Consider the following 57,671-nt stretch of genomic DNA (forward strand, 5'->3'; position numbering starts at 1 on the left):
TTTCCTGCATATGCCGCCTGGCGTCAGCGCGCCTTATCCTACGGTGCTGCTGTGCGGCAGTCTCGACAGTCTGCAAATCGATAACTATCGCCTGTTCCATGATTATCTGGCGCCGCGCGGCATCGCGATGTTGACCATCGATATGCCGTCGGTCGGCTTTTCCTCTAAATGGAAGCTGACGCAGGACACCAGCTTCCTGCATCAGCAGGTGCTGCGCGGGCTGGACACGGTGCCGTGGGTCGATCATACGCGCGTGGCGGCGCTGGGCTATCGCTTCGGCGCGAACGTAGCGGTGCGGCTGGCCTTTCTGGAGGCGCAGCGGCTGCGCGGCGTCGCCACGCTGGGGCCGATCGTGCATGCGCTGCTGGCGAATCCCGCTCAGCAGACGCATGTGCCCGATATGTATATCGACGTGCTGGCCAGTCGTCTCGGCATGGCGCACGCCACCGATGAGACGCTCAGCGCCGAGCTGAACCGCTATTCGCTGAAAACCCAGGGGCTGCTGGGCCGCCGTACGCCGACGCCGATGTTGGCGGGCTACTGGCAGAACGATCCCTGGAGCCCGGAAGAGGATGCGCGGCTGATCGTCAACTCCTCGGCCAGCGGCAAGCTGCTGCCAATCGGCTTCTCGCCGGTGCTGAATAACTTCGATCGCGCCTTGCAAACGACCTGCGACTGGCTGCTGCAACAGTTGAAGTGATAAGTTGCTATTTCGCCTCAGTTTGCTAAAACTGTTAGCTCATTTAAGGAGGTGTAAACCATGACGTTACCGAATGGACATCCCAGAAGCCGGTTAATTAAACGTTTTACCGCGCTGGGCCCCTATATCCGCGAGAACAAATGCGAAGATGGGCGTTTCTTTTTCGACTGCCTGGCCGTTTGCGTTAATGTTAAGCCTGCACCGGAAAATCGTGAATTTTGGGGATGGTGGCTGGAGTTGGACGCACAATCCGACCACTTTACCTATCAGTACTACTTTGGTCTGCACGATAAGGATGGCGAATGGAAGCCATGCGCAATCAAAGGCAAAGAGAACGAAGAAAAGCTGGAAGAGACGCTGCGTAATTTCCATGAACGACTGAAAGCTACCCTGGCCGAGCTGGAGCTGGGACTGCGACCGGCGGAAGGCGCCAGCGAGCAGCCGGTGAAACTCACCGCCTGATCGCGCGACGAACAGAAAAGGGCAGGCGAATCGCCTGCCCTTTTTTTATCCTGCAAGATGGCGAGCGACCAGCGTCCTGTTGCAGCAATCCGGGTGGATTCAGGCCGCTGACCGCGCGCCGCCGCGCATCAGAACTGGTAGGTCATGCCGATCGCCACGATATCGTCGGTGTTGCGGTTCAGCGTGTTGTTGTCATCCAGCAGGTTGATTTTATAATCAACGAAGGCTGACATGTTTTTGTTGAAGTAGTAAGTCGCACCGACGTCAGCAAACTTGTAGTAATCCGCATCGCCCACGCCGCCTTCGATATCTTTTACTTTAGTCTGCACGTAGGCCAGAGAAGGACGCAGGCCGAAATCAAACTGATACTGCGCCACCAGCTCGAGGTTTTGCAGCTTGTTGGCGTAGCCGCTGACGCTGACATCTTCACCGCCAACCTGTGCGGTGCCGCTGATCGGGTTCATATTGCGCGTTTCCGCCCAGGTGGCCGCCAGGTAGACGCCGTTATCGTCATACTTCAGGCCGGTCGCCCAGGCTTCCGCTTTCTCGCCGCCGCCGAAGTCGCTGTTCTTCTGATCCAGCGTACGGTTGGAGGAGGAGACCGCGCCTTTGATGCTCAGGCCGTCGATGATTTTATAAGAAAGAGAGGCCGCCATGCCGTCGCCGTTAGAGACGCCGTCGCTGCGCGTAGAGCTTTCGTTTTTCCCCTGATATTGCAGAGCGAAGTCCAGGCCTTCCACCAGACCGAAGAAGTTGGTGTTGCGGTAGGTGGCGACGCCGTTGGTGCGGGTCAGCATGTAGACATCGGCGGAAGTATAGGCGGTGGCGCCGAACTCCGGCATCATATCGGTGATCGCTTCCACGTCGTAAATCAGACCGTAGTTGCGGCCGTAATCGAATGAGCCGTAGCCGCCCGCTTTAATACCGGCGAAGCCCAGACGGGTTTTGTTGCCGACGTTGGAGTCGCTTTCCGGGTTGTTGAGGTTGTACTGATATTCCCACTGGCCATAGCCGGTCAGCAGTTCGTTAATCTGGGTCTGGCCTTTGAAGCCGATACGCACGTAGGACTTGTCAGCGTTGTTGCTGGCGTTGGTTTCCGCATCGCTGATGTAGCGCATTGCTTTCAGTTTGCCGTAGAAATCCAGCTTGTTGCCGTCTTTGTTGTACACTTCGGCGGCCTGGGCGGCGGAGCTCAGAGCCAGTGCGGAGATCAGCAGTGCCAGTGCGTTCTTTTTCATTTGTTATCTATCCCGATGAGTAAAAAAATAAAAAGTTTTGAGACTTCTTGTAAAAAACAGGAACGTTTTTACCGGGATTGTGTGAATGTTTTATGAAGCTTTTCCGCTTTTCTTGTGAAGGGCGAACTTTTGGTCTACACCGCTGTCGGCAATTTTCCACGCTTTTCCTGCGCTGACGGTTGGCTTCCATCCTGACTCCTGATAAAACGTCCCTTCAAAGACATTTTTACTACGGCAGGAAAACATGAGCGGCAGTCAGACCCTGGTGGTCAAACTGGGGACCAGCGTGCTGACCGGCGGATCGCGTCGGTTAAATCGGGCACATATTGTGGAGTTAGTTCGTCAGTGCGCGCAGCTGCACGCGGCGGGCCATCGAATTGTGATCGTGACCTCCGGCGCCATGGCCGCCGGACGTGAACACCTGGGCTACCCGGAACTGCCGCCTACCATCGCCTCAAAGCAGCTGCTGGCTGCGGTGGGGCAGAGCCGTTTGATCCAACTGTGGGAACAGCTGTTCTCCATCTACGGCATCAATATCGGGCAGATGCTGCTGACGCGCGCGGATATGGAAGATCGCGAACGCTTCCTGAACGCGCGCGATACGCTGCGCGCGCTGCTGGATAACAATATCGTGCCGGTGATCAACGAGAACGACGCGGTGGCGACGGCGGAGATCAAAGTCGGCGACAATGATAATTTATCGGCGCTGGCGGCGATCCTGGCGGGCGCCGATAAGCTGCTGCTGCTGACCGATCAGCAAGGGCTGTTTACCGCCGATCCGCGCAGCAATCCGCAGGCGGAGCTGATCAGCGACGTTCACGCCATCGATGACGCGCTGCGCACCATCGCCGGCGACAGCGTCTCCGGGCTGGGCACCGGCGGCATGAGCACCAAGCTCCAGGCGGCGGACGTCGCCTGCCGCGCCGGCATCGATGTGATTATCGCCGCGGGCAGCCGTCCGGGCGTGATTGGCGACGTGACGGAGGGCAAGCCGGTCGGCACCCGTTTCCATGCGCAGCAGTCGCCGCTGGAGATGCGCAAGCGCTGGATTTTCGGCGCGCCGCCTGCGGGCGAGATCGTGATCGACGACGGCGCGCTGTCGGCGGTGCTGGAGCGCGGCAGTTCGCTGCTGCCAAAGGGCATTCGCGAGGTAAGCGGCAACTTCTCCCGTGGCGAAGTGATCCGCATTCGCAGCCTGCTGGGCCGCGATATCGCCCACGGCGTGTCACGTTATAACAGCGATGCGCTGCGCATGATTGCCGGTCATCACAGCCAGGAAATCAGTGATATCCTGGGATATGAATATGGTCCGGTTGCGATGCACCGTGACGACATGATTGTCAGCTAAGGGGGCATGAATGCTGGAAGAAATGGGCAAGGCGGCCAAAGCGGCCTCATATCAGCTCGCCACGCTGACCACCGCGGAGAAAAACCGCGTTCTGATGACCATCGCCGACCAGCTGGAAGCGCAGAGCGCGGCTATCCTCGCGGCCAATGAGCAGGATCTGGCAGATGCGCGCGGTAACGGCCTGAGCGAGGCGCTGCTGGACCGTCTGATGCTGAACCCGGCGCGCCTGAAGGGCATCGCCGATGATGTGCGCCAGGTATGCCGCCTGGCCGATCCGGTCGGCCAACTGATCGACGGTGGCCAGCTGGACAGCGGGCTGCGTATTGAACGCCGCCGCGTGCCGCTGGGCGTGGTCGGCGTTATTTATGAAGCGCGCCCCAACGTGACGGTGGACGTGGCGTCGCTCTGCCTGAAAACCGGCAACGCCGTGATTCTGCGCGGCGGTAAAGAGACATACCGCACCAACGGCGCCACGGTGCGCGTGATTCAGTCCGCGCTGGCGCAGCACGGCCTGCCCGCTGGCGCGGTGCAGGCGATTGAAAGCCCGGATCGCGAGCTGGTGAACCAGCTGCTGAAGCTGGATCGCTATGTGGATATGCTGATTCCGCGCGGCGGGGCGGGGCTGCACAAGCTGTGCCGCGAGCAGTCGACCATTCCGGTGATCACCGGCGGCATCGGCGTTTGCCATATCTATATCGACGCCGACTTTGAGCCGGAAGCGGCGCTGAACGTCATCGTCAACGCGAAAAAACAGCGTCCCAGCGCCTGCAACTCGGTCGAGACGCTGCTGATCAACGCCGCCGTCGCCGACGCTTTTCTGCCGGCGCTGAGTCAGCGTATGGCGCAGGAGGGCGTTAAGCTGCACGCAGACGAACGCTCCCTGCCGCTGTTGCAGCAGGGGCCAGCCGAGGTGGAAGCGGTGAAGGCGGAGCAGTATGACGACGAATGGCTGTCGCTCGATTTGAACGTGCGCGTCGTCGCCGATATGGATGAGGCGATTGCGCATATCCGCGAGCATGGCACCCAGCATTCCGACGCGATTCTGACGCGCGACACGCGCGCCGCCGATCGGTTTGTCCGACAGGTGGATTCCTCGGCGGTCTATGTCAACGCCAGCACCCGCTTCACCGACGGCGGCCAGTTCGGTCTGGGCGCGGAAGTGGCGGTCAGCACACAGAAGCTGCACGCGCGCGGCCCGATGGGGCTGGAGGCGCTCACAACCTATAAGTGGATTGGCTACGGCGACGATACCATCCGGGCGTAACGGGCAGGACAACGGCTTGTGGTTGGCTAAGTGTGTAGCGGAGCGGCTGTAGCGCTGGCTTGTTCTCAGATGAAAAACCGCCCGCTGGCGACAAAAGCAGCATCCGATGCGGCGCCTCTTGACTCAGGCGCCGCTTTTTTTTAACGTTACAGCCCGTAGCATCCCTTCCCAAAGCCGGTATAGCTCAGTTGGTAGAGCAGCGCATTCGTAATGCGAAGGTCGTAGGTTCGACTCCTATTACCGGCACCAGTTAAATCAAGCACTTATCGGCCATTTATATAAATCACGTTTTCCTCTTGTGCCATATTTGTGCCATGACGGTTCAGAATGGTGCCGATTTTGCTCGCGTGTTCACTCAAGTGGCTGGCTGAGAGATGAGCGTATCTCTGAACTATTTCCAGCGTTTCCCCATCCTCCTGTGGACCGGCCCGGACGTTTCTGCTGTCTTCTGCGGCTTCATGATGCTGTTTTCCAGGCTCTGCAGCGTGGTAAAGTCTTATTACCAGAGGCCAGAACGTATAGGTAAATACAGAGGGAAAGACAGTATGAAAGATATCCCTAATCTTTATAAAAAAATCGTTACAGGACAAGAGAAATGACCGTAATGAAAAAATACCTGGTAGTAACTTCTGTTTTTTTATTGGCCGGTTGTCCTGGGCCTGGCGATCGTATGGTGTCCCGAACACCTACTACAACGATAATAAAAGATAATCACGTTTGCATTCTGTCTCCTTTAAGTCCCGGCGAGCAGGTGACTGCTGTTCAAATTTATAGTGATAAAGGTCGTGAGCTTATCAAGACTTTTGATGACAATCCGCTTTATATTCAAAAGGGTGACTGTTTGCCGGTTTTTGGCTATCAGTTTATTGCTGAAGAGAAATATTCAATTGCATATGATATTAAAACATTAAAATCAAAACATTATTTGATTACCGCCACGTTCTCCATAGCAAAAACGGGTATGGTTATGAATGGAAATAATAAGCAGAAAGATAGTTTGTAATGATTATCAGGCTTCATTGATTTATGTCAATACACCGTATTGCTGGAAGGTTTGAAAGTCACTGGCGTTAATTGTTAGGTGCCTGATAATAAGTTGGCTGGCAATGATAACATGGACCATATTGAAAGTATCAGCATCCAATACGAGAAAATCACCTGGCGTATTGCATGACGATATCCAGTATACAGACGCCTGGAACGAGCGCTCAACAGTACACTATTCAAGTAAAGACCAGTGTGTCCCTTTGTTGTCAGTCAACGCTTAAATCCAAAAACTAATTACTTCAGTAGCGTCCTTAGAAAGCAGAGTGTCGGCATTATAACAAGCATCAATTCTGAATTTTAAAAAATGAAAGAAGCGTGGCATCTTCTTTCATTTTTCCTGAAATTTTTATACACCAGTAACTTTTTCCGTTGGCATCCTGAACGTTAATCCCAACGTTTTCATCCCGCATAATACGCTTACACGTAGACTAGCCGTCGTTCCCTGTGAACTTTCTTCTTATACACTACGCCGATTTAAACAGATGTTAGCAGCGAAAATCAGCGGCGCCGTACATGGGGGGCGACTATCTTCTTTTTAAGGCTAACTCTCCAGTGTAAAATAAAACAAACTATCACGAATGCGATAAGAGATATTATAATAACTAAGTTAACCATCACTTTTTACCTCCCTGTTAAAGTTGCGTTGTTGGCCTCCTTAAATAGCATTGAAGGGTAAAAATAAAAATTAACTTTCATTTAAATACTATAAATATTAACGATAATCACCGGATGTTTCCAAGTTACGCGATAGCCAGTTGGTTTTACAGAGGGTTCTTTTGTCGTTTCCAACTTATAGCGTCCAGCTTCTCTTTATCCTGAGCACATTTCTCGCCGCTTACTTCACGCTAACCCATCAAAAATCCGCTAAATTAAACAGCAACGCGTTTTATCCTCTGCTAACCAAAGGTCGGGATGTTTTATGAGTACAGATCTGGACACGCTCTACCACGCAACGAATGAAAAAACCGTCTCCCTTTGGCAGCAGGAGAACGGCGTCGGTGAGGTGATGGGGGGAGGATATTATCATCCGCGGAAGCTGGCGCTGGCCGCTGGACTTCGGCCGACAGTGCCTGCCGCCGTACATACGCTCTTCGATGAGGTTCGGCAGTTGAGCGCAGAAGATACGCTGGCAGACGTACTGCCGACAGAGGCGTTTCATTTTACATTTTTGCCTATTACGCCGCCTCTGTATGAGGAAGGGGAAGCGCTGCCTGATAAAATCGCACAGCTGTTGAGCCTGTGGCAAAACTATCAGGGAAAGAGTGTGACGATAAAGGCGTTGCGGCTTGTCGCTTTGCCGGGACAGCTTTTGCTGGCGGGCATCCCTGATGAGCAGGCGATAATGTCACGTCAGCGATTTTGCGAAGCGGTGTTAGCCTCGTCCTGGAGAGAAGAACTGCTTGCCCGTCATGAGAAAACGCCGCTGCCAGCGCCGTTCTGGCACAGCACGCTGCTGCGCTATCGGGCGCAGCGTCTGCCGGCGCGGCTACAGCGCTATTTTCTTCATGCTCAGCATCGTCGCTATGGCGACGTATCGGGAGAGCTCAAGCTGGCGCAGGTTAACTACAACTGGACAAGGTGCGATGTGATTTAACGCGCCGCAACGGAGCGGGCTGCTTATCTGGCAGCCCGCCTTATACAACCGAATCATGCCGCCAGCGTATCCAACGTCTTCAGCATCTCTTCTGGCAACGTCAGTTCCGCCGCCCTGATATTTTCATTGAAATGTGCGACTGATGAGGTGCCCGGAATTAACAGGATATTCGGCGAACGCTTAAGCAGCCACGCGAGCGCGACCTGCATCGGCGTTGCGCCAAGCTGCTGCGCAATGTTTTGCAGGGTAGCGGACTGAATGGGCGAGAATCCCCCTAGCGGGAAAAACGGCACGTAAGCGATGCCCTGCGCCGCAAGCTCATTAATCAGGCTGTCATCCTGACGCTGAACGATGTTATACATATTCTGTACGCAGCTGACAGGTACGATCCGCTGCGCCTCGGCTATCTGCGCACGGGTTACGTTGCTCAGGCCGATATGTTTAATCAGTCCCTGTTCCCGTAGCTGCGCCAGCGTGGTCAGCGGCGCTTCAATCGAGCCTTCAGCCGGGCCATCCACCTTAAACATCGCCCGCAGGTTCACCACCTCCAGCACATCCAGCCGCAGGTTGCGCAGGTTATCGTGCACCGCCTGGGTCACTTCTTTCGGTGACAGGGCGGGTCGCCAGGAGGCGTCATCGCCGCGCAGCGCACCGACCTTAGTGACGATCGTCAGGTCGTCGTCGTAAGGCGATAGCGCCTCACCGATCAATTGATTGGTGATGTGCGGGCCGTAAAAATCACTGGTGTCGATATGATTAACGCCCGCTTCCACGGCGGCGCGCAAGACGGCCAGAGCGGCCTGTTTATCCTTCGGCGGCCCGAATACGCCGGGACCGGCCAGCTGCATGGCGCCATAGCCGAGCCGTTTTACCGTACGATCGCCGAGTCTGTAGCTGCCGCTGCTGTCAATGATGCCCATTATTGCCTTCTTGATTTCATCAGGTTCAGGAAGTATCAGTATATGAAGCCTCCCTTACTTTAAGAATTCGCATTTGATGAAGACGCCTCCCGTCCCGCTCAACGCCCGTAAAACGCCAGCTCAGGCGCGCGCCATCGCCACCGTCGACGCGCTGCATACGGCAACCATTCAGGTTTTAGCCCGTGAAGGATTAAGCCGCTGCACCACCACGCGCGTCGCCCAGCGCGCCGGTATGTCGGTGGGAAGCCTTTACCAATATTATCCAAACCGCGACGCGCTGCTGGCGGGCGTGCTTGAACAACATCTTCATGGCGTGGCCAGCGCGATTGAAGAGGCTTGTCTGCTTGCGCGCGGCAAACCTGTCGCTGAGATGGCCTCGTTACTGGTGAACGCCTTCCTCGCAGCGAAGCTGACCAACCCGCAAGAGTCTAAGGCGCTCTACAGCATCGCCGCAGAGCGGGACGGCGCAAGGATCGTCGCGGCGATCTATCAGCGTATGGTGGAGGCTGTCGCAGCGATGCTGAGCAGTTCGCCGGACGCGCAGTGCGCCGACTGTCAGCTCACCGCTCATATGGCGCTGGGGATGATTACCGGTCCGGTAAAAGCGTTTCTTGAAGGACTGATCCCGCAGGCGTACGCGGAACGTTTTCCTGAGCATCTTTCTTCAGTGCTGACAGCGTGTTTTAACAGCGAGGTGCGTTAAAAACGCGCCGCGTCAGGCAATAAAAAAATCCCCGCCGGCATCGCCAACGGGGATTTTTAGCAGATAATCCGCGCTTACGGTCGTCTGAACAGGGCCAGGCTGCGGCCTTCCAGCTCGAAATCCATCTCTTTGGTAATCACCATGCCGCGCTTCGCGCTGTCGGATGTCGTCAGCTCCAGCACCCAGCCGCCTTCGCCGAACTGCGGAATCTGGAACGGCACGTTGCCTTCAAACGGGTTGAACAGCATCAGCACATCGTGCCAGATGCCTTCTTCCGGCTGCAGGTCGGCGCGACCAATATAGACGCCAAGCGTCGAGCCTTCGTCCCACTGTTCCGGCTGCTGGAAGCCGCCGCCAGCGTTGAACCACTTGATATCCATGCCGTCGCGCCAGCTTTCACGGCGTAGCAGCGGCTGCTCCGCCCGCAGCTTGATTACCCGACGGGTGAACTCGCGCAGCGCCTCGCAGGTCTCCGGCAGATCGTCCCAGTGAACCCACGAGATCTCACTGTCCTGACAGTAGCCGTTATTGTTGCCCATCTGGCTGCGGCCAAACTCGTCGCCCGCCAACAGCATCGGCGTGCCGTGGGAGAAGAACAGCGTAGCGAGGAAGTTACGCTTCTGGCGGTCACGCTCCGCGTTGATGCCTTCATCCTCGGTCGGGCCTTCGGCGCCGTAGTTATAAGAACGGTTATCGTTATGGCCGTCGTTATTGTCCTCGCCGTTCTCCTCGTTGTGCTTCTCGTTGTAGGAGACCAGATCGTTCAGCGTAAAGCCGTCATGCGCGGTGATAAAGTTAACGCTCGCCCACGGACGGCGCCCGCGCTGATCGTAAAGGTCGCCGGAACCAAGCAGGCGTGCGGCAAAGTCGGTGGAAACGTTGTCGCCTTTCCAGTATTCGCGCACCGTATCGCGGTATTTATCGTTCCACTCCGCCCAGCCCGGCGGGAAGCCGCCGACCTGATAACCGCCGGGGCCGATATCCCAGGGTTCGCCGATCAGCTTCACTTTAGAAAGCACCGGGTCCTGCGTTACCGCGTCGAAGAAGCCGCCGCGCTGGTCGAAGCCTTCCGGCTCGCGGCCAAGAATGGTGCCGAGATCGAAACGGAAACCGTCGATATGCATCGACTCCGCCCAGTAGCGCAGCGAATCCATTACCATCTGCAATACACGCGGATGCGAGGTATTCACAGTGTTGCCGGTGCCGGTATCGTTGATGTAATAACGATGCTGGTCAGGCAGAGTGCGGTAATAGGAGAAGTTATCGATGCCCTTGAACGACAGCGTCGGGCCGAGTTCATTGCCTTCCGCCGTATGGTTATAGACCACGTCGAGGATGACCTCGATGCCGGCGTCGTGGAACGAGCGCACCATATCGCGGAAGCCCTGAATGCCTTTCGGGCCGTAGTAGCGCGACGCGGGGGCGAAGAAGCCCAGCGAGTTGTAGCCCCAGAAATTTTTCAGCCCCTTGTCGAGCAGATGCTGATCGTCCGGGAACCAGTGAACCGGCAGCAGCTCGACCGACGTAATGCCGAGGCTCTTGATATAGTCCACGGACGCCTTGTGGCCCATACCTTCAAAGTTGCCGCGCAGCTCCGGCGGCAGGGCGGAGTTAAGCTGGGTAAAACCTTTGACGTGCGTCTCGTAGATCACCGATTTCGGCCAGGCGATAGAGGGGCGATTATTATCCTGCCAGTCGAACTCGTTAGGATCGATCACCCGACACTTCGGCGTAAACGGGGCGCTGTCGCGCGTATCGAAAGTCAGATCTTTATCTTCGTGCAGCAGGTCGTAGGCGAAGTGGGCTTCATTCCACTCAATATCGCCGACCAGCTCGCGCGCATAAGGATCGATCAGCAGCTTATTAGGGTTAAAGCGATGACCGTTTTCAGGATCGTAGGGGCCATGGACGCGGTATCCGTAGAGCGCGCCAGGCTTCAGCCCAGGCACATAGCCGTGCCACACTTCATGCGTATATTCCGGCAGATCCAGCCTGGCGATTTCGTTTTTGCCGCTCGGATCGTAGAGACAAAGCTCCACGCGCTCCGCATGCGCCGAGAAGATCGCAAAGTTGACGCCGTCGCCATCAAAGTTGGCGCCGAGAAGATGACTATACCCTGCTGTTATTTCAAAAGGCTTACCGTTTGACATGCATTCTTCTCCATCGAATGAACATTTTGCCTGTAACAGCGTTTAACGCTTACTGATAAGCAAAATCAGAGTGTTACAAGAACCACAGACGAACAACAATCGACCGTCTCCATGCTGATGCGATCGGTCAGGAATAGCTCTTCCCCGCTGAGAATGTCGCGGTAGCGACGGTTAGCCAGCGACGCGGGCAGGGGGATCTCCGTTTCGCTCCAGCGTGCCAGCTGCGGCTGCGCCAGACCCTCGTGCAACGCGTTCAGCACCAGGCGCGGCGCGATGACGATCAGCGCCTCTTCGTCCTGCGCGCGCGCATAGGCAATGACGTTTTCTGCGCGCTTGCCGGTGGCGGCGAGCGGCAGGTAATCGCCTCTGCGGAACAGCATCGGCTTCTGCTGACGGAAGCGCAGCAGCTTCGCGGTGACATGCTGCTTCAGCTCTCCGCTCAGCCAGTTCTGCTCGTTGCCGGTGGTCGGCGCTTCATCGTCGGCCAGCCACTGCTCCAGCGTGGCGAAGTCGGGTTCGCGCCGGTTATCGGGATCGACAAGGCTAAAGTTCAGCCCCTCGCTGCCCTGATAGATATCGGGCACGCCTGGCGCGGTCAGCTTGATAATGGTCTGGGTCAGGCTGTTGATCAGGCCGGCGCGCACGAAGGGCTGAATGGTGCGATAAAAATCCTGCAGGAAGGTCTGGTTCGCCGGAGAAAGCAGATGGCGCGCATAGTCCAGCACCGCCGTTTCATAGGCGTCGTTGCTGTCGCCCCAGTTGGTGCGCAGCTTGGCCTCGCGCAGCGCCTTCTCGGTAAAGGCGAGGAAACGTTCTTCCAGCGCCTTCAGGCCCGCTTCGTCGTCGGGGCGCAGCGTGGTCGGCCAGACGCCGACCAGCGCCTGATAGAGCATCCAGGCCACGGCCGGTTTCGGCGCGGCGCCGTCGTCAAGCTGCACCACCTTTTCCTGGTTCATCTGACGCCAGCGGGCGACGCATTCTGCCCACTGCTCCGGCGCTTCGGTCAGCGTATAGAGCCGGGCGCGCGCATCTTCGCCGCGTTTGGTGTCATGGGTAGAGGTGCCGGAAAGCGCATCGGGCTGCCGCTCCAGCCGCGTCTTCATCTCGGCGTGGAAACGGTTAAGCGAGAACGTGCGCGGCATCGGCTCGGCGCCTACCTCATTCAGCGCCAGCTCCATGTTCTGCCGGAAGAAAAGGGTATCTTCGACCGATTTCGCCATCAGCGGGCCGGTCAGCTGCTGGAAGCGCGTGCGGAAGGTCGCGGCGTCGCCCGCCACCCGATCCGATACGTTGCCCGCCAGAATGTCGGTCAGGAAATCGAGCGCCTGGGTATCGGGCGCGTGCGCGCTGCTTTTGACGCGCTGCACTATTTTTTGCAACAGCGCCAGGCCTTCCGGCGGCAAACCTGCCGTGGTGCCGTAGGTGCGATAGACCGGAAACGCAACCAGCAGTTCGCGCAGCGCGCCGCGCACCGCATTTTCTTCCACGCCGGCATTGTCCGCCCCGGCGATGCCCATCGCCAGATGCAGCAGGGTAGTGAATTCGCCCTCGAAGTTTTTATCGGCCATCAGCAGCTTGGCCGCACGCAACTCCGCTCTCATATCAACCGGCTTGCCGACTACTTTGTCCCAGGCGGCGCGCAAGGCGTCGAGCTGCTCATCGTCCACCAGCACGTCGGAAAGCGATTCGATAAACTCATAGCCGGTGGTGCCGGAAATCGGCCAGTCTTCCGGGATCTGCTCGTTCTTGCCGAGGATTTTCTCCACGGTGATATAGCAGTCCGGTCCGGCCTCCTGACGCAGCAGATCCAGGTAGGCTTTGGGATCGGCGAGCCCGTCGACATGGTCCACGCGCAGGCCGTCGACCACGCCGGAATGCACCAGCTCCAGAATCAGCCGATGGGTATCGTCGAAGACCTGTTTATCTTCGACGCGCACGCCGACCAGTCCGGTGATTTCAAAAAAGCGGCGGTAGGAGAGGTCGCGCGGCGCATCGCGCCAGGACATCAGCCGCCACGGTTGCTGCTCATGCAGCGCGGCGATTTGCGCCTTGTCGGTCAGCTTCAGCACCTCTTCTTCGCGCCCCTGCCAGCTCTCCGGCGTCAGCGGATAGTAGCTGTCGTAATAGGCGAAAGCGGGCTTGCCGGTTTTCGGGTCCGCCTTGACGCTGATCTCGCCGTTTTCCAGCACCGCCTCAAAGGTGTCGCCGAGGAACGGCAGCGTCAGGCGACGCGACCAGTTGATATCGAAATGGCGCGCATAGCGGCTCTTTTCGCCATGCTCGATCACGTCGCGCCACCAGGCGTTCTCCAGCGAGGCGGCCATATGATTCGGCACGATGTCCAGAATCAGGCCGAGTCCAGCCTCCTTCAGCGTTTTCGCCATGCGGTCGAAGCCTTCGCGACCGCCGATAGCGGGGTCGATCTCGTTGGCGTCGGTGACATCGTAGCCGTGAGTGGACTCCGCCGTCGCGGTAAAAATCGGCGAGGCGTACAGGTGGCTGATGCCCAGACGCTTCAGGTAGGGCACCAGCGCCGCGGCGCGGTCAAAGGTCATGCCGTTACGAAACTGAATGCGATAGGTAGCGGTTGGGATCTTCACGTTGCGTCTCCAGAAGCCAGGCGGACGATAATCGAATTCTGCGGCAGCGCATCTGCCGCCTGCGGCCAGGCGAACAGGGTTTCACCCGGCAGATCGGGCAGCGGCTGCGTCTTCTCGCCAATGTTCAGCGCCATCGACAGCGTGCCGCGCGGGAAGGTCCAGGTGACGGCGAGGAAGCCTTCCGCCGTTTTCAGCACCTTGCCCGCGTCGCCGCCTGCGGTCGCCAGCAGCGGCGCCAGATGCTGCTGACGCAGCGCCAGCAGTTCGCGCGTTAGCGTCAGCCAGGCTTTGCCTTCTTCGCTCTCCCGCTTTTTCCAGTCGAGCTTCGACATATCGAAGGTCTCTTTGGCGTTCGGATCGGGCACGCTTTCGCCTTCATGCCCGGCGTGGCCCTGGAACTCGCGCGCGCGGCCTTCGCGCACCGCCTTCGCCAGGTCGCCGTGGAAATCGGTAAAGAACAGGAACGGGTTGGTTTCGCCATACTCCTCGCCCATAAAGATCAGCGGGATATGCGGCGACAGCAGCAGCATCGACAGCATCACTTTGGTGCGGTCGGCGCCGGCCAGTTCGATCAGCCGCTCGCCCTGCGCGCGGTTGCCGACCTGGTCATGGTTCTGAATAAAATCGACAAAGGCGACCGGCGGCTGGCCGCTGCTTTTCACGCCGCGCTTCTCGCCGCTTTGCGCCGACACTTCGCCCTGATAGACGAAACCTTCGGTCAGCGCGCGCGCGATGCGTTTTTCCGGCTCGCTGGCGAAATCCTGATAGTAGGCGTGGGTTTCGCCGGTGGCGAAGACATGCACGGCGTTATGCAGATCGTCGTTCCATTCGCCGGTAAACAGCGGCACGGAGCCATCTTCCGCGCGCGGATGCAGGAAAATCACGTTGCGGCAATCTTCGGTGGTCAGATGGATCGGTCGATCGGTAATTTCCGCACGGATGCGCTCGGCGATTTCGATCAGCACATGCTTGTCGGAAGGATCTTCAATCTGGTCGATGGCGTCGAAGCGCAGACCGTCAAGGTGATACTCCCTGAGCCAGAACAGCGGCGCTTCTTCAATGTAGCGTCGTGCCGCATCGACGTCGTAGGCGATGCCTGCGCCCCAGGGCGTCATACGTTCTTTATGGAAGAAGTCGGGTGACAGCAGCGGCAGATAATTGCCTTCCGGCCCGAAATGGTTCAGCACGATATCGAGCACTACCGACAGGCCATGGCCGTGCGCGGCGTCGACAAAGGCTTTAAAATCGTCCGGCGTGCCGTAGGCGGAATGCGGCGCGTAGAGCAGCACGCCGTCGTAGCCCCAGCCGCGGTTGCCGCCAAACTGGGAGAGCGGCATCACTTCAATCATCGTTACGCCAAGTTCGGCCAGACACGGCAGCTTATCGATAGCGGCGCGGAAGGTGCCTTCCGGCGTAAAGGTGCCCATGTGCATCTCATAGACCACACTCTCTTCCCACGGGCGGCCTTTCCAGGCGGCGTTCTGCCAGGTATAGCGGGTGGGATCGATCACCAGAGAGGGGCCGTTAACGTCCGCCTTCTGCGCGCGCGAGGCGGGATCCGGCACCACGGTGCCGTCGGCGAGAACAAAATTATACTCTGCGCCGGGCGCCACGCCGGTGGCCTCAAGTTCGAACCAGCCGTCGCCGACCGGCTTCATTTCTGCCTCTTTACCTGACAGCCTGAGCGTGATTTTTTGCTGGCCGGTAGCCCAGAGACGAAAACGGACGGTGTCGGCGGCCACATATTCCGCGCCCCAACTTTTAAGAAATGATTTGGACTCCATTCAACTGCCTCGTTTTAACCCAGATGTGAGCAATAGACGACATCGCCCGGCTGAATCCGGTGATGTGAGTTTCAGGTGCTTAAATCAGTAAGCGTGATCTGGCGCCGTAATGGGGCATCGTTCTTCTGGTCAATCACGAAGTGGCTGCCCCCCAGAGAATGCGTGTTGAAACGGTGTCCGGCGGTTTCGGCTCCAGGCAGCATACAAAGAACAATCATAGACCATCGGACAGGAAGTGAAGGGCCGTGATAGTTGAGCGGCAGGGCGGTCACGGGGTTTATGAACCAGACGGAAATAAAGGGGGGCGGGAAGGACGACGCGAGGCGAACCGCCCTGTTACGCGACGCCGGGGATGTTTTCGTTAACCTGATGGACGCAAATGCCTTGTTGTTCAAGCAGCTGGCGATAGCGCGCCTCCAGGCCGGTATCGGTAATCACATGACGAAAAGGTTTGTCGACGGCGATCGGGTAGGGATGAAACTGGCCGAACTTCGATGAGTCGGTTAACGCGAAGGTATCGATATCTTTTGCCATTACCGCGTTGACGATATCGCTGCGCAGCATATTACGACCGGTAAAGCCGGTGTCAGGATGCCAGCCGTCGATGCCGATAAAGGCTTTCTGAAAATGCACCTGCTGAATACAGTTGCGGGTTAACGGACCGACCACCGATTCGCTGCTTTTCTGATAGAGGCCGCCCAGCACGATCACTTCGCAGCGTGACGATTTTAACAGTCCGGCGATATAGTGGCTGACGGTGACGATGGTGATGGTGTCGTTGTTCGCCAGGCAGCGGGCCAGCAGCGCGTTGGTGCTGCCACCTTCGATAAACACCGATTCTCCAGGCTTCACCAGCGAGGCGGCATACTCCGCCAGACCCTGCTTAAGCGGAAAACGCGCCTGCATACGCGCCGCGACGTCGTCGCCTTCCAGCGAGATCGCGGAGCCGTGAACGCGCTTCAGATAGCTGCCTTTCTCCAGCGTGTTGAGATCCTGACGCACCGTGACTTCGGAAACGTGGGTCAGGCGCGACAGCTCGCTGACGCTGATGCTGCCTCTTTCATTAACCAGTTGAATAATCTGTAATTGCCTTGCGTTCATCCGGCGTCTCATCCTGGGGAGCGGGGAGAGGAGTATAACAAAATCATCTCCCGATAGCATCGCGTCGGGACGGCCCGCAAGGCCGTCCACGTTCAACGTCATGGCGTACGCTACGCTCGCCTGTTAGCTGCATCAGAGCGGATCGATGCCCAGCGCGCGACGGCCGCGTGCGTTGAGATCGCTGATAAGAAAACGATCTTGCCAGCTCTGCTCATAGTTTTCCCGCGGGAAGTCCGCCGGCGACGCGCCGGTTTCCAGCGCCTCGCGCACGCGCTGCGCACAGGCCATATTCTTCTCACACGCCGGCGCCGCCGGAATGTACATCACGTTGCCCCAGCCCTGCTGGTTGTCTACCGGCGCGACGGCGTGGATCACATCGCAGTGCCACCAGACCGAATCGCCTGCCTCCAGCGCGGGGATGCTGCTCAGCCCGGCGATCAGATGCGGATGCCACTGTTCGGAAACCGGCAAGACCCGACCCGGCGCCACGCCGCACAGTTCATCTTCCGGCACGTCGTCCAGCAGCGGACGCAGCAGCACATAAGCCATCGCTTCCGGCACCGGGACCACATGCAGCAGTCCCTGGCCCAGCCCCATATCCGACAGCGCCGTCCAGCCCTGGAAAGTGCGGAACGCGGAGCATTTGGTGGTGTTGTCCATGTCATACTCGTTGACTTCCGGGCGGTGCGCCGCATCCCAGGGATCGTATTCTTCAAAACGGTTGTTAAAAATCTTGCCGAATACCTGCTGATAAGCGGGCAGCAGCCAGCGCTCCAGCGCGCCGGAATCGGTATGCGCGCCCAGACCTTTTGAGGTGGTGCCCGGCAGACGGCGGCGGATGCGATCGGGATAGATGATGTTGACGTCGGGATTAAACCATTCGCCCCCGCGTGCTTAAAGGTCCACAAACGGTTAAGGAAAGACTGAACGGCGGCGATTTCGCTGCTCTGCCGCGCCTCCATCTGCGCCTTCGACCAGTAGATCGGATAAATTTCCGGGCGCGACGCCTCCAGCGAGCCGAAGAAATTATCGCCAGGGCCGCGGTAGATTTCATCGAAGTGATTCTTATCCAGGTAGTGCAGCATCGATTGATCCATCGCCAGCGCGTCGTCGCGGCGGAAAGTCTGTTTCACCACCAGGCAGCCGCGGCGTTTGATCTGCGCGATCTGCGCGGGCGTCACGTTTCCCGCCGCGACATCTTCCTGGCGCAGCACCGGCCAGGCGCTGCCGTTACGCCGTTCTTCTTCACGCGCGGCGGCGATCTCCGTTTCGATCTTTTGACAAACCTGGCGGAACAGGGCGTCAACGTCGCCAATCTGCGCGCGTAACGCCCGCTTCATTTCCACGACGTTTTTTTTGTAATCACTCGGTAAGGTCATTGAGGTGAAGGATGCGTTCATCGTTTTCTCCGCGGTTCAGGTTGGCCTTTTCGGGGAAATGAAAGCCTTAACTTTCATTCGTAAGTTTAAGGCGAAAGATAACAAAGAAGATCGACGCAGGGAGTGAAAAGGATCACATTTCTTTAACTTAGGTGAAGTAATGCGTTAACTCATTCAGCATAAAAAAAGCCGGGCAGCGGGCCGCCCGGCGTTATGTATGACTGCGCTTTTTGAAAGCGGCTTACAGACCTGTCTTGCCGAAAGCGGCGAGCCAGTCCTGCTCAAATTTCTCGACGGCGGCAGTGACGGCGGGCGCAGAGATCATCTGTTCGGCCACGTCCAGCGGCAGCGTGATCGAGGCGCAACCGGCCAGCAGGCAGTCCAGCGCCTGACGCGGCGTTTTAAAGCTCGCCGCCAGCACTTTCGCGCCCGGCGCGTGCAGCGTCAGGAGCTGTTGCAGGTCGCTTACCGTCTGAATGCCGTCGCCGCCCTGCGCGTCCACACGGTTAACGTAGGGCGCGACATACTCCGCGCCAGCCAGCGCCGCCAGCAGCCCCTGCGAGGCGCCATAGACCGCAGTACCCAGCGTAGGGACGCCCGCCGCGCGCAGCTGTTTAATCGCCGCCAGCCCTTCCGCCGTTACCGGAATTTTCACCACCAGATCGTTAATGATGGCGCGCAGACGAAACGCATCTTCCACCATGCCTTCCGCCTGTGGCGCCATGACCTGCGCAAACAGCTTGCCACGGCCGCCCAGCGCCTCTTTCAGCGCGGGCAAAACCTCGTCAACCGGCGTTTTGCCGCTGGCGATAATGCTTGGATTAGTCGTGACCCCGGCGAGGGGAAAAATGCGCGCCAGGCGTTTGACGGCCGCGACGTCGGCGGTATCGAGATAGAGTTCCATAACCAGCTCCTGAGGAGATCGTGAGGTTTAGCAAGTTTCGCTGAGTATATCGCCCGACTCCGCTTTTTTATTGACCAGTGTCAATATCGCTTTCTTTCGAAAGTTATCAAATCTTCGAACGCAAGAGAGGAGAGGGCTTATGATTTTTAATATCCAGCGTTATTCGACGCATGATGGTCCCGGCATCCGCACCGTTGTCTTTTTTAAAGGTTGCTCGCTGGGCTGCCGCTGGTGCCAGAATCCTGAAAGCCGCTCCCGCCATAAAGATCTGCTGTATGACGCGCGCCTCTGCCTGGAACAGTGCGATCTCTGTCAGCAGGCGGCGCCGGAGGTTATCGCCAGAACGCTGAATGGCATCACCATTGACCGGCAGCGCCTGCAACCGGACCATATCGCGGCGCTGGAACACTGCTGTCCGACGCTGGCGTTAAGCGTCTGCGGCGAAGAAAAGCCGCTGGACGCGATCATGACGGCGGTGAGGCGCGATAAACCTTTCTACGCGCGCAGCGGCGGCGGCGTCACGCTTTCCGGCGGCGAACCCTTTATGAACCCTGAGCTGGCGGCGAGCCTGTTTCGCCAGTGCCATGACGAGGGCATCCATACGGCGGTGGAGAGCTGCCTGCATGTGCCGTGGCGCTATATCGAACCCGCGTTGCCGCATATCGATCTTTTTCTCGCAGATTTGAAGCATGTCGACGAGACACGGTTCCATGCCTGGACCGACGGCTCGGCGAAGCGGGTGCTGAAAAACCTGCGCCGCGTGGCCGACGCCGGCAAGCCGATGATTATTCGCGTGCCGCTGATTCCGCAGTTTAACGCCGACGAAGCGTCGGTGAGCGCCATCGTTAATTTTGCCGCGGATGAACTCGGCGTCAGCGCGATCCATTTTCTTCCTTACCACACGCTGGGCATGAACAAGTACGCCCTGCTTAATCAGCCCTACCATGCGCCGGACAAACCGCTGGACGATCCGGCGCTGCTCACCTTTGCGCAGCATTACGCCGCGCAAAAAGGCCTGACGGCGACACTGAGAGGATAAATTATGACGACTCTGAAACTCGATACCCTGAGCGAACGTATCAAGGCCCACAAAGACGCGCTGGTACATATCGTCAAGCCGCCGGTGTGCACCGAGCGCGCCGCGCACTACACCAAAATCTATCAGGAGAACATGGATAAGCCGCTGCCGGTGCGCCGGGCGCTGGCGCTGGCTTACCATCTCGCCAACCGCACTATCTGGATTAAGCATGATGAGCTGATCGTCGGCAACCAGGCGAGCGAAGTACGCGCCGCGCCGATCTTCCCGGAATATACCGTCAGCTGGATCGAAAAAGAGATCGACGATCTGGCCGATCGCCCCGGCGCCGGTTTCGCGGTGTCGGAAGAGAACAAGCGCGTGCTGCATGAAGTTTGTCCGTGGTGGCGCGGCCAGACGGTGCAGGATCGCTGCTACGGCATGTTCACCGACGAACAGCAGGCGCTGCTGGCGACCGGCATCATCAAAGCCGAAGGCAATATGACTTCCGGCGACGCGCATCTGGCGGTCAACTATCCGCTACTGCTGGAAAAAGGGCTGGACGGCCTGCGGGAAAAAGTGGCGGAGCGCCGCAGCCGCATCAACCTGACCGTACTGGAGGATCTGCACGGCGAACAGTTCCTGAAGGCGATCGCCATCGTGCTGGAGGCGGTCAGCGATCATATTATCCGCTATGCCGATCTGGCGCGGCGGATGGCGACGCAGGAAGCGCGTCCGGCGCGCAGAGAGGAGCTGCTGCGCATCGCGGAAAACTGCGAGGTCATCGCCCACCAGCCGCCGAAAAATTTCTGGCAGGCGCTGCAACTCTGCTACTTCATCCAGCTGATACTGCAAATCGAATCCAACGGCCACTCCGTTTCGTTTGGCCGCATGGATCAGTATCTCTATCCCTTTTACCGCCGCGACGTAGAGCTGGAGCAGACGCTGACGCGCGAGCAGGCGATTGAGCTGCTGCATGGTTGCTGGCTGAAGCTGCTGGAAGTGAACAAGATCCGCTCCGGCTCCCACTCTAAAGCCTCGGCCGGCAGCCCGCTTTATCAGAACGTCACCATCGGCGGGCAAAACCTGCGCGACGGCAAAGGCGTGGATGCGGTGAATCCGCTCTCTTACGCCATTCTGGAGTCGTGCGGCCGCCTGCGCTCCACGCAGCCGAACCTCAGCGTGCGCTATCATGCGGGCATGAGCGACGACTTCCTCGATGCCTGCGTGCAGGTGATTCGCTGTGGCTTCGGCATGCCCGCCTTCAACAACGATGAAATCGTTATTCCCGAATTTATTAAGCTCGGCGTCGCGCCGGAGGACGCCTGGGACTACGCCGCCATCGGCTGCATCGAAACCGCGGTCGGCGGCAAATGGGGCTATCGCTGCACCGGCATGAGCTTTATCAACTTCGCGCGGGTGATGCTGGCGGCGCTGGAGGGGGGCCGCGACGCTACCAGCGGCAAGGTGTTCCTGCCGCAGGAACAGGCGCTGTCGAAAGGCAACTTTACCCATTTCGATGAGGTGCTGGCGTGCTGGGATAAACAGATCCGCTACTACACCCGTAAGTCGATTGAGATTGAATATGTGGTGGATACCGTGCTGGAGGAGAACGCGCACGATATTCTCTGCTCGGCGCTGGTGGACGACTGCATCGAACGCGCGAAAAGCATTAAGCAGGGCGGGGCGAAGTATGACTGGGTTTCCGGCTTACAGGTCGGCATCGCTAACCTCGGCAACAGCCTGGCGGCGGTGAAAAAGCTGGTTTTCGAACAGGGCGCCGTCGCGCAGCGGCAGCTGGCGGAAGCGCTGGCGAGCGATTACGACGGGCTGACGCACGAACAGCTGCGCCAAAGGCTGATTAACGGCGCGCCGAAGTATGGCAACGACGATGACAACGTGGATGCGCTGCTGGTGCGCGCGTATCAGACCTATATCGACGAGATTAAAAACTACCATAACCCGCGCTACGGCCGCGGCCCAATCGGCGGCGATTACTATGCGGGCACCTCCTCGATCTCCGCTAACGTGCCGTTCGGCGCGCAGACCATGGCGACGCCCGATGGCCGTAAAGCCAGAACGCCGCTGGCGGAAGGCGCAAGTCCCGCTTCCGGCACCGACCATCTGGGACCGACGGCGGTGATCGGCTCGGTAGGCAAGCTGCCGACCGGCGCCATCCTCGGCGGCGTGCTGTTGAACCAAAAGCTGAACCCGGCGACGCTCGATAATGAAAGCGATCGTCAGAAGCTGATGGCGCTGTTGCGCACTTTCTTCGAAGATCATAAGGGCTGGCATATTCAGTACAACATTGTGTCGTGCGAGACGCTGATCGAGGCGAAAAAGCATCCCGATCGCTATCGCGATCTGGTGGTCAGGGTAGCGGGTTATTCCGCCTTCTTTACCGCGCTGTCGCCTGATGCGCAGGATGATATTATCGCGCGCACCGAGCATACGCTGGCGTAATAAAGCGGTGGGCGCGTCAGCCATTGGCGCTTTACGCACTATCTCTGGTAGCGGGCATCCCAGCCCGCTTTTTTATGCGCGGCTGCGTCGCGGGCAGCCGGATTTATTCTGCTCGCGCCCGCCGCTTACGATTTTCTGCTTTATCCGCTTTATCTGCTTTTCTCTTTTCGCATCTTCTCGCAGTCTTCTGTTTCCTCTGATTTCAGCCGTGCTGCTGTCTTTTGCTGACTCAGCGGCGCGCAGCCGTATCCCGCCTTCCCTGGACGCAGCGGCAGGCTTTGTTTTTAATAATTGTTATGTTATAACATACCAACAAAGGCGTGCGGCCTGTTCTGCAAACCTGACGCGCCCGCCTGATAAACCTGCGTGTTAACGCGAACCTTGACCCCGCGCCGCTGACCGTGCGGCGACAGCCTGATATTGAGTATGTTATGCCTGACCTGTTTTCAGCTTCTAAACGCCGCGGCCTCTCCCTGCTAGCCTGCTCTGCGCTGGCCCGCGCTTTCGCCGTCGCGCTGCTGCTCGCCGCGCTGTGGATCGCGATTCGCTGGGCGGAAATGCTCCCATGATTAAACTGAACAACCTTGTGACGGGCTACCGGGGCAGAGCCTTGAGCCAGCCGCTTAGCGGCCAGTTCACGCCGGGCAGCCTGACGGCGATCATGGGTGCCAACGGCGTCGGAAAATCTACTCTGCTGAAAACCCTGGCCGGACTGCTGCCCGCCGTCAGCGGCACGGTGCGCTATGCACAGCGCAAGCCGCAGATCGCCTGGCTGCCGCAGCAGAGCGATATCGACCATCAGTTTCCGCTGCGGGTCGGCGACGTGGTGGCGATGGGCAGCTGGCCGTCGACCGGCATGCTGCGCGGCATGGGCCGTACGATGCGCAAGCGAATCGACGATGCGCTCATGCAGGTGGGATTAATCCATCTGGCCGGACGCGCCATCAGCCAGCTCTCTGGCGGGCAGTTTCAGCGGATGCTGTTCGCGCGCATGCTGGTTCAGGATGCCGACATACTGCTGCTGGACGAGCCGTTTACCGGCATAGACAGCCAGACCCGCACGCTGCTGCTGCAGATGATCGACGCGCTGCACCGCGAGGGCAAAACCATCATCACCGTGCTGCACAGTCAGTCCGTGGTCGAACGCCATTTTCCGCAGCTGCTTTTCCTGCATGAAGGGCATTACCACTGGGGAAATACCGCCGAGGTGCTGACGAACGGCAGCGCGCCGCTGATGCCTGCGATTCGCTGTGCGGTAGGGCAGGCGTAGCCGATGGCCACTTTTCCTGTTTTCGAGGCCTTTACCGCATTCGGTTTTATGCGCCGTTCGCTGGTCGCCTGTCTCGCGCTGTCGCTTAGCGTGACGCCGCTGGGCGTCTTTTTACTGCTGCGGCGGATGAGTCTGATCGGCGATGCGCTGTCGCACGCGGTGCTGCCCGGCGTGGCTATCGGCTATCTGCTTTCCGGCATGTCGCTGCTGGCGATGGGAGTGGGCGGCTTTATCGCCGGTCTGCTGGTGGCGCTGCTGGCAGGATGGGTTAGCTCCGTCACCACGCTGCGCGAAGATTCCAGCTTCGCCGGCTTCTATCTCGGCTCGCTGGCGCTGGGCGTCACGCTGGTTTCGCTGCGCGGCAGCGGGGTCGATCTGCTGCATCTGCTGTTCGGCTCGCTGCTGGCGGTGGATGGCGAAGCGCTCACCTTTATCGGCATCATCGCCAGCCTGACGCTGTTGATCCTGGCGATCTGCTATCGGGCGCTGGTGGCGGAGGCGTTTGATATGACCTTTCTGCAGGTGCGCCGCCCCCAACTGCCGCGACTGATTCACGCGCTGTTTCTCGCGCTGGTGGTGATGAACCTGGTGGCGGGCTTTCAGATCCTCGGCACGCTGATGACGGTAGGGCTGATGATGCTGCCCGCTATCGCCGCGCACTGCTGGTCGAACCGCCTGCCGCATATTCTGCTGCTGGCGGTGTTAACCGGCATGGTCAGCGCTTTTATTGGGTTGGCCTGGTCCTGGTATCAGTCGCTGCCCGCAGGCCCGGCAATTGTGCTGACCGCCAGCCTGATCTTCCTGATTTCCGTGCTGTTCGGCGCGGAGAAAGGGGTATTCCGCATATTAAAAAACAGAGTCCGATAATTACAGGTAAGGAGTTATACATGGGTTCCAGAATCGTAAAAGCGTCCGCGCTGTCGCTGTTAATGGTCGTTAGCCCGGCGCTGATGGCGAAAACCGTTACCGCCGTCGCCAGTTTCTCGGTGCTGGCCGATATGGTGAAGGAGGTCGGCGGCGAGCATGTGACGGTAACGTCGCTGGTGGGCCGCAACGGCGATCCGCACGCTTTTTCGCCGTCGCCGAAAGATAGCCTGGCGTTAAATAAGGCTGATGTAGTATTCGTCAGCGGGCTGGGACTGGAAGGATGGATGGATCGTCTGGTGGCGGCCTCTGGCTACAAAGGCGCAGTCGTCATCGCGTCGAACGGCATTCAGACGCGCAGCATGGAAGAAGAAGGGCATAAGGTGACCGATCCGCATGCCTGGAACAGCGCGAAAAACGGCGCTGTTTACGCGCGCAATGTGATGAACGCGCTGATTGCTGCCGATCCGCAGGACAAAAACTATTTTCAGCAGCGCGGCGCCGCCTATATTCAGCGACTGGAGAAACTGGACGCCTGGGCGAAAGAGACATTTGCCGCCGTGCCGGAAAGCAAGCGTAAGGTGCTAACCAGCCATGACGCCTTCGGCTATTTCGCCGCTGAATATGGCGTCCATTTTCTCTCTCCGGTCGGCTTTTCCACCGAAGCGGAAGCAAGCGCCAGCGATGTCGGCAAGCTGATTCAGCAGATCAAACAGGAAAAAATCGCCGCTTACTTCATTGAGAACCAGACCGATCCGCGCCTGGTGAAGCAGATTGCGGCAGCCAGCGGCGCGCAGCCGGGCGGCGAACTCTACCCGGAGGCGCTGAGCGAAGAAAACGGTCCGGCGCCGAGCTACGCGGCGGCGTTTAAGCATAATGTCGAGACCATCGCCGCCAGCATGAAATAGCCTTTCCTCACAGGGTATAAGGGAAGCCTCCTGGCTTCCTTTATTTTTTAGAATCCCTCTTTTTCTCGCCGCTTTCCCGGCCGCAAAAACTGCGAAGCGCGGCACAGATCTGTTTGAAACCGGTTGCAGCAGTATTGCACAATGCTAGTCTGAAACCGGTTTCAACTTTTCAGCTACCGGGACTGACCATGGGAAAAATACGAGATTATTCCAGATTAGCCGCTGATATCCTGCAGGGGACGGGCGGCGAGACCAACCTGATTAGCTTTTCCCGCTGCGCCACGCGTCTGCGCCTGGTGTTGAAAGAGACGCCGCCCGGCGCGGTAGAAAAGATCAAGGCGCTGCCGGGCGTTATCACGGTCGTGCTGAGCGGCGGGCAATTCCAGGTCGTGATCGGCACGCATGTGGCGGACGTGTATGACGCGCTGGCGGCGATAGTCGATCCTGACAAACTGCAACAGAGCAATGAGAAGAGGCGCGTTCTCGATACGGTGATCGCCACAATGTCGGCGGTGTTCGCGCCAATTATCTACGTGCTCGCCGCGGCGGGGATCCTGCAGGGCATTCTGATTACCGTTAACTATTTTCTGCCTGCCTTTCAGCAAACCGGCGCCTTCAGCGTGCTGAACTTTATCTCCTGGACGCCGTTCGCGTTTCTGCCGGTATTTATCGCCGTCACCGCGTCGAAATTCTTTAAGTGCAATATGTTTATTGCGCTGTTCTGCTGTTGCGCGCTGATTAATCCAGAATGGGCGACGCTGGCGGCGCAGATCGCCAAAGGCGAGGCGGTAACCTTCTTCTCGTTGCCGCTGGCGCAAACGGTCTATACCTCGTCGGTGCTGCCTCCGCTGTTCCTGGTGCTGGGGCTTTCTTATCTGGAGCGGCTGGTAAATCGCGTGTTGCCGCAGGTGGTGGCGCCGCTGTTTACGCCGCTGATCTGCGCGGTGATTATGGTGCCGCTGACGCTGGTGCTGATTGGGCCGGTTACCTCCGGTCTCGCCAACGGCATCGCCATGGGCTACAACTGGCTGTTCGACACCGCGCCCGCGCTGGCGGCGGCGGTGATCGGCGGGGTCTGGCAGGTGATTGTGATCTTCGGCGTGCACTGGGGCATTACGCCGGTGGTGATGGCGAACTTCGATCTGCATGGCCGTGATTCGTTTCAGGCGTTTCAAACCATGGCGGTAGTAGGGCAGATGGCGGCGGCCTTCGCCTGCGCGATAAAAGCGAAGCAGCGCGGCTTTAAAACCGTCGCCTGGTCGGCGGGGCTGACCGGCGTGTTCGGTATCACCGAACCTGCGATTTACGGCGTTACGCTGAAGCTGAAAAAGCCCTTTATCTGCGGCTGCATCGGCGGGGCAGTGGGCGCCATCGTCACCAGCCTGTTCGGCAGCTATTACTACGCCTATGCGGGTTTGCCGGGCGTGCTGACCATTGTGAACGCCATCAGCCCGGAAAACCCGATGTCTTTTATCGGCGAGTTGACCGGGGTGTTGGTGACGATGGCGGCGACCTTTATTCTGGTGTTCCTGGTTGGCTTCCGCGAGCCGGAGGCGCAAAACGAAGCGGGCGGCAAGGCTGCGGGCGCTTCCATCGGATCGGCGAATTCGGAGGCGACCGCGTCGTCGACAGGTACCGCGCCTGTGGCGGCGGGCAAAACCTTAACCCTGATGAGTCCGGTGGCGGGCAATGCGCTGCCGTTGGCCAGCGTGAACGATGAGAGTTTCGCTGGCGGCCTGCTGGGCGACGGCATCGCCATCGTGCCGGAGGAGGATGTTATCGTCGCGCCCTGCGACGCGGAGGTCGCTTCTACCGTTGACAGCCATCACGCGGTCGGTCTGGTATGCGATAACGGCGCAGAAATTCTGATCCATGTCAGGCTGGATACGGTTAATCTCGGCGGTCAGCACTTTTCGACGCTGGTGCAGGTCGGCGATCGGGTCACGGCGGGCACGCCGCTGATTCGCTTCCAGCGCAGCGCCATCGTCGCGTCGGGCTATGACATCACGACGCCTTTTCTGGTGATGAACAGCGATGAGTATCGCATGACGAAATGTGTTAATGACGGTCCGGTCGCCTCCGGCGCGCCGGTAATGACGGTGAGCTAAATATTTCCGGCGCGGCGTAGCGGCCGTGCCGATCCCTTCTGGCGCATCATGCGCGACGGCAAAACCAATCTTGAAAAACGCGGCGCGGCGCACGGCATAACCTTGCGGCGTCCGCTTCGCTTTGCGATATAATGACGCCGTTTTAGCCGCTCCCTCTGGGAGAGTTTTTTACAAAGCTGCCGTAAAGCGAGGCTGTAATGGTGACAATGCTTGACGTGGCGCGCTGTGCCGGCGTTTCCAAATCCACGGTGTCGCGCGTGCTGAATGGAAAGGATGTCGTCAGGGAAGAGGTAAAAGCGTTGGTGTACAAAGCCATTGAGGAGACGGGCTACCGGCCTAATCTGTTGGCGCAGCAGCTGGCGACGAAAAAAAGCAGCATGATTGGCCTGGTGATGACCAATGCGGTTTATAACGGTCCCTTTTTCTCGACGCTGGTTTATAACGCGGCGAAGTTTTGCGAAGCGCACAATCATCGCCTGATTTTCGCTGACGGCAAGCAGAGCGCGGAAGAGGAGATGAACGCCATCGACTTTTTGGTACGCATGAAGTGCGCTGGCGTGATGGTTTATGCGCGGCATATCCCGGCGCCGCAGCTGGCGAAAATCATCAGCGAGAGCCCGGTGCCGATAATGGCGTTGAACCAGCGGCTCTCCGCCTTGCCCGATAATGCGGTGTTTATCGATCACTATCGCGGCAGCGAAATCATGATGGATTATCTCCAGGCGCAGGGGCACCGGCGCATCGCCTATATTCGCGGCAATATGCTGTCGCCCAGCAATACGGCGCGTCAGCAGGCGTGGCAGGATAAGTTAAACGCGCTCGGCGTTAAGGATACGGACGCGCTGCTGGCGCAGGGCGACTGGAGCATGGAGAGCGGCTATCGCGCGGCGCAGGCGCTGTTTGCTCAAGGCCGAACTTTCAGCGCGATTCTCGCCGCCAATGACGATATGGCGTTGGGCGCGATTAAGGCGCTGAAAGATCAGGGCCTGGCGGTGCCGGAAGATGTTTCGGTCGCGGGGTTTGATAATGCGAAGGTGGGGCGCTTTGTGTCGCCAGCGCTCACCACGCTTGATATCCCCATCGAGCACATGATCCAGAACGCGGTGGAAAGGATCCTGAGCATCAAAAACGATCCTGCGCGCGCGGCCCTGTGCGGAACGCTGGTGGTGCGCGAGTCTGTGGGACAGCGGTGTTTATCTGAGGATTAAGGGCGATGCGGTTGAAGGGAGCGAGGCGGAAAGGTTGACGTCCGCGTGGAAGGGGCGACCAGAAAACAGGCCTTTAGCGCCCGCTTCGCTGGCAAAACGACAGCGCCTGCGTCGGACGTCCAGTCAGATCGTAAAGACGCAATCCGTCATCCCTGACAGTTCGGCCCGCATCTTCCCTGGCCGCCGTCGCCTTAAGCTGGGCAGCACGGCGTTAGTGAGTAATTCAAGGGCAAAGCCAGGAGAATCGATGCGACGCTGTGCGGCATCGGTTATGCATTATCTCCTTTACAGCCAGCCTGCGCGTTTCAGTCGCCAGTAGAGCGCGGCGCAGGCGAGCAGCGTGCCGCCAATGGCCGCTGGGTAGCCGAAGGGAGAGTGGATTTCCGGCATGCTTTCAAAGTTCATGCCGTACATGCTGAAGATTACCGTCGGGATCACCAGAATCGCCCCCCAGCCCGCCAGCTTTTTCACGACTTCGTTTTGTTGCACCGTCACCAGCGCCAGGTTGACGTGCATGGCGTTAGTCAGGATTTCACGCATGTCGTCGGTATCGGTGACAACGTGGTGCGCGTGATCCTGCACGTCGCGCAAATAGGCGCGCAAAGGTTTGGGAATAATATCCTCATGCAAACGAATCAGCTGATTGCAGATCTCGTCCACTGGCATCGCGGCGTTGCGCAGCGCCAGCAGCTGACGCCGCAATGTATAGACATGCTGCACCGATTTGCGGTCAAACTCGGTGCGGAACATCGCGCGCTCCATTTCGCTGATGCGTTCGCTAAGCGAGGCGGTGATATCGCTGTAGTTATCAACGATAAAATCGAAAATGCAGTAGAGTGGGAAACCGACGCCCTTGCTCAGCATTTCAGGGCGCTCGGCGGCGCGCTGGCGCAGCGGCGCATAGCTGTCAGACGCGCCGTGGCGCACGGTAATCAGGAATTTTTGGCTGACGAAGAAGTGCGTTTCGCCAAATTCGATATGGTGTTTTTCGGTCAGGTACGCCGTTTTCAGTACGATAAACAGCGATTCGCCATACTGCTCCAGCTTCGGACGCTGGTGGGCGGTCAATGCATCCTCGATCGCCAGTTCATGCAGGCCGAACTCCTCCTGCATTTTCTTCATAAAAGGCGGATCGGGCTGATAAAGTCCCAGCCAGACAAAAGCATCAGGCTCGTTTATCACGTCGCTGATGTTCTCCGGGTCGATAACTTCCCCACGCTCTCCGTTGCGGTAAACGATACTGTTCACAACCATAGTTCCACGGCTCCCTTATTGAATGGTTTTATCCCCGGTTAAGGGTAGTCGTTAACGCAGCGGAAAGGGAAATCCCACCGCCGTTGCACGCCTGATTTTAACGTATCCGCCTGTAACAAAGCGGTCGGTAAAGCGAAGCGCGCCGTCAGCGAAGCTAAAGAAAATCTGGAAAAGCGTTAGCGGCGGATCGGGCGCTGTGCAGCGGCAATCGCGGTGAATTAACATAACTGACGGCGCCACCGTCGGCGCCTGCGAACATCTTTTATCGATCTATGAGGTTGTTTATGGCTGTGGGAACAGAGAACGCGTCGTCAGCGGTTTTTTCATCAGAAGAGCTGGTGCGTATCGGTCAGTGGTCAACGCTGTTGCGCGAGCTGCTGAAGGGAAAAGGGGAGTTGTGGAGCGCAGCGGACGAGGCGCTGTTTAACCGTTTGCACAGCGAGCTGCCCCAGACTCACGACGCCGGTTGACCGCCGAGGCCGGGCGATTGACATGCCGCCCTGTTGAACGGCAAAACCGTCGCGTCAGTGATTCAGCGCCAGTATCGCCTCAATCTCAATAGAGAGATCGGGAGAGAAAAGCTGGCTGACCTGTACCAGCGAACTGGCGGGCAGATGATCGCCGAAGTGACGATAAAGTACGGCGCGCAACGCGTCGATCTCACGCAGCGAGGTGACGAAGATAGTCACCTTCAGCAACGCGTGCAGCGAGGTTCCTTCGGCGCTGGCGATAACATTCAGCTGGTGAAAAATCGCCTCGGCCTGTGCGGCGATGCCTTCCTTCTGCGCGTCGCTGCCGAACGCCGTCAGCCCGGAAATATAGAGCGTCTCCCCGTGACGGACAGCATGTACGTAAGGGCCTTTCACTTCGCCCAGCTGCGGATAGTTCTTTCGTTCAGCAATGCCCATGTGGTTTCCTTATTGATGACTAAAATGTCATAGCGCTTAACAGCATAGACCGACTTACCAGGCAGGAAAACCAGCCAGACAGGAAAGTGAGATGATCGGCAAAGAGAACGCGGAACATTATCAGTGGGGCGAGCAGTGCGACGGCTGGTATCTGGTGAAACGCCAGGATATGAGCGTCATTCATGAACGCATGCCGCCGGACCGACGCGAGGCGCGTCATTTTCACAGTCGTTCGCGGCAGTTCTTTTTTGTGCTGAGCGGCGAGCTGACGATGGAGCTGGAAGGAGAGCAGCACCGGCTGACGGCGCAGCAGGGGCTGGAGATCCCGCCGGGCGAGGCGCATCAGGCGCAAAACCTCTCTGCGGAACCGGTGGAGTTTTTGGTGATTTCGCATCCCACCACGCGCGGCGACCGCACCGAACAGGCATAAAAAAGCCGCGCCCTCCGCCTGACGAAGGGCGCGGCGAGATACGGCAGATTATTTCAGCAGAATCGCGCGGCAGCTCTTGCCTTTGATTTTACCCTGCTTCAGCTTGATCAGCGCTTCTTTCGCCTGCGCGGCGGCAATGGCGACGTAGGCGTGAGTCGGAGTCAGATCGATTTTGCCGATGCGGTCGGCGCTGAAGCCCGCTTCGCCGGTCAGCGCGCCGAGAATGTCGCCCGGACGGATCTTCGCCTTACGGCCGCCGTCGATGCAGAGCGTCATCATCGCCGCAGGCAGCGGCTGTGACGGCTGGTTTTTCAGGACGGCGGCAGAGGACCAGGCCAGCGGCTGCTGCAAATAATCTTCCAGCGCGTGGGCGCGCACCATCTCATCCGGTGCGACGAAACTGACCGCCGTACCCTGTTCGCCGGCGCGCGCGGTGCGGCCGATACGGTGAACATGCACTTCCGGGTCGAACGAGAGCTGATAGTTCACCACCATCTCCAGCGCTTTGATATCGAGACCGCGCGCGGCGACGTCGGTGGCCACCAGCACGCGGCAGCTGCCGTTGGCAAAGCGGATCAGCACCCGGTCACGGTCGCGCTGTTCCAGATCGCCATGCAGCGCCAGTGCGCTGATGCCGCTGTTTTCCAGCGCGTCGGCGATGTCGTCGCACTCGCGTTTGGTATTGCAGAACACCACACAGGAAGCGGGTTGACGCTGGCTTAACAGCCCGATCAGCAGGCTCAGCTTTTCACGGCTGTTCGCCTCGTAGAAATGCTGTTCGATCGCCGGCAGTTCGGTGACGTCTTCGGTGGTGACGGTAAGCGCGTCGCGCTGGAAACGATCGCCGATGGCGATAATGCCCTGTGGCCAGGTGGCGGAGAACAGCAGCGTCTGGCGCTGCGTCGGCGTATGGCTGACGATCGCTTCCATATCTTCACGAAAGCCCATCTCCAGCATACGGTCCGCCTCATCCAACACCAGCGAGCGCAGCTGAGTGAGATCCAGCGTTTCGCGCTTCAGGTGATCGAGAATACGCCCCGGCGTGCCGACCACAATATGCGGCGCATGCACCAGCGAATCGCGCTGAGCGGCGATCGGCTGGCCGCCGCACAGCGTCAGAATTTTAATATTGCGCGTAAAGCGCGCCAGGCGACGCAGTTCATTGCCGACCTGTTCGGCCAGTTCGCGCGTCGGGCAGAGCACCAGCGACTGCGTTTGATACTGCGCGGTATCGATATGTTGCAGGATGCCTAATCCAAACGCTGCGGTTTTACCGCTGCCGGTTTTCGCCTGGGCGCGCACGTCGCGGCCGTCAAGAATGGCGGGCAGGGAAGCGGCCTGGATAGGCGTCATAGCGTCGAAGCCCATTTCGCGCAGGTTATCGAGCTGGCTGGCGGGCAGTTGCGTCAGGGTGGAAAAAGCAGTCACGGGAAAATCTCTAATCAGGCGGGTTTGCGACGTGCAGTTTATCAGAAGATAAGGCGTTGGACAGTAAAAGGCGCAAAGGGGCATCGTCGAGCGCCTACGCTTTATCACAGCACAAAGGCGTGTCAGCACGACAAGGGTATGTCAAAAAGACAATATATATCGCAGTCATTTTAACAAAAAAGCGCAGGGCGGCTTTGATTATGTTATTGATAAATAAGGTAACTAACAGCCTGGCATGGAGGTTGCAATTCACAGATTAATCAAAAACATAAGAGGTAATCATCATGGCTCATCGCATCCCTAAACATTTCGTTCATACCCGTTCCACGCCGTTCTGGGACAAAGAGAGCGTGCCGCGCGCGCTGCTGACCCATCACAACACCAAAAAAGGGGTTTATGGCCGCCTGTCGGTGATGCAGGGCGCGGTGAAATATTACGGTTTCGCCAACGAACATGACACGACGCCGGAAGTGGAGGTGGTGATTGAAGCGGGTCATTTCGGCATCAGCCCGCCGGAATACTGGCACCATGTGGAAGTGTTGACAGACGACACGTACTTCAATATTGATTTCTTCGCCGATCCGCAGGAAGAGTTGCAGGGCAAAGGCATCGGCCAGGTGGTAAACACCCATAAAGGCGAATAACCGCCGGTAAGATCGCGTCGGCAGGCGCGCCCGCGCGACGCGCCTGCTGTTATTCACTGAAAACTCTTTCTGCCGCGTCTCCGCTAAAGAAAAAAACTCGCCTCAATTAGCGATAGTAGATGGCGATATGCTGGCCGTGCAGCCTTTCAATATGCACCTGAGTATCGAAAATCGCTTCAATTACTTCAGAGCGCATAATCTCCTGCGGCGCGCCGCGCCAGAGCACCTCGCCCTGCTTCATGGCGATAATATGATCCGACCAGGCCGAGGCGAAGTTGATGTCATGAATGACCAGAATAATGGTTTTATGCAGCTCGTCCGCGGCGCGGCGCAGCTGTTTCATCATCGCCACGCTGTGCTTCATATCCAGATTGTTCAGCGGCTCGTCCAGCAGCACATAGTCGGTATTCTGACACAGCACCATCGCCACGCAGGCGCGCTGGCGCTGACCGCCGGAGAGCTGATCGAGGTAGCGCGCCCGCAGCGGCAGCAGGTCGAGAAAATCCATTGCGGTTTCAATGTGCTGGCGATCCTCCTGCGTCAGCCGCCCTTTGGACCAGGGATAGCGGCCAAAGCCGACCAGATCTTCCACCGTCAGGCGGCTGGTGAAGTGGTTCTCCTGCCGTAGCACCGACAGCACCTTCGCCATCTGCTCGTCGGGCGTTTTCGCTACCTCCAGCCCGTTGACCCAGACGCTGCCGCTGTCCGCCGTCAGCAGGCGGCTGATCACTGACAGCAGCGTCGATTTCCCCGCGCCGTTGGCGCCGATAATCGAGGTGATGCCGCCCATCGGGATCGACTCGGTAATACGGTTCAGCACCGTCGTGTTCTGATAGCTTTTACAAATCTCTTTTACTTCAATCACACCGCCGCCTTTTTAATCAAAAACCAGAGGAACAGCGCGCCGCCGACAAATTCGATCACCACCGACAGCGATCCCGCCATATGCAGCAGTCGCTCCAGAATCACCTGCCCGCCTACCAGCGTGATAATGCCGACCAGCACCACGCCGGGCAGCAGATAGTGATGGCGATGAGAGCCGATCAGCTGATAAGTCAGGTTCGCCACCAGCAGACCGAAGAAGGTCAGCGGCCCCACCAGCGCGGTGGAAAGCGCCACCAGCAGTGAAATCAGCAGCAAAATCAGCGTGACGCGCCGCCGCCAGGGGACGCCCAGCCCCACCGATATATCGCGTCCAAGCGCGATCACGTCCAGGCTGTAGCGCATACGCCAGATAATCAGCGCCGTCGCCAGCGTCGCCAGCGCCGCCAGCACGATAATCTCCGGCGCCGCGCGGGTGAAGGTGGCGAAAATGCGGCTCTGTAAAATGGCGAACTCGCCCGGCTCCAGCAGGCGCTGCAACAGACCGGAAAGGCTGCGGAACAGGGTGCCGCACACCAGCCCCACCAGCAGCACGCTGTGCAGGTTAATGCCGACGCGGCCCAGCAGCCAGCGGTAAAGAAAGGTGGAGAACAGCACCAGCAGCAGCGCTTCGCAAATAAACTGGCCGCTGACGCCGAGACGGCGCAGGCCGTTGGCGTCGATAAAGAAAATCAGCAGCGTCTGCAACAGGATAAACAGCGCCTCCAGCCCCATCACCGACGGCGTCAAAATGCGGTTGTTGGTCACCGTCTGAAACAGCAGGGTGGCGACGCCGGAAGCGAAAGCGACCAGCAGCATGGTGGCGAGGATCATGCCGCGATGCGCCAGAATATAGCCGATATTGCCGCTGAGGTTGATGGTCATAAACAGCGTGACGCACGCCAGCGCCAGAACGCTCAACCCCGCCAGCCGCTTCGCAGGCGTATCGAAACGCAGGCGTAGCGCGCGCCGCGCCGAATGAGGAACGGAGGTGTCAGCCTGCATTGCGCTGGCTCCTTATAATCAACAGCAGAAAAACCGCTGCGCCCAGGCAGCCAAGAATCACGCTGACCGGGATCTCCCATGGAAAGCTGATCAGGCGGCCGATAATATCGCACAGCACCACCAGCCCGCCGCCGAACAGCGCCACCCAGGGAATGGTGCGGCGCAGGTTATCGCCCATCGCCATACTCACCAGATTGGGCACGATCAGGCCGAGAAAGGGCAGCACGCCGACCACCACAATCACCACGCCGCTGATCAGCGCGATAATCGCCATGCCGATAAACACCACGCGACGATAGTTCAGTCCGACGTTGACGGCGAATTCCCGTCCCATTCCGGCGACGGTAAAGCGGTCAGCGATAACACAGGCCAGCAGGGTCAGCAGGCCGGTGAGCCACAGCAGCTCGTAGCGGCCTTGCAACACGCCGGAAAAGTCACCCGATTCCCAGCTGCCCAGCGACTGCAACAGATCAAACTCCATCGCCAGAAAGGTGGTTACCGCGCTAAAAATAGCGCCGAGCATAATGCCGGTCAGCGGCACCATCAGCGGCGTTTTGATGCGCATACGTTGCAGGATCAGCAGAAACAGGCCGGTACCGAGCAGCGCGAACAGCGTGGCGACAACCATCTTCACCATCACCGGCGCGGCGGGGTTGACGATCATCACCAGCAGCAGGCCGAGGCTGGCCGACTGCGTGGTGCCGGCAATTGAGGGTTCCACGAAGCGGTTTTGCGTCAGCATCTGCATAATCAGCCCAGCGACGCTGACCGCGCTGCCCGCCAGCAGCAGGGCGAGAGTGCGCGGTACGCGGCTGATAAAGAAGACGTCGCGCATTTCCGCGTCGCTCCACAACCGCGTCATTGTCAGCGGGCTGACGCCAACGAACAGGCTCCAGAACATCAGGCCCAGCACGACAGCCAGGCCTGCTGCAAAACTGAATCGCGTCATGATTCGGTTACTGCGCCGCTTTGTCATTGAGCGCGGCGCTGACGCTGTCCATCAGGCGGCTGTAGCTCTGAATGCCGCCAGCGATGTAAAGCGAAGCGGAGTCGAGGTAGATGATATGTTTGTTCTGCCAGGCTTTGGTCTTATGGATCAGCGCGTTATCCAGTACCTGCTGCGCAGACTGCCCTTCGGCGCGGCCAATGGCGCTGTCGCGGTCCAGCACAAACAGCCAGTCCGGGTCGACATTCATAATAAATTCAGAGGTCACGACGTTGCCGTGCTTGCCCTGCTGACCGAAGGTAGCGGCAGGCTGAAAGCCCAGCGTATCGAAGATAAAGCCGAAGCGCGAACCGGGCGCATAAGCGGACATCTTGCCGCCGCTGACCATGACCACCATCGCCTTGCCTGCGTGCTGGCTGCGCTCGCGCAGCGCGGCGATTTTCGCGTCGAACGCGTCGGTCAGCGCTTTCGCCTCCGCCTGCTTACCGAAGATCTCGCCCAACTGTTGCACGCGCTGGATCAGGCTGGGGGTGAACTGCTTCGGATCGACGTCCAGCGCGATGGTCGGCGCGATGGCGCTGAGCTTGTCGTAGGCGTCATGCGCGCGGCCGCCAGCGATAATCAGATCCGGTTTCGCGTTGCTGATCGCCTCATAGTCAGGCTCAAACAGCGTGCCGGCGTTCATGTATTCCTCGCCCTGATATTTCGCCAGAAAAGCGGGCAGGTGGGCGCTGTTTTTCGGCACGCCAGCGACCGGAATATGCAACGCATCGACGTTGTCCAGCGTGGCGGGATTCAGAACGATCACTTTCTGCGGCGATGACGGAACGGCGGTGGTTCCCTGCGCGTGTTCAACGTTAAGCGTAGAGGCGGAAGCGGTCTGGGCGCGGGAATCATCACATCCGGTCAGCGCGAGAGCAGCGGCGAGCAGCGAGGCGGTAAAAACGGCAGTTAGGCGCATTTTCTCTCCTGAAAATGTTAACAGACATACGGTAATCGTGAATGCATATGATTCGCATTCTTGATGCGGCGCGCAAATCATACCCTTACCACGACGGCTTGAACAGCACCCTGTTGGGGACTTTTACCCGATGAAATCGGCAGGATTGGGCAAGGCAGTGAACGCCGTCAATGAAAAAGATATTAATATGCCATTGTTTTAAAATGATTTTATTTTTATATGTTCAAAATTCACCCTTTAAGGCTGGATGAAATATGGAGATTTTATGGAGATTGCGCCCTATCAGGTGTAATGGAAATAATAATCGTTATCATATCGCTTTGACATATCCGTACACACTTCTCAGGGATTAGTAGCATGATTCATACAAAGTCTTTCAGGATGCGTCCTTGCGCGCTGCTGCTGTTACTCAGCGTTCACGGCGTCGCGCTGGCGGCCGATGCGATAGCGTCAGAAGAGGGCGTAATGACGGTGCGGGCGACGGCAGAAGAAGAACTTAAACAGCAGCCTGGCGTCTCGATTATCACCGCTAAAGACATTGAAAAAAGCCCGCCCGTTAACGATCTCTCCGACATCATTCGTAAAATGCCCGGCGTCAATCTCACCGGCAACAGCGCCTCCGGCAGTCGCGGCAACAATCGTCAGATCGATATTCGCGGTATGGGGCCGGAAAATACCCTGATCCTGATTGACGGCGTGCCGACCATCTCGCGCAACGCGGTGCGCTACAGCTGGCGCGGCGAACGTGATACGCGCGGCGACAGCAACTGGGTGCCGCCGGAAATGGTCGAGCGCATCGAGGTACTGCGCGGCCCGGCTGCGGCACGTTACGGCTCCGGCGCGGCGGGCGGAGTGATTAACATCATCACCAAAAGGCCAACCAACGACTGGCACGGCAGCCTGTCGTTGTTTACCAACCAGCCGGAAGATGACAAAGAAGGGGCGACCAAACGCGCCAACTTCAGCCTCAGCGGCCCGCTGGCGGGCGATGCGCTCACCATGCGCCTGTACGGCAATATCAATAAAACCGACGCTGACGCCTGGGATATTAACAACGCGCAAAACGGCTCTTACGCCGCCGGGCGCGAAGGGGTGCGCAATAAAGATATCAACAGCGTGGTCTCCTGGAAGCTGTCGCCGACGCAGATTCTGGATTTCAGCTACGGCTACAGCCGTCAGGGCAATATCTACGCGGGCGATACCCAGTACAGCAACAGCAACGTCAGCCCAGGCGACCGCATCGCCGGTCTCTATGGCCACGAAACCAACCGCATGTACCGCCAGTCTTACGGCGTGACGCATAACGGCATCTGGGATTGGGGCCAGTCGAATCTGGGCTTCTGGTATGAGAAAACCAACAACACCCGGCTGGGCGAAGGGGCGGGCGGTAAAGTCGAAGGGATGATCAACAGCGACAAATATATTACCAGCCGCCTGAAAAATTACCGCGCTACCGGCGAAATCGTTATGCCGCTGGATCTGCTGGTGGAGCAGAACGTCACGCTCGGCGCGGAGTGGAACCGCGAGGAACTTAACGATCCCGCCTCGATGTCGATGGTGAACGCCGGTGATATTGACGTCGGCGGCGTCTCAGGCGATCCTGCCCGACGCAGCAGCAAAAACAGCGCCGATTTAAGCGCCGTCTATTTCGAGGATAATATCGAGCCGCTGCCCGGCACCGCCCTGATCCCCGGCCTGCGTCTGGATCACCACAGCAAGTTCGGCAATAACTGGAGCCCAAGCCTGAACCTCTCTCAGGAGCTGAGCGACAACGTTAAACTGAAGGCAGGCATCGCGCGCGTGTTTAAAGCGCCGAACCTCTATCAGTCCAGCGAAGGCTATCTGCTCTCCACCAAAGGCAACGGCTGCCCGTTAGGCATTTCTGAAAAATGTTATCTGATGGGCAGCGATCATCTTGACCCGGAAGTCAGCGTCAACAAAGAGATCGGCCTTGAATTTACCGATCAGGGCTACGACGCCGGCATCACCTGGTTCCGCAACGATTACAAAAACAAAATCGTCTCCGGCACCGATCTGGTGGGCGAAACCGCTGACGGTTATCACGTGCTGCGTTGGGAAAACGGCGGCAAGGCGGTGGTGGAAGGGCTGGAAGGAAACCTGCTGATCCCGCTGGTGAAAGATACGCTCACCTGGCGCACCAACGTGACGTATATGATTACCTCGGAAGATAAGGAAACCGGTAATCCGCTGTCGATTATCCCGAAATACACCATTAACACCATGCTGGACTATCAGGTAACCGATAAGCTTTCCGCTAACGTCAACTGGACGCTCTATGGCCGCCAGAAGCCGCGTCACTATGCGGAAATCAACAAAGAAAACAAAGAAGGCATGTCGGACAGAGAGGTCGGCGCCTACTCGGTTGTCGGGCTGAACGTCAACTACGACCTGATGAAAGACTTGCGCCTGAACGCTGGCGTCAGCAACCTGCTCGATAAGCGTGTCTACCGTGAAAACGACGGCGCCTCAACCTACAACGAGCCGGGTCGCGCTTATTACGCGGGCGTCACGATGTCGTTCTGATAACCGCGAAATAAAAAAGGGCCTGCGCAATGCGGGCCTTTTTATTGAATGCGCCGGTGAAATATATCTGATCTTTCGAAAGCGCTGATAAGATCCGGGCGCCTAAAGATTCAATACAATACGACGATAAACCTCTTTATCAGGTTATTCATTCAAGGCTCTGCGCCGCGCGGCCAGCTGAACCCGGTCGGGACGGGCAGGATGCCTCCACAGGGAGAACGTATGTCAGCCAGGCAGGTAATCGGCATCGATCTGGGCACCACCAACAGCGCGGTCGCGATATGGCGTGATAGCCGGTCGCAGCTGATCGCCAACAAATTCGGCAGTATGTTAACCCCGTCGGTTGTCGGGCTGGATGACGAGGGCAATCTGCTGACCGGCCAGCCGGCGCTCGACCGTCTCAGCACCCATCCTCATCTGACGCAGGCCAGCTTCAAACGCTATATGGGCACCGAAGCGACGCTGACGCTGGGTAATCAAACCTTCCGCGCCGAAGAACTCTCCGCCATTTTATTGCGTCAGCTGAAAGAAGATGCGCAAAGCTGGCTCGGCCAGCGCATCGAAGACGCGGTGATTACCGTCCCCGCCTACTTTAATGACGTACAGCGACGTGCGGTGAAAACCGCCGGCGAACTGGCGGGCCTTAATGTGCTGCGTCTGTTAAATGAGCCGACGGCGGCCTCGCTGGCGTTCGGGCTGCTGGAAAACCGCGAGCAAAAATACCTGACCTTCGATTTAGGCGGCGGCACTTTTGACGTCTCGGTTATCGATATGTTTGAAGGCGTGGTTGAAGTACGCGCCAGCAGCGGCGATGTGCAGCTGGGCGGCGATGATTTTAACGAGGCGATCTGCCAGTGGATGCTTGATCAGCAGCCGGCGTTAAAAGCGGCGCTGCCGGCGGTGAAGCCCGCGTTGCTGGAGCAGGCCGCTCGGCTGAAGCTCGCCCTGAGCCACGCGCCGGAAGCCAGCGTCGAGCTGTCATGGCAGGCGCAAACCTGGCGCTGGACGCTGGATGAAGCGCAGCTTGGCCGCTGCTGCCAGCCGCTGATCGCCCGCCTGCAGCAGCCGGTTATGCAGGCGCTGCATGATGCGCGCTTCTCGCTGCAGGATCTTGACCATGTCCTGCTGGTCGGCGGCGCGACGCGCATGCCGCTGGTGCGCCAGGCGGTGGCGCGCCTGTTTGGCCGCTTCCCCCGTCACGACCTTCACCCCGATGAGGCGGTCGCGCTGGGGGCCGGGGTACAGGCGGGCATGGTGATGAAAGATGCGGCGATCGAAGATGTCATTCTCACCGATGTGATGCCGTTTTCGCTTGGCGTGGAAACGGCAAAAGAGAGTCCTGGCGGGCTGGAGAGCGGCTTTTTTCTGCCGCTGATTGAGCGTAACACCTGGCTGCCGGTGAGCAAAAGCAAAACGGTGACCACCGTTGCCGACAACCAAACCAGCGTCCTGCTAAAAATTTATCAGGGCGAAGGGCGGCGGGTAAAAGATAACGTTTACCTCGGCGAAATGAATATTGAAGTGCCGCCGCGCGGGGCGGGTGAGGTGGCGCTGGATATCCGCTTTACCTATACGCTGGATGGCCTGCTGGAAGTGCAGTGCCAGCAGATCGACGGCCCGAACAGCGCCCGGCTGGTAATAGAGAAGGTGCCGGGACAGATGACGGCGGCGCAAATCGAGCAGAGCCTGCAAAAGCTGAACGACCTCAAGCGTCACCCGCGCGACCGCCAGGAGAACCGCGATCTGCTGCTGCGCGGCTCGCGTCTGTTTGAGCGGCTGCTGGGGGAAGAGCGCGCCTGGATCGATAACGTCATGAGCGTCTTCGAACAGGCGCTCGACAGCCAGGATGAACGACGTATCGCGGACGTACGCCAGAAGGTCTGCGAGGCGCTGGATACGGTTGAAGGGACATTATTGTGATGAACAGCTGGCAAATTTTGGGCATTGAGCCCACCGGCGATGAAGCGCTGATTCGTCGCGCCTATGCGCGCCAGCTGAAAACCTGCCGCCCGGACAGCGATCCGGATGGATATCAGCGGCTGCGCGAGGCGTTCGAGTGGGCGAAAAGCAGCGCCAGCGCGCTTCAGCCGGACGAAACTGACGACGCTCCTGAGCGCGCCCTGGCCGTTGAGAAGGACGCCGTACATCGCCCGGAGGACATCGCCGCCGCTGAGCCGAACGCTGGGGCTTCTCCTCCTGCGAGATATGATGCTGAACCCTGTCAGGAAACCGCCGCCGCTGAGCCGGACGCGGAGGCCTCCATTTTTCCGGGATATGTCGCTGAACCCGGCCTTGAAGCCGTCGCGGCTTTTCCGCCTTCGCTCGCGCCAATCTATACCCCGGAAGAGATGCAGGCGCTGGCCGCTGAGCTGGTGAACGAAGGTAACGGTAAACTTACGGCGCTGGACGCGCTGTTTCAGCGGGTGAGCCATGAAGGCAACCTGATGCAGCAGCAGCAGTTTCATCAGGATCTGGCTGCCGCGCTGGCGGAGCAGCCAGGGCTGTCAGAGTGGCTGGTAGAGAAAATCAGCGATGCGCTGCAGTGGGAGCTGGACCAATACAGCAGCGGCTATCTGGTGCCGGAAGCGTTGCAGGAGGCGCTTAATGCGCAAATTCGCGCGACCGGGCGCGAGCGTGCCTGGCATGAGATGAAAAATGAATCGCAGCACGGCGATCTCTCCACGCGCCTGGCGCTGGGGCTGCTGTGCGGCGATCGCGCCGCCGCGCCGTTATGGGCGCGTCTGGTGCCGGGGCTGATCGCGAAAATGGCGCAGCAGGTCAATACGCTTTACGTCACCTTTCCTGAGCTGGTCCAGCGGCTTAATCCCGCGATGCTCGAATTCATCAGTGCGCGCCGCTGTGCGTTAAGCTGGCAGGGCCTGTTTCTGCTGGCGTTCTGGGGCGCGATTTTTCCTCTGGCGCTTTCCGGCTCGCCGCCTGGCTTGCCGACCGGGCCGATCGCGTTCGCCCTTGTCGTCTATTTCCTCTATCTCAGCGATGCGATCCTGATGGGTCTACAGCGCAGACCGTGGCTGATGGGGATATTTATCCTGCTGGATTGCCTGGTTTCGGTGGCGTTGTTAGCGGCTTTGTTGGTCGGGGTGCTGGTGCTGACCATTAGCCACAGCGCCGCGAAAGGAGAAGGCTTTTCCGGCATGACCCCACTGTTTATCGTGCTGATTGAATGGCTTATTCTCTGGTCGGTCTGGTCGAAACAGGCGCCCGGCCTCCGCCGTCCGGGCATTGCCGTCGCGCGGCTGCTCAGCAGCCCCTGGCGCCTGCTGGCAACGCTGGAGTTTAGCGTGGTGAGCTATCCGCTTATCGCCGTCTATGCCATCTTCTGCTGCCTGTTGCTGGATGCGCTGCTGAATCTCGCTGCCGGCTTGTATGGCTAGCAGAACGGCGCGCTTATCCCGCTTGCATTGCTGTTACATAAAAAAGCCCGGCTTGACGCCGGGCTTTTGCTTTTTACTCACATTGCTTCACGTTTAAGCCGGTTTGCGTGCCAGCAGGGTGGCAAAGCGCAGCTTAATGCGGTTTCCCTGGGCGTCGGTTTTATGCAGCGCGCCGGGGTTCTCGTTGTACTTCAGAATATCCCAGCCGTCGTAATAGCCGAGCAGTTCGCTGCGGCTAAAGGTGAACGGGAACGGCATCGGACAGGGATAGTCCGGCGTGCTCATCGCCGCGACGATCAGATTATGGCCGCCCGGCGCGGTCGCCTGCTGCATCTGATCAATCAGCTCCGGAATGGTCTCCGGCTGCAAAAACATCATCACCACGGTCGAGAGAATAAAATCGTACTGCTGTTCAATGGTGACCTGATTGAGATCGCACTGCCGCAGACGGATATGCGCCAGCTCTTCGGCGTTGATGATCTGTTGCAGGCTGCTCAGGCTGTCGCTGTTTTTATCCCAGCCCTCCACATCGAAGCCGCGCTGCTGCAAGTAAAGCACGTTACGGCCGTTGCCGCAGCCGAGATCCAGCGCCCGGCCCGGCGCGATGCGGCCCGCCGCTTCCAACACTTCCGAATGGGGCGGGGTCAGCTGATAGCGCTTGTGGTAGTAATCCTCCGGCTTGCAGTAGAACGCCAGTTGGCACTCCACGTCCGGGCTGACGGCGGTAACGCGGTGCCACTGCTGCGGCGCCAGGCGCGGCGGCTGCGAGGCGGCGTTCAGGCTCAGCGTCTCGACCGTCTCGCCGCGCTCGGTGAGCAGGGCGATATCCAGCGTGCCTTTATACACTTTCAGCTGCGCCCAGCAGCCTGGCTCGGTGCGGTAAGGTTCGCGCCATACCGGCGGCAGCGTGGCGCTGTTCCACAACGGCAGCGTTTGATAACACATCAGGTCAGTCATATTTTACTCCGTGATTAACGGGTGAGCTGTTTCAGCAAGGGAAGCGCCTGCTTCATATGATCTTCACTGACCACGAACGCTTTCAGCTGTCTGGCGGCGTCCAGCCCTTTCGCCACGATGCCCGCTTTGCTGAACTGCATTTCCCAGTTCAGATCCGCATCCCCGGCGTTGCCGGCCAGGTGCAGCGGCAGGTCAGGCGTTTTGATCCTGACCAGCATCGCCGGCAGGCTCAGGCTGGCGCTGTTGCCAGTGAGGTTTTTCGCCAGCGTCATCGCCGCCAGCTGCGCCGGCTGCAGGTAAGGCATCAGCTTGCCCTGAATCTCGGCGCAGTCGCCGAGGGCGAAAATATCGGGGCGCGAGGTGGTCAGGCGATCGTCCACCACGATGCCGCGCCGCGTCTCCAGCCCCGCCTGCTGCGCCAGCGCGATATTCGGGCGCAGGCCGATGGCGCAGACCGCTGCGTCGCAGGCGATCTGCTGACCGTTATTCAGCGTGGCGATCAGCGTGTCGTGATGGCGCGCCAGCGAGGAGAGCTCGCAGTTAAAGCGCATCTCCACGCCCGCCAGCGTCAGACGATGCTGTAAGCGCCCGCTAATCTCCGGCGGCATCAGCGCCGAGAGCAGGCTGCCGCTGCGATCCACCAGCGTTACCTGTTTGCCGGCGCGGTTGAGATCCATCGCCAGCTCGGTGCCGATCAGCCCGCCGCCGATCAGCAGCACGCGTTTCGCGTCCCGCAGATTCTCCTCGCAGCGGCGATACTCCTGCTGGCTGTTAAGGGTGTACATCAGCTCGCTGCCGCTGACCGGCGGCACCAGCGCTTCCGCGCCGGTGGCCAGCACCAGTTTGCCGAAGGTAAAGTCGCCCGCCGTGGTCTCAATACGGTGCGCGGCGGCGTCGATGCGCGAGACCCGCGTATGCGGATGCAGCGTCACGTTGTTTTTCTCTGCGTACTCGGCGGCGGTCATGCGGGTCAAATCATCGGCCCGCTGGCCCAGAGAGAAGACGTGGCTCAGCTCCGGCTTGTGGTACTCATCGCAGCTGTCGGCGGCGATCAGCCGGATGGGCGCCTCTTTATTCTGCTGACGCAGATTCTTAATCAGCTGTCGGGCGGCGAAGCCGGAGCCGATAATGACGATATCGGATGACATAGCATTAGCCCTCATACGGGTCGAAAACGTCTTTGCCCATGCCGCATTCGGGGCAGAGAAAATCTTCCGGCACGTCTGCCCAGGCGGTGCCCGGCGCGACATCCTGAGAATCTTCGCCCGTGGCCGGGTCATAGACCCACAGGCAGACGCTGCAGATCATCTTCTGATCGGCATCGCCCGTCGCGGCGCTGGCGCAGCTTTTCGGCGCGGCGTTAACCGGCACATCGATCGCGGCGGCAGGCGCAACGGCCGCTTCCGGCTGCGCGGCTTTCGCCGGCAGCGGCGACAGCGCCCACTGGCGGGCGATGCTGCGGCCATGCTCGCGGCACGCTTCCAGCGCGTTGCCGTCCGGACGCCATTTGGTTTTCAGGCTGAGCGACATCTCGAAGCCTGCGTCCTGCAGACGGGTGGAGAGGCGATCGACCGCGCCGCCGCTCCAGCCGTGCGAGCCGAAGGCACTGGCGCGTTTGTTGCGGAAGCGCAGGCCGGTCATCTCTTCTACCAGGCCGGCGATTTTCGGCATCATCACGTTGTTCATCGTGGAGGTGCCCACCAGCACGCCTTTGGAGCGGAAAACGTTAGTCAGAACTTCGTTTTTGTCGCTACGCGCCACGTTGTAGATTTTCACCGCCACGCGCGGGTCGACTTCGTTAATGCCCTGCGCGATGGCGTCGGCCATCATGCGGGTGTTGTTGGACATGGTGTCGTACAGAATGGTGATGCGATCTTCCTGATAGTCCGCCGCCCATTTCAGGTACAGCTCGACGATCTGCGTCGGGTTGTCGCGCCATACCACGCCGTGCGACGTCGCGATCATGCTGACCGGCAGGTTGAAGCCGAGGATTTCATTGATTTTCGGCGTCACCAGACGGCTGAACGGCGTCAGGATATTGGCGTAGTAGCGCTGACACTGTTCAAACAGCTCGGTCTGATCCACTTCGTCATTAAACAGATGTTCGTCGCAGTAGTGCTGGCCGAAGGCGTCGTTGCTGAACAGCACCGCATCTTCGGTCATATAGGTCATCATGCTGTCCGGCCAGTGCAGCATCGGCGTTTCCACGAAGATCAGTTTTTTGCCGTTGCCGATATCGAGCGTATCGCCGGTTTTCACCACGTTAAAGTTCCACTCCGGGTGGTGGTGGTGACCGTTAATCGAATCGATAGCGTTTTCGGTGCAGTAGATCGGCGTATGGGGAATACGCGACATCAGCTCGGTCAGCGCGCCGGCATGGTCCTCTTCCGCATGGTTAATGATGATGTAATCGATCTTGTCGAGATCGATCTCCTGCATCAGGTTCGTTACAAAATCACGGCTGAATTTATGGTCAACGGTATCGATCAGGACATTCTTCTCTTCACGGATCAGATAGCTGTTGTAGCTGCTGCCTTTTAACGTTTTATATTCGGTACCATGAAAATCACGTACTTCCCAGTCGCGTTGGCCTACCCAGGTAATATTGTTCTTAACGTGAATGCTCATCTTGGTTCCTCAACAGGTTCATAAAGTTATCCTGTTATTGCATTCGGCGTGCCAACTTTTATTTTATTGTTTTATAAGACTTTTATTTTCCTGGGTTGTTAAAATGACATTCCCGGTCTATTGTTATTTTGACAATGTATTGTGGAAACGACAGCATGACGATATCCGTAGAGAAGCTGGCCGCGCTGGCAGTTGAGATTCAGAACGGCCTTTCACGTCCCGATCGCTTTAACCGGATGATCGGCAGTATTCATCATCTGTTGCAGTGCGACGCCACTGCGCTGCTGCGCTATGAGGCGCAGCATTTTCGTCCGCTGGCGACGGCGGGGCTGGCGCCGGATGTTATGGGACGCCGTTTTAAAATCGAGGCGCATCCGCGGCTGGAGGCGATTGCGCGCGCCGGTGACGTGGTGCGCTTTCCCGCCGACAGCAGCCTGCCCGACCCTTACGACGGGCTGATTCCCGACCAGCAGGAGCTGCACGTTCACGCCTGCGTCGGGCTGCCGCTGTTTTCCGGGCAGAATCTGATCGGCGCGCTGACGTTTGACGGCATGAACGCCAGCCAGTTCGACGCCTACAGCGATGAGGAACTGCGCGTGGTGGCGACGCTGGTCGGCAGCGCGCTGAACAACGCGCTGCTGCTGGAGCAGCTGGAGCAGCCGGGCAACGCCCTGACGCTGGGCGGCCCGCGCCGCAGCGAAACGGAAGAGAGCGAAATGATCGGCGATTCCGCGCCGATGCAGCAGCTGAAGAAAGAGATCGCGGTAGTGGCGCCGACCGATCTTAATGTGCTGATCACCGGTGAAACCGGCGTGGGCAAAGAGCTGGTGGCGCAGGCGCTGCATCGCCAGTCGGCGCGCGCCGCCAGCCCGCTGATTTACCTCAACTGCGCGGCGCTGCCGGAGACGGTGGCGGAGAGCGAGCTGTTCGGCCACGTAAAAGGGGCCTTTACCGGCGCGGTGCACGATCGCACAGGCAAATTCGAAATGGCCGATAACGGCACGCTGTTTCTCGACGAAATCGGCGAGCTGCCGCTGACGCTACAGGCGAAGCTGCTGCGCGTATTGCAGTATGGCGACCTGCAGCGGGTAGGGGAGGATCGGCATCTGAAAGTGGACGTGCGTATCCTGGCGGCCACCAACCGCGATCTGCGTCAGGCGGTGGCGGACGGCAGCTTTCGCGCCGATCTCTACCATCGCCTCAGCGTTTTTCCGCTACAGGTGCCGGCGCTGCGCGAACGCGGCGAAGATATTATTCTGCTGGCGGGCTATTTCTGCGAAAAATGCCGGGTGAAGTTTGGTTTGCAGCATATCGCGCTGAGCGCGGCGGCGCGCGCCATGCTCAGCAGCTACGGCTGGCCGGGGAATATCCGCGAGCTGGAGCATGCGATTTACCGTGCCACCATCGTGGCGCAGGCGGATGCGCGCAACGGCGATATTCTGCTGATGCCGCATCACTTTTCACTAGATAACGGCACGGAGGTCGCGGAGGCGCCGTCGTTCGCCGAGGCGCTGCCGCAGCAAAATTTGCAGGACGCCACGCGCGACTTTCAGCGCCAGTATATTTTGCGCGCTCTGCAGGCCAGCAACAATAACTGGGCTGCCTGCGCGCGCCGTCTGGAGATGGATGCGGGCAACCTGCATCGCCTGGCGCGTCGGCTGGAGTTGAAATAGAGAGTTAAGACGGCGTCGGCGCGCCTGCGCCGCTGCATGGAAAGTTTGTTATCAACGATGCGGATTACTCTCCCTTGACGATTTATAGCGTCGACGTGTTTATGGCCTGGTCAGGAGATCAACACTGTCGCCATAAAACGGATGCTTTGATGCTCCTGATAAAGATCCGCTGCCGCCGGGCAAATACTGCATTGTAAACTGTGCATCTGGCGGCTCTGGCGCACAAGAAAAGCCAGAAAGTGTTAAAAATTAACCAGGAACGCTATTTATTTCACGCGCTAACTGCAATCGACAACCAGCCTGTTACCCGTATCACATAAAGTAAAAAACATAAGGGTTTAATCAGATCCCGTAATTGTTGTCGCCCGCCTGGCTTCCTATAACTGCTCTTCAGGCCACGGAAGGTGTTCCTCTCAGGCGAACAAGGCGGACAACCATGCGTGCAACCTTATCGGTTAAAGAAAAAATCAGTTATGGCCTCGGCGATATGGCGAGCCATATCGGGCTGGAAAACGTCATTATCTTTCTCACCTTCTACTATACCGACGTTGTCGGCCTGCCCGCCGTCTTCGTCGGCACGCTGTTTCTGCTGGCGCGCGTCGCCGATGCGATCGTCGATCCGGCGATGGGGCTGATTGCCGACCGCACCCGCACGCGCTGGGGGCGCTTTCGGCCCTGGCTGCTCTGGCTGGCGGTGCCGTTCGGCGTCAGCTGCCTGCTGATTTACGCCGTGCCGGAATCGCTGTCGCTAAGCGGCAAGATGATCTACGCCAGCGTCACCTACTGTTTGATGATGCTGCTCTATACCGCCATCAATATTCCTTACTGCTCGATGGGCGCCATTATCACCTCTGACGATACCCAGCGTATTTCGTTGCAGTCGTACCGCTTTTTCCTGGCGACCCTCGGTGGCGCGATGTCCACCTTTCTGATGATGCCGCTGGCGCAGTGGATCGGCGGCGGCAACAAGCTGGACGGCTACTTCGGCGCGATGGCGATTATGGCGAGCCTGGCGGCGCTGATGTTCCTGCTCTGCTTCTTCAACACCCGCGAGCGCGTCAGCACGCACGGCAGCCATGAGAATTTCCTCGCCGACCTGCGCGATCTGCTGCGTAACGATCAGTGGCGCGTGGTCGCGCTGCTGGTGTTCTGCAATATCGCCTTCGGCGTAGTACGGCTCGGCGCGATGATGTATTACGTCACCTACTATCTCGGCGACGCCAGCCTGTTTATGTGGCTGCTGGCGGCGCATATTGTCGGCAAAAGCGTCGGCAGTTGGATGGCGAAGTGGATGACGCGTCGCCGCAGCAAGTTGCAGGCATTTACCCTCAGCGCGGTAATGTGCGGCCTGCTCAGCATCAGCATTCTGTTTATGCCTGCGTCGCTGCCGCTGCTGGTGGCAATGACCTTTGTCGTCTCCAGCTTTTACCAGGTCACCACCACGCTGATGTGGGTGATGATGTCGGACGTGGTGGACTACGGTGAATATCGTCAGGGCAAGCGCATGGACGGCACCATATTCTCTACTCTGCTGGCGGTGCTGAAGATGGGCATGGCGGTCAGCGGCGCGATTGTCGGCTGGACGCTCGGCCTCAGCGGATATGTCGCTCAGGCGCCGCAGCAAAACGGCAGTGCGATGCTGGCGATTATCGCGCTCTTTTCCCTGATCCCTGGCGTGCTCTCTCTGTTGAGCGCGCTCACCATGCGCTGGTATCGGCTGAACGACGACGCCATGCGTGAAATTAATCAGCATAAAACGGCGGCGGCGACGCAGAACGTCAGCGGCGCGGGCGCCCTTAAGCCACAGGAGTTGTCATGAGTGAATTACGGGCGGAACAGCAGCGCATTATCTGGCGCTTCGATCGACAAACGCTGATTGTCGAACCCTGGGGAGAAAACAGCCTGCGCGTGCGCGCCAGTTGCCAGCCGCAGATAGCGGACACCGACTGGGCGCTGCTGCCGCCCGGTCCGCAGGCGGCGGAGATCACACAGGATGGCGAGTCCCTGAGCCTGCGCAACGGCAATATTACCGCCACGCTTAATCAGCGCGGTCAGCTCGCCTTCCGTAATCAGCGCGGCGAGCTGCTGCTGGAAGAGTTCTGGCGCCAGCGCACCACGGTCGGCATCGGCGCGACGGAGAAAAGCCAGGATAAATATATCAGCGCCCTCAAGCTGGATGGCCGCGAGTTTCGTCCGATCCCCGGTGGGAAGTATCAGCTGACCGTGCGCTTCGAGGCGCGGCGCGACGAAAAAATTTACGGCATGGGGCAGTATCAGCAGGAAGGGCTGGATCTCAAAGGCTGCACGCTGGAGCTGGCGCAGCGCAACTCGCAGGCCAGCGTGCCCTTTATGCTCTCCAGCCTGGGTTATGGCCTGCTGTGGCATAACCCGGCGATCGGCGAAGCCACCTTCGGGAAAAACGTCACCCGCTGGCAGGCGCAGGTCACTGACCAGATGGATTACTGGATCACCGCAGGCGATGAACCGGCGCAGATCCTGCGGCAGTATGGCCGCGCCGTCGGCACCGCGCCGCCGATGCCCAGCTTCGCCACCGGCTTCTGGCAGTGCAAGCTGCGCTATCGCACTCAGCAGGAGGTGCTGGAGGTGGCGCGCGAATACCGGCGACGTCAGCTGCCGCTCTCGGTGATCGTTATCGACTTTTTCCACTGGCCGAATCAGGGCGACTGGTGTTTCGACCCGCTCGACTGGCCCGATCCCAAAGCGATGGTGGCGGAGCTGAAGGCGATGGGCATCGAAACCATGGTGTCGGTCTGGCCGACGGTCGACAGCCGCAGTGCCAACTACGCGCGCATGAAATCGCAGGGGCTGCTGGTTAACAGCGATCGCGGCGTGTCGGTCAACCTCGATTTCCTGGGCAACACCACCTTTTTCGACGCCACTCATCCCGCCGCGCGCGAGTTTGTCTGGCAGGAGGTGAAGCGCAACTATTACGATTCTGGCATTCGCACTTTCTGGCTGGATGAGGCGGAGCCGGAGTATCGCGCCTACGATTTCGATAACTATCGCTACCATCTGGGGCCGGTGCTGGAGGTGGGCAATATCTACCCGCAGAAGTTTGCTCAGGGTTTTTATGAAGGGTTACAGCAGCAGGGGGAAACGGAGATCGTCAACCTGGTGCGCTGCGCCTGGGCAGGCAGCCAGCGCTACGGCGTGCTGGCGTGGTCGGGCGACGTGCACTCCTCGTTTCATGCGTTGCGCAACCAGTTCTCCGCCGGGTTGAATATGGCGATGGCGGGCATTCCCTGGTGGACCACCGATATCGGCGGCTTTCAGGGCGGCAACGTCGAAGATCCCGCCTTTCACGAATTGTTGATCCGCTGGTTTCAATGGGCGGTATTCTGTCCGGTAATGCGTCTGCACGGCTACCGCGAGCCGCAGATCGCGCCGCCGGAAGCCTGGCGCAACGGCATCGCGCAGTGCAACAGCGGCTCGCCAAACGAAGTCTGGAGCTACGGCGAAGAGAATTACCAGCTAATGAAGGCCTGTCTGCTGCTGCGCGAGCGCCTGCGTCCCTACATTGACAGCCTGATGCGACAGGCCCATGAACAGGGCGATCCGGTGATGCGTCCGCTGTTCTATCACTATCCGCAGCAGGCGGAAAGCTGGCAGGTCGAGGATCAGTATTTGCTGGGACGCGATCTGCTGGTAGCGCCGGTGCTGCATGCCGGAGAACGCACTCGCCGCGTCTGGCTGCCGGCGGAGGAAAGCTGGATCGCGCGCGATGGCGAACGTTATCACGGCGGTCAATGGCTGCAAATGGAGGCGCCGCTCAGCGAAATCCCGGCGCTGGTACGCGTCGGCGCGGATGAGTCGCTGCTGGCGGCGCTGCAAAAGAAAGCATAACGGCGGCGCGTCAGGGCTGCTGGCAACCGGCGCCTCCGATCGGCTAAACGCGTATCTCGCCTGAAGCGTCAGCCTCAGGCGATCAGCTCTGACAGGAAATCGCCCAGCGCCTTACGCGGATCATCCTCCTCGGAAACGATCATCTCGATGCCCCACTGGCCCAGCACTTCCTTCGCTACCGGATTGTTGCGGTTAGTGAACAGATACGAGGTGGGGCGGGCGGAGGCGAGACCGGTGCGGCCCCACATTTTGGTCAGACGGTAAAACAGCAGGCGAATATTGAAATCGCTGATGCTGTAGCCGACAAACAGCACTGAATTGCCCATCACGTCGTGCCTCAGCTTAATATCCAGCGGCGAGTCTAAATAGAGCCGCTCAAAGTAGCTGCTTTCATCCAGCACGATCGAGGTGTCGTCATCGAAATCGCCGTGCAGCTTGATGATATGGCGGCGGCTTTCGTTGAGCGACACCAGATCGGCGGCGTTGGCCACCTTATAGTAGGGCACCTTGTGCGCGTCGTGCGCCATCTCCAGCCAGCGGTCATAGTTGGTGGTATAAATGCGCGAGAAGCGTCCCTGGGTGATCATGGTGTGGATCTCTGAGGAGCGCACGTCGATATCGGGCCGGTGCCATTCGCGATCCATCCAGCTGCGCAGCGGCCCCAGCGAGCCTTTTTTCTGTTTGTAGTACTCCGCCAGCGACAGGTGAGTGCCGTAGGCGTTGAAGATTTGCGGATCGTAGCCCAGCTCGTTGGCCAGATGCGCAATCAGCTCATGCCACTCCGGCAGGCCCAGATTGCGCGAAACGCCCGCCCCGGCGAACAGGATCAGTTTCCCGGCGTCATAGGCGCGTTTCAGTTCGGGTTTCATGGCACGCTCCTTGTGGTTTTCAGGAAGGCGGCAAAACGATCCAGCGCCAGACGGCGCATAGAGATCTCGTGCTTGAGTTCGCCCATCTCGGCGAAGGTTTGCGTATGGCCTTCCGGCATAAAAATGCAGTCCCAGATAAATTCACGCGGGCCGGCTGGCGCAACGATTTTGCCGCGCACCTCGCCGGAAAACTGATACATTTTGCGGCCGTCGCAGTAGCCCAGCACGGTTTTGGCGGTAGCCTGCTGGCTGTCCAGCGCCTGCACCAGCGCGGTAAAGCGTTCGGCGTTAAGCCGGTTCCAGAAAATGCGCGTCAGTCCGGCGGGCAGGCCGTTCAGCCCGTCGAGATAGAGGCCGGTATGTTCCACAAACAGCGGCCGCCCGATCAGAGCGAATGCTTTGGTCAGCTTGTCGCGCACCAGCTCGACTTCATCTTCTGTCTGTATCTCTTCAATGCGGCACGCAACGGGCATGACCTCAACGCCTATCGGCCCAAGAATTTTGCGCACCTCGTCCAGCTTTAAATCGTTGCTGGAAAGAAACCGTATTTTCATGCTTCACCCAGTATTGTGTCTGCCGGTATGGTTATGATTATGAGCGCAAAGACGCGTCAACCGGTGTCAGACAGTGTAGACCAGACGGGCGAGCCGATCAGCCAGATGGATCGCGTATAGGAAGAGAATAAAGGGCGTCGGGCCAGAACCCGACGCCGGTGGGATCAGTAGCCGGTTTCCTGTTTATCCAGCGTGGTTTCGCGCGCTTTGACAAACTCAGCCGCGCGCTTGCCCGCCAGGAATGCGTGGTCGGAATTGTAATATTCCCATTCGCTGTAGCGTCCCGACAGCAGGATATCCTGTTGCAGCAGCCAGTCGCGGATGAGCGCGATATTCGCCTGGCGCGCATGGTCGTAGACCACGTAGGCGTAAGGAATATCGACCTGGTTGGCGGTAATAATCGGGTCGTCGGCGTTAATCATGCCTACCGCGATGCACTCCTGAATGCAGCGCTGGATCAGCGCGTCGCCGTCTACCGGCAGCGGCTTATGCGGCGAATAGCTGATTTCGCAAGTCAGGCCGCAGCCGCCGGGCGGGTTGCAGAAGGGGCTGGCGTTGCCCTGTACGAAGATGCGATGAAACAGCGTCTCGCCCGGATAGTAGATCCAGTGTTTTTCCGTCAGGTCGGCGCGGCCTACGCCGATATTGACGCAGCGAATCGACACGTGACGCAGCTTCGCTGCCGCATCGTGAATTTCCTGCGGCGCCTCATCGCCGATCAGCTTAATCAACTGCGGCAACGGCATGGTGCTGATCAGCTGATCGTAGCGGTAGCGGCGACCGTCTGTTAGCACCGCGATATGCTGCTCAGGATGCAGCGCCGCCAGCGTGCTGTTGGTTTCCAGCTCACAGGTCAGGTGCGGCAGGAAGCCGTGCATCAGCGCCTGGAAGCCGCCTTTTAGCGGATAGCCAAAGCGGGCATTCGGCCCCATCGGTTTTTCCAGCGGCGCCAACGCGCCTTCGACGATCTGCGCCAGGTCGGGCAGCGGCACGCGACCGCCGAGCCAGGAGGTTTCCATTTCGCTCAGCGGCAGCGTCCAGAGCTTTTTGTTGTAGGGCACGGCAAAATGTTTAGCGATGCCCCGGCCCCAGGTTTTATAGATAAACTGCTCGAAATTTTCCGTCAGACCCTTTTCCTGCATCACGCATTCGCCATCCGGCACTACGCCGTCGGCGCAGCAGTCGCGGTGCTGCGCCAGCGCCGCCGTTGACGCCGTCTCAGCCGCGTCGCCCGCCACGCCGTAGCGCGCCTCGATCGCGCCGAGAATACACTCTTTAATCACTTCCGGCGGCAGCCCGTGGAGCGAGCCCTGGAACGGATAGCGGGTGTAAGTGCCGCCATCGTTATAGACCCACGCTTCGCGCATCTGCCAGTGCAGGTTATCGCCCAGCAGCATCTCATACAGCTTCAGTACGTAGGGGTCCTGCGAAAACATAATGTGGCCGGCGTAGTCGAAGGTGAAACCTTTGTCGTTCAGCGAGCGGCACCAACCGCCCGGCGAGGCGTTTTTCTCCAGCACCAACGCCCCTTTGCCGTAGTGATAACCGGCGCTCAGGCCGGTCGGCCCGGCGCCGATAATCAGGCAGGGCAGGGAGGACAGTTGATCGGCGGTGGGCTTCAGCCGTCGCGTAATCTGCTGTACCTCGTCGGCGATAACCGGCGGCGTCTGAACCACCGGCGCGCGCGCGGCGGCTGCGCCCTGGCTCATCAGCTTATGCATCTGCTCGGTGGTCGTATCCCACGAGGTGGCGGCGACGACCGCCTGCATCTGCTGCGCCTTCATCTCGCGTTCTTCGGCGCTCATGGCCAGCGCGCGTTCGCAGGCGCGAACAAATTCTTCCGGGCTGTAGGCGATCGCCACCAGGTCGGGATAGTGACGGACAATGTCGGCAATCGCCGTACTGACGATCGGCAGCTGCGCCGCCATATACTCCAGCACTTTGGTGGGGCTGATAAACTGCGTTGAGGCGTTCAGGGCGAACGGCATCAGGCAAACGTCCCAGCCGGCGAGGAACTGCGGCAGCGCTTCATAAGGTTGCTGGCCCAGCCAGTGAATATTCGGGCGCTGCGGCAGCGTCGCCGGATCGATTTTCACCACCGGGCCGACCATCACGATCTGCCATTCCGGGTGGGTATCAGCCAGCGCCGCCACCAGATCGATATCGAGACGTTCGTCGATCACGCCGTAGTAGCCGAGGCGCATCGGCGGCAGCGCCTGCTGTAGCGGATGGCCGTTGCTGCGATCCAGCGCCTGCTCAAAGTGCACGGCGTCGACGCTGCTGGGGAAACAGTAGATTGCATGATGCTTATTCTTTTTCGCCTCATACAGGCTGGAGCCGCCGGTAAACACCAGATCGGCGCGCGTCATCAGCGCCGATTCACGCTGCTGTAGCTGGCGCGGCGCCTGATTAAAGGCGGAGAGCTCATCCATACAGTCGTAGATCACCAGCGACGGCGTAAAAGGCGTCAGCAGCGGCAGCGCCATTGGGGTATAGAACCAGACGACAGGCTGTTCCTGCTCGTCCACCAGCTCCGTCAGCAGCAGCTGCAGCGTGGCGATCTGGTCGTCATGGAAGCCAGGCGCCGCAATCGGCGTATGGGGCTGAATCACGGTGATATTGGGCGCGGGCGTGGAGTAATGAAGCGAAGCGGCCTGCGCGTCATAAATCGGCTCTTCGATAAACAGCACGCGGTAGTGCTGCGCCAGGCGTGACAGCAGGTGCTGCGGACGCTGAAATACAAAGCCCCAGCGCAGGTGGCTAAAAACAATCAGAGTTTTTTGCTGCATACCATTCTCCTTATTCTCCGCTGCCGGAGGAGTAAACGACTGAAAATGTCGTAATGTTCGTTGCGCCTGGCTAAGCGCCTTGGCGTAGGGCTGGTTGATTAAACGGAGAAAAGGGTCGGAGCCGTTGCGGTCGAGATCCCAGAGTCCGCTGTGGGGCCAGGCCGTTAGATCATTCCATCCGGGCCGGTCGATAATGGGATAAAGGCAGACGCCATAAAGCTCGACGCCCGCCAGCAGCGCCTGCGCCACCTGCGCGGTGACGTCCGCGATCCAGGCGCCGCGTCCGCTGCCGACGTGGCTGGTTTCAGAAATCACCATTGGGCGCTGATAACGTTGTTGCAGCTCTTCCAGCATGGTGTGCAGCGGCTTGCGGCGACGATCGCCCAGGTGCCAGTGCAGCCGCGCCATCGAAGGCATTTCCCACTGGTTGTCGTGGTAGTAGTTGGCGCCGATCAAATCGAGATAGCGCGGCGCGCCGCCCAACTCCGGCGCCAGCGTGCCGCGCAGCATGTCCCATGCCTGAAATTGCGCATTGCTGAGGGACTGCGCCGCATCTCTGGCTTCCGGCGACGCTTCCGTTGCGACGATATGAATAAGAGGATCGCAGTGCATAATGCGCGCCTTGCTGTCGACCTCCCAGATAGCGTCGCAGCCAGCCAGCGTCGCGCGAATCAGCTGACGTTTGCAGGCGTCGGCAGGATCCTGTTCAGGCAGATTTGAACAGGTAAACAGCCCGACGGAGAGGCCCCAGCTGAGGAAAGAGATTTCATTGTTTGGCGAGTAGATCGGCGTCCGGGTAGAGCGCGGCGCGATATAGTCGGCGGCGGCGGCGCAAAAGGCGGCGAAGCGGGGAATAAAATCGCTGGAAAAGAGATGTAAATCTTCGGGCCAGCCGTAGTGGCAAAGCGTCCAGCAGATTTGGATATCATAT

Annotated in this window: 44 protein-coding genes, 1 tRNA gene and 3 pseudogenes (2 of these 48 cut by a window edge); 26 read left to right on the top strand and 22 right to left on the bottom strand. The window is 59.0% G+C overall.

The window, feature by feature from the left end; all coding sequences use genetic code 11:
- A protein-coding gene (frsA, locus tag C2E16_RS05075; RefSeq protein WP_038627893.1) for an esterase FrsA crosses the window boundary here: on the top strand, window positions 1–700 show its 3' portion. It extends 545 nt beyond the left edge of the window; only the last 700 of its 1,245 coding nucleotides appear in the window; its start codon lies beyond the left edge, outside the window; the stop codon is at window positions 698–700.
- Between the two features lie 60 nt (window positions 701–760).
- Window positions 761–1,162, top strand: coding sequence for a sigma factor-binding protein Crl (gene crl, locus C2E16_RS05080; RefSeq protein WP_038627892.1), 402 nt, complete (start codon window positions 761–763; stop codon window positions 1,160–1,162).
- A gap of 128 nt (window positions 1,163–1,290) precedes the next feature.
- On the opposite strand, the gene C2E16_RS05085 is transcribed toward crl, so the two are convergent.
- Window positions 1,291–2,400 carry a porin gene (locus tag C2E16_RS05085; RefSeq protein ID WP_084970297.1) on the bottom strand — a complete coding sequence of 370 codons (1,110 nt, stop codon included), beginning with the start codon at window positions 2,398–2,400 and terminating at the stop codon, window positions 1,291–1,293.
- Between the two features lie 244 nt (window positions 2,401–2,644).
- Here C2E16_RS05085 and proB point away from each other — a divergent pair, with 244 nt between their 5' ends.
- From proB to C2E16_RS05100, 3 genes are all read left to right on the top strand, one after another.
- Entirely contained in the window at window positions 2,645–3,748 is a 1,104-nt protein-coding gene (proB, locus tag C2E16_RS05090) for a glutamate 5-kinase (protein ID WP_084970298.1), read from the top strand.
- Between the two features lie 10 nt (window positions 3,749–3,758).
- Window positions 3,759–5,012, top strand: coding sequence for a glutamate-5-semialdehyde dehydrogenase (proA, locus tag C2E16_RS05095; protein ID WP_084970299.1), 1,254 nt, complete (start codon window positions 3,759–3,761; stop codon window positions 5,010–5,012).
- Window positions 5,013–5,185: 173 nt separating this feature from the next.
- Window positions 5,186–5,261, top strand: a tRNA-Thr gene (locus C2E16_RS05100).
- Between the two features lie 14 nt (window positions 5,262–5,275).
- On the opposite strand, the pseudogene C2E16_RS21070 reads toward C2E16_RS05100, so the two are convergent.
- A pseudogene (locus C2E16_RS21070) lies at window positions 5,276–5,438 on the bottom strand (integrase); the annotation flags it as partial.
- Window positions 5,439–5,607: 169 nt separating this feature from the next.
- On the opposite strand from C2E16_RS21070, the gene C2E16_RS05110 reads away from it, so the two are divergent.
- The 3 genes and pseudogenes from C2E16_RS05110 (at window position 5,608) to C2E16_RS05115 (ending at window position 7,653) form a co-directional block, all read left to right on the top strand.
- Window positions 5,608–6,015, top strand: a complete 408-nt coding sequence (locus C2E16_RS05110; RefSeq protein ID WP_244555284.1) for a putative T6SS immunity periplasmic lipoprotein — start codon at window positions 5,608–5,610, stop codon at window positions 6,013–6,015.
- An 18-nt stretch (window positions 6,016–6,033) separates the two neighbouring features.
- Window positions 6,034–6,280, top strand: a pseudogene (locus C2E16_RS21355) (hypothetical protein); the annotation flags it as partial.
- A 698-nt stretch (window positions 6,281–6,978) separates the two neighbouring features.
- Window positions 6,979–7,653: a hypothetical protein gene (locus tag C2E16_RS05115; RefSeq protein ID WP_084970301.1), complete on the top strand. Its 675-nt coding sequence runs from the start codon at window positions 6,979–6,981 to the stop codon at window positions 7,651–7,653.
- A 53-nt stretch (window positions 7,654–7,706) separates the two neighbouring features.
- Here C2E16_RS05115 and C2E16_RS05120 read toward each other — a convergent pair whose 3' ends face one another.
- Entirely contained in the window at window positions 7,707–8,573 is an 867-nt protein-coding gene (locus C2E16_RS05120; RefSeq protein ID WP_084970302.1) for an aldo/keto reductase family oxidoreductase, read from the bottom strand.
- Window positions 8,574–8,649: 76 nt separating this feature from the next.
- Here C2E16_RS05120 and C2E16_RS05125 point away from each other — a divergent pair, with 76 nt between their 5' ends.
- Complete coding sequence (locus C2E16_RS05125) at window positions 8,650–9,276, top strand: TetR/AcrR family transcriptional regulator (protein ID WP_084970303.1); 627 nt, start codon at window positions 8,650–8,652, stop codon at window positions 9,274–9,276.
- Between the two features lie 74 nt (window positions 9,277–9,350).
- On the opposite strand, the gene glgX is transcribed toward C2E16_RS05125, so the two are convergent.
- The 6 genes and pseudogenes from glgX to fsa form a co-directional block, all read right to left on the bottom strand.
- Complete coding sequence (gene glgX / locus C2E16_RS05130) at window positions 9,351–11,426, bottom strand: glycogen debranching protein GlgX (RefSeq protein WP_084970304.1); 2,076 nt, start codon at window positions 11,424–11,426, stop codon at window positions 9,351–9,353.
- A 65-nt stretch (window positions 11,427–11,491) separates the two neighbouring features.
- Entirely contained in the window at window positions 11,492–14,026 is a 2,535-nt protein-coding gene (gene treY / locus C2E16_RS05135; RefSeq protein ID WP_084970305.1) for a malto-oligosyltrehalose synthase, read from the bottom strand.
- The gene (gene treZ, locus C2E16_RS05140) at window positions 14,023–15,810 is read right to left on the bottom strand and encodes a malto-oligosyltrehalose trehalohydrolase (protein WP_038627787.1); all 1,788 of its coding nucleotides are present in this window, start codon (window positions 15,808–15,810) and stop codon (window positions 14,023–14,025) included. Before treZ ends, treY begins: the two co-directional genes overlap by 4 nt.
- A 336-nt stretch (window positions 15,811–16,146) precedes the next feature.
- Window positions 16,147–16,911 (bottom strand): DeoR/GlpR family DNA-binding transcription regulator, encoded by a 765-nt coding sequence (locus tag C2E16_RS05145; RefSeq protein ID WP_038627785.1) that lies wholly within the window; start codon window positions 16,909–16,911, stop codon window positions 16,147–16,149.
- Between the two features lie 132 nt (window positions 16,912–17,043).
- Window positions 17,044–18,311, bottom strand: a pseudogene (locus C2E16_RS05150) (DUF1479 domain-containing protein).
- Window positions 18,312–18,531: 220 nt separating this feature from the next.
- Complete coding sequence (gene fsa / locus C2E16_RS05155; protein ID WP_038627781.1) at window positions 18,532–19,194, bottom strand: fructose-6-phosphate aldolase; 663 nt, start codon at window positions 19,192–19,194, stop codon at window positions 18,532–18,534.
- A 139-nt stretch (window positions 19,195–19,333) separates the two neighbouring features.
- Between fsa and C2E16_RS05160 the strand changes: the two genes are divergently transcribed.
- From C2E16_RS05160 to C2E16_RS05195, 8 genes are all read left to right on the top strand, one after another.
- A complete protein-coding gene (locus C2E16_RS05160) occupies window positions 19,334–20,233 on the top strand; it encodes a glycyl-radical enzyme activating protein (RefSeq protein WP_084970307.1) in 900 nt (299 codons plus the stop codon).
- Window positions 20,234–20,236: 3 nt separating this feature from the next.
- Window positions 20,237–22,672: a formate C-acetyltransferase/glycerol dehydratase family glycyl radical enzyme gene (locus C2E16_RS05165; protein WP_084970308.1), complete on the top strand. Its 2,436-nt coding sequence runs from the start codon at window positions 20,237–20,239 to the stop codon at window positions 22,670–22,672.
- A gap of 431 nt (window positions 22,673–23,103) precedes the next feature.
- On the top strand, window positions 23,104–23,241 hold the full coding sequence (locus C2E16_RS20735) for a hypothetical protein (RefSeq protein WP_167401654.1): 138 nt from the start codon (window positions 23,104–23,106) through the stop codon (window positions 23,239–23,241).
- On the top strand, window positions 23,238–23,942 hold the full coding sequence (locus C2E16_RS05175; protein WP_084970310.1) for a metal ABC transporter ATP-binding protein: 705 nt from the start codon (window positions 23,238–23,240) through the stop codon (window positions 23,940–23,942). Before C2E16_RS20735 ends, C2E16_RS05175 begins: the two co-directional genes overlap by 4 nt.
- 3 nt (window positions 23,943–23,945) lie before the next feature.
- Window positions 23,946–24,809, top strand: a complete 864-nt coding sequence (locus C2E16_RS05180) for a metal ABC transporter permease (RefSeq protein ID WP_084970311.1) — start codon at window positions 23,946–23,948, stop codon at window positions 24,807–24,809.
- 20 nt (window positions 24,810–24,829) lie between these two features.
- The gene (locus C2E16_RS05185) at window positions 24,830–25,714 is read left to right on the top strand and encodes a metal ABC transporter substrate-binding protein (RefSeq protein ID WP_084970312.1); all 885 of its coding nucleotides are present in this window, start codon (window positions 24,830–24,832) and stop codon (window positions 25,712–25,714) included.
- A gap of 188 nt (window positions 25,715–25,902) precedes the next feature.
- Window positions 25,903–27,822 carry a glucose PTS transporter subunit IIA gene (locus C2E16_RS05190; RefSeq protein ID WP_084970313.1) on the top strand — a complete coding sequence of 640 codons (1,920 nt, stop codon included), beginning with the start codon at window positions 25,903–25,905 and terminating at the stop codon, window positions 27,820–27,822.
- Between the two features lie 197 nt (window positions 27,823–28,019).
- Complete coding sequence (locus tag C2E16_RS05195; protein WP_084970314.1) at window positions 28,020–29,030, top strand: LacI family DNA-binding transcriptional regulator; 1,011 nt, start codon at window positions 28,020–28,022, stop codon at window positions 29,028–29,030.
- Between the two features lie 285 nt (window positions 29,031–29,315).
- Here C2E16_RS05195 and corA read toward each other — a convergent pair whose 3' ends face one another.
- On the bottom strand, window positions 29,316–30,284 hold the full coding sequence (gene corA, locus C2E16_RS05200) for a magnesium/cobalt transporter CorA (protein ID WP_084970315.1): 969 nt from the start codon (window positions 30,282–30,284) through the stop codon (window positions 29,316–29,318).
- A 284-nt stretch (window positions 30,285–30,568) separates the two neighbouring features.
- Here corA and C2E16_RS05210 point away from each other — a divergent pair, with 284 nt between their 5' ends.
- Window positions 30,569–30,754 (top strand): hypothetical protein, encoded by a 186-nt coding sequence (locus tag C2E16_RS05210; protein WP_038627761.1) that lies wholly within the window; start codon window positions 30,569–30,571, stop codon window positions 30,752–30,754.
- Between the two features lie 54 nt (window positions 30,755–30,808).
- Here C2E16_RS05210 and C2E16_RS05215 read toward each other — a convergent pair whose 3' ends face one another.
- Window positions 30,809–31,192: a RidA family protein gene (locus C2E16_RS05215; protein WP_038627759.1), complete on the bottom strand. Its 384-nt coding sequence runs from the start codon at window positions 31,190–31,192 to the stop codon at window positions 30,809–30,811.
- Window positions 31,193–31,283: 91 nt separating this feature from the next.
- On the opposite strand from C2E16_RS05215, the gene C2E16_RS05220 reads away from it, so the two are divergent.
- The gene (locus C2E16_RS05220; RefSeq protein ID WP_084970317.1) at window positions 31,284–31,622 is read left to right on the top strand and encodes a cupin domain-containing protein; all 339 of its coding nucleotides are present in this window, start codon (window positions 31,284–31,286) and stop codon (window positions 31,620–31,622) included.
- Window positions 31,623–31,670: 48 nt separating this feature from the next.
- Here the strand turns inward: C2E16_RS05220 and dbpA are convergent, their stop codons facing one another.
- Window positions 31,671–33,050 (bottom strand): ATP-dependent RNA helicase DbpA, encoded by a 1,380-nt coding sequence (gene dbpA, locus C2E16_RS05225; RefSeq protein WP_038627754.1) that lies wholly within the window; start codon window positions 33,048–33,050, stop codon window positions 31,671–31,673.
- 284 nt (window positions 33,051–33,334) lie between these two features.
- Between dbpA and C2E16_RS05230 the strand changes: the two genes are divergently transcribed.
- Window positions 33,335–33,694 carry a DUF1971 domain-containing protein gene (locus C2E16_RS05230; RefSeq protein ID WP_084970318.1) on the top strand — a complete coding sequence of 120 codons (360 nt, stop codon included), beginning with the start codon at window positions 33,335–33,337 and terminating at the stop codon, window positions 33,692–33,694.
- Window positions 33,695–33,800: 106 nt separating this feature from the next.
- Here C2E16_RS05230 and C2E16_RS05235 read toward each other — a convergent pair whose 3' ends face one another.
- From C2E16_RS05235 to C2E16_RS05250, 4 genes are all read right to left on the bottom strand, one after another.
- Window positions 33,801–34,559, bottom strand: coding sequence for an iron ABC transporter ATP-binding protein (locus tag C2E16_RS05235; protein WP_084970319.1), 759 nt, complete (start codon window positions 34,557–34,559; stop codon window positions 33,801–33,803).
- The gene (locus C2E16_RS05240) at window positions 34,556–35,440 is read right to left on the bottom strand and encodes an iron chelate uptake ABC transporter family permease subunit (protein ID WP_244555286.1); all 885 of its coding nucleotides are present in this window, start codon (window positions 35,438–35,440) and stop codon (window positions 34,556–34,558) included. The genes C2E16_RS05235 and C2E16_RS05240 overlap by 4 nt, the downstream gene beginning before the upstream one ends.
- Before the next feature lie 109 nt (window positions 35,441–35,549).
- Window positions 35,550–36,509, bottom strand: coding sequence for an ABC transporter permease (locus C2E16_RS05245; protein ID WP_084970320.1), 960 nt, complete (start codon window positions 36,507–36,509; stop codon window positions 35,550–35,552).
- Between the two features lie 7 nt (window positions 36,510–36,516).
- Window positions 36,517–37,467: a siderophore ABC transporter substrate-binding protein gene (locus tag C2E16_RS05250; protein ID WP_084970321.1), complete on the bottom strand. Its 951-nt coding sequence runs from the start codon at window positions 37,465–37,467 to the stop codon at window positions 36,517–36,519.
- 357 nt (window positions 37,468–37,824) lie between these two features.
- Here C2E16_RS05250 and C2E16_RS05255 point away from each other — a divergent pair, with 357 nt between their 5' ends.
- The 3 genes from C2E16_RS05255 (at window position 37,825) to C2E16_RS20950 (ending at window position 43,406) form a co-directional block, all read left to right on the top strand.
- On the top strand, window positions 37,825–40,011 hold the full coding sequence (locus C2E16_RS05255; protein WP_084970322.1) for a TonB-dependent siderophore receptor: 2,187 nt from the start codon (window positions 37,825–37,827) through the stop codon (window positions 40,009–40,011).
- A gap of 222 nt (window positions 40,012–40,233) precedes the next feature.
- The gene (locus tag C2E16_RS05260; protein WP_104951435.1) at window positions 40,234–41,931 is read left to right on the top strand and encodes an Hsp70 family protein; all 1,698 of its coding nucleotides are present in this window, start codon (window positions 40,234–40,236) and stop codon (window positions 41,929–41,931) included.
- Window positions 41,931–43,406, top strand: a complete 1,476-nt coding sequence (locus tag C2E16_RS20950) for a J domain-containing protein (RefSeq protein ID WP_084970323.1) — start codon at window positions 41,931–41,933, stop codon at window positions 43,404–43,406. The genes C2E16_RS05260 and C2E16_RS20950 overlap by 1 nt, the downstream gene beginning before the upstream one ends.
- A 93-nt stretch (window positions 43,407–43,499) precedes the next feature.
- Here C2E16_RS20950 and tehB read toward each other — a convergent pair whose 3' ends face one another.
- From tehB to norV, 3 genes are read right to left on the bottom strand one after another with little or no spacing between them, the layout of a single operon-like run.
- Window positions 43,500–44,363, bottom strand: a complete 864-nt coding sequence (tehB, locus tag C2E16_RS05270) for an SAM-dependent methyltransferase TehB (RefSeq protein ID WP_084970324.1) — start codon at window positions 44,361–44,363, stop codon at window positions 43,500–43,502.
- Between the two features lie 14 nt (window positions 44,364–44,377).
- Window positions 44,378–45,511: an NADH:flavorubredoxin reductase NorW gene (norW, locus tag C2E16_RS05275; protein WP_084970325.1), complete on the bottom strand. Its 1,134-nt coding sequence runs from the start codon at window positions 45,509–45,511 to the stop codon at window positions 44,378–44,380.
- A 4-nt stretch (window positions 45,512–45,515) separates the two neighbouring features.
- Entirely contained in the window at window positions 45,516–46,991 is a 1,476-nt protein-coding gene (norV, locus tag C2E16_RS05280) for an anaerobic nitric oxide reductase flavorubredoxin (RefSeq protein ID WP_104951436.1), read from the bottom strand.
- A 155-nt stretch (window positions 46,992–47,146) separates the two neighbouring features.
- Here norV and norR point away from each other — a divergent pair, with 155 nt between their 5' ends.
- From norR to C2E16_RS05295, 3 genes are all read left to right on the top strand, one after another.
- Entirely contained in the window at window positions 47,147–48,664 is a 1,518-nt protein-coding gene (norR, locus tag C2E16_RS05285; RefSeq protein ID WP_084970916.1) for a nitric oxide reductase transcriptional regulator NorR, read from the top strand.
- Window positions 48,665–49,100: 436 nt separating this feature from the next.
- The gene (locus tag C2E16_RS05290; protein WP_052133936.1) at window positions 49,101–50,483 is read left to right on the top strand and encodes a glycoside-pentoside-hexuronide (GPH):cation symporter; all 1,383 of its coding nucleotides are present in this window, start codon (window positions 49,101–49,103) and stop codon (window positions 50,481–50,483) included.
- Window positions 50,480–52,528, top strand: a complete 2,049-nt coding sequence (locus tag C2E16_RS05295) for a glycoside hydrolase family 31 protein (protein WP_084970914.1) — start codon at window positions 50,480–50,482, stop codon at window positions 52,526–52,528. Before C2E16_RS05290 ends, C2E16_RS05295 begins: the two co-directional genes overlap by 4 nt.
- A 74-nt stretch (window positions 52,529–52,602) precedes the next feature.
- Here the strand turns inward: C2E16_RS05295 and C2E16_RS05300 are convergent, their stop codons facing one another.
- From C2E16_RS05300 to C2E16_RS05310, 3 genes are all read right to left on the bottom strand, one after another.
- On the bottom strand, window positions 52,603–53,397 hold the full coding sequence (locus C2E16_RS05300; RefSeq protein WP_038627726.1) for an SIR2 family protein: 795 nt from the start codon (window positions 53,395–53,397) through the stop codon (window positions 52,603–52,605).
- Window positions 53,394–53,951, bottom strand: coding sequence for a non-canonical purine NTP pyrophosphatase (locus tag C2E16_RS05305; protein WP_038627724.1), 558 nt, complete (start codon window positions 53,949–53,951; stop codon window positions 53,394–53,396). The genes C2E16_RS05300 and C2E16_RS05305 overlap by 4 nt, the downstream gene beginning before the upstream one ends.
- 164 nt (window positions 53,952–54,115) lie before the next feature.
- Window positions 54,116–57,671 carry the 3' portion of an NAD(P)-binding protein gene (locus C2E16_RS05310; protein ID WP_038627722.1) on the bottom strand. Its footprint extends 242 nt past the window's final position, so the window shows 3,556 of its 3,798 coding nt (coding positions 243–3,798); the start codon falls outside the window, past its right edge — the gene reads right to left on this strand; the stop codon is at window positions 54,116–54,118.

Source organism: Mixta calida, from assembly GCF_002953215.1.
GTDB lineage: Bacteria > Pseudomonadota > Gammaproteobacteria > Enterobacterales > Enterobacteriaceae > Mixta > Mixta calida.

Bases quoted from the DNA above. Each gene is read 5' to 3' on its own strand.
- crl (WP_038627892.1), top strand. From the start codon at position 761: ATGACGTTACCGAATGGACATCCCAGAAGCCGGTTAATTAAACGTTTT.
- C2E16_RS05085 (WP_084970297.1), bottom strand. From the start codon at position 2,400: ATGAAAAAGAACGCACTGGCACTGCTGATCTCCGCACTGGCTCTGAGC.
- proB (WP_084970298.1), top strand. From the start codon at position 2,645: ATGAGCGGCAGTCAGACCCTGGTGGTCAAACTGGGGACCAGCGTGCTG.
- proA (WP_084970299.1), top strand. From the start codon at position 3,759: ATGCTGGAAGAAATGGGCAAGGCGGCCAAAGCGGCCTCATATCAGCTC.
- C2E16_RS05110 (WP_244555284.1), top strand. From the start codon at position 5,608: ATGACCGTAATGAAAAAATACCTGGTAGTAACTTCTGTTTTTTTATTG.
- C2E16_RS05115 (WP_084970301.1), top strand. From the start codon at position 6,979: ATGAGTACAGATCTGGACACGCTCTACCACGCAACGAATGAAAAAACC.
- C2E16_RS05120 (WP_084970302.1), bottom strand. From the start codon at position 8,573: ATGGGCATCATTGACAGCAGCGGCAGCTACAGACTCGGCGATCGTACG.
- C2E16_RS05125 (WP_084970303.1), top strand. From the start codon at position 8,650: ATGAAGACGCCTCCCGTCCCGCTCAACGCCCGTAAAACGCCAGCTCAG.
- glgX (WP_084970304.1), bottom strand. From the start codon at position 11,426: ATGTCAAACGGTAAGCCTTTTGAAATAACAGCAGGGTATAGTCATCTT.
- treZ (WP_038627787.1), bottom strand. From the start codon at position 15,810: ATGGAGTCCAAATCATTTCTTAAAAGTTGGGGCGCGGAATATGTGGCC.
- C2E16_RS05145 (WP_038627785.1), bottom strand. From the start codon at position 16,911: ATGAACGCAAGGCAATTACAGATTATTCAACTGGTTAATGAAAGAGGC.
- fsa (WP_038627781.1), bottom strand. From the start codon at position 19,194: ATGGAACTCTATCTCGATACCGCCGACGTCGCGGCCGTCAAACGCCTG.
- C2E16_RS05160 (WP_084970307.1), top strand. From the start codon at position 19,334: ATGATTTTTAATATCCAGCGTTATTCGACGCATGATGGTCCCGGCATC.
- C2E16_RS05165 (WP_084970308.1), top strand. From the start codon at position 20,237: ATGACGACTCTGAAACTCGATACCCTGAGCGAACGTATCAAGGCCCAC.
- C2E16_RS20735 (WP_167401654.1), top strand. From the start codon at position 23,104: ATGCCTGACCTGTTTTCAGCTTCTAAACGCCGCGGCCTCTCCCTGCTA.
- C2E16_RS05175 (WP_084970310.1), top strand. From the start codon at position 23,238: ATGATTAAACTGAACAACCTTGTGACGGGCTACCGGGGCAGAGCCTTG.
- C2E16_RS05180 (WP_084970311.1), top strand. From the start codon at position 23,946: ATGGCCACTTTTCCTGTTTTCGAGGCCTTTACCGCATTCGGTTTTATG.
- C2E16_RS05185 (WP_084970312.1), top strand. From the start codon at position 24,830: ATGGGTTCCAGAATCGTAAAAGCGTCCGCGCTGTCGCTGTTAATGGTC.
- C2E16_RS05190 (WP_084970313.1), top strand. From the start codon at position 25,903: ATGGGAAAAATACGAGATTATTCCAGATTAGCCGCTGATATCCTGCAG.
- C2E16_RS05195 (WP_084970314.1), top strand. From the start codon at position 28,020: ATGGTGACAATGCTTGACGTGGCGCGCTGTGCCGGCGTTTCCAAATCC.
- corA (WP_084970315.1), bottom strand. From the start codon at position 30,284: ATGGTTGTGAACAGTATCGTTTACCGCAACGGAGAGCGTGGGGAAGTT.
- C2E16_RS05210 (WP_038627761.1), top strand. From the start codon at position 30,569: ATGGCTGTGGGAACAGAGAACGCGTCGTCAGCGGTTTTTTCATCAGAA.
- C2E16_RS05215 (WP_038627759.1), bottom strand. From the start codon at position 31,192: ATGGGCATTGCTGAACGAAAGAACTATCCGCAGCTGGGCGAAGTGAAA.
- C2E16_RS05220 (WP_084970317.1), top strand. From the start codon at position 31,284: ATGATCGGCAAAGAGAACGCGGAACATTATCAGTGGGGCGAGCAGTGC.
- C2E16_RS05230 (WP_084970318.1), top strand. From the start codon at position 33,335: ATGGCTCATCGCATCCCTAAACATTTCGTTCATACCCGTTCCACGCCG.
- C2E16_RS05240 (WP_244555286.1), bottom strand. From the start codon at position 35,440: ATGACCATCAACCTCAGCGGCAATATCGGCTATATTCTGGCGCATCGC.
- C2E16_RS05245 (WP_084970320.1), bottom strand. From the start codon at position 36,509: ATGACGCGATTCAGTTTTGCAGCAGGCCTGGCTGTCGTGCTGGGCCTG.
- C2E16_RS05250 (WP_084970321.1), bottom strand. From the start codon at position 37,467: ATGCGCCTAACTGCCGTTTTTACCGCCTCGCTGCTCGCCGCTGCTCTC.
- C2E16_RS05255 (WP_084970322.1), top strand. From the start codon at position 37,825: ATGATTCATACAAAGTCTTTCAGGATGCGTCCTTGCGCGCTGCTGCTG.
- C2E16_RS05260 (WP_104951435.1), top strand. From the start codon at position 40,234: ATGTCAGCCAGGCAGGTAATCGGCATCGATCTGGGCACCACCAACAGC.
- C2E16_RS20950 (WP_084970323.1), top strand. From the start codon at position 41,931: ATGAACAGCTGGCAAATTTTGGGCATTGAGCCCACCGGCGATGAAGCG.
- tehB (WP_084970324.1), bottom strand. From the start codon at position 44,363: ATGACTGACCTGATGTGTTATCAAACGCTGCCGTTGTGGAACAGCGCC.
- norW (WP_084970325.1), bottom strand. From the start codon at position 45,511: ATGTCATCCGATATCGTCATTATCGGCTCCGGCTTCGCCGCCCGACAG.
- norV (WP_104951436.1), bottom strand. From the start codon at position 46,991: ATGAGCATTCACGTTAAGAACAATATTACCTGGGTAGGCCAACGCGAC.
- norR (WP_084970916.1), top strand. From the start codon at position 47,147: ATGACGATATCCGTAGAGAAGCTGGCCGCGCTGGCAGTTGAGATTCAG.
- C2E16_RS05290 (WP_052133936.1), top strand. From the start codon at position 49,101: ATGCGTGCAACCTTATCGGTTAAAGAAAAAATCAGTTATGGCCTCGGC.
- C2E16_RS05295 (WP_084970914.1), top strand. From the start codon at position 50,480: ATGAGTGAATTACGGGCGGAACAGCAGCGCATTATCTGGCGCTTCGAT.
- C2E16_RS05300 (WP_038627726.1), bottom strand. From the start codon at position 53,397: ATGAAACCCGAACTGAAACGCGCCTATGACGCCGGGAAACTGATCCTG.
- C2E16_RS05305 (WP_038627724.1), bottom strand. From the start codon at position 53,951: ATGAAAATACGGTTTCTTTCCAGCAACGATTTAAAGCTGGACGAGGTG.